This window comes from Vibrio atypicus (assembly GCF_009811315.1).
In the GTDB taxonomy this organism is placed as follows: domain Bacteria; phylum Pseudomonadota; class Gammaproteobacteria; order Enterobacterales; family Vibrionaceae; genus Vibrio; species Vibrio atypicus.
This window is the reverse complement of record NZ_BLID01000002.1, coordinates 509,201-566,871: the sequence shown is the minus strand read 5'-3', so window position 1 is coordinate 566,871 and position 57,671 is coordinate 509,201. Positions and strand designations below refer to the sequence as shown.

General features: G+C 44.3%; 57 protein-coding genes (1 of these 57 cut by a window edge). 25 read left to right on the top strand and 32 right to left on the bottom strand.

The window, feature by feature from the left end:
• From phnK to phnC, 9 genes are all read right to left on the bottom strand, one after another.
• Positions 1-296, bottom strand: the 5' portion of a protein-coding gene (gene phnK, locus GVO60_RS07115) for a phosphonate C-P lyase system protein PhnK (RefSeq protein ID WP_159652470.1). It extends 529 nt beyond the left edge of the window; the window shows 296 of its 825 coding nt (coding positions 1-296); the start codon lies at positions 294-296; the stop codon falls past the left edge of the window.
• On the bottom strand, positions 296-1,171 hold the full coding sequence (locus GVO60_RS07110) for an alpha-D-ribose 1-methylphosphonate 5-phosphate C-P-lyase PhnJ (RefSeq protein WP_159652472.1): 876 nt from the start codon (positions 1,169-1,171) through the stop codon (positions 296-298). Before GVO60_RS07110 ends, phnK begins: the two co-directional genes overlap by 1 nt.
• Complete coding sequence (locus GVO60_RS07105; protein WP_159652285.1) at positions 1,164-2,294, bottom strand: carbon-phosphorus lyase complex subunit; 1,131 nt, start codon at positions 2,292-2,294, stop codon at positions 1,164-1,166. The genes GVO60_RS07110 and GVO60_RS07105 overlap by 8 nt, the downstream gene beginning before the upstream one ends.
• Positions 2,279-2,893 carry a phosphonate C-P lyase system protein PhnH gene (phnH, locus tag GVO60_RS07100; RefSeq protein ID WP_159652283.1) on the bottom strand — a complete coding sequence of 205 codons (615 nt, stop codon included), beginning with the start codon at positions 2,891-2,893 and terminating at the stop codon, positions 2,279-2,281. The genes GVO60_RS07105 and phnH overlap by 16 nt, the downstream gene beginning before the upstream one ends.
• Entirely contained in the window at positions 2,890-3,342 is a 453-nt protein-coding gene (gene phnG, locus GVO60_RS07095; protein WP_159652281.1) for a phosphonate C-P lyase system protein PhnG, read from the bottom strand. The genes phnH and phnG overlap by 4 nt, the downstream gene beginning before the upstream one ends.
• Positions 3,343-4,038 carry a phosphonate metabolism transcriptional regulator PhnF gene (gene phnF, locus GVO60_RS07090; RefSeq protein ID WP_159652279.1) on the bottom strand — a complete coding sequence of 232 codons (696 nt, stop codon included), beginning with the start codon at positions 4,036-4,038 and terminating at the stop codon, positions 3,343-3,345.
• A gap of 53 nt (positions 4,039-4,091) precedes the next feature.
• On the bottom strand, positions 4,092-4,880 hold the full coding sequence (phnE, locus tag GVO60_RS07085) for a phosphonate ABC transporter, permease protein PhnE (RefSeq protein WP_217358335.1): 789 nt from the start codon (positions 4,878-4,880) through the stop codon (positions 4,092-4,094).
• A 68-nt stretch (positions 4,881-4,948) separates the two neighbouring features.
• Positions 4,949-5,944 (bottom strand): phosphonate ABC transporter substrate-binding protein, encoded by a 996-nt coding sequence (phnD, locus tag GVO60_RS07080; RefSeq protein WP_159652277.1) that lies wholly within the window; start codon positions 5,942-5,944, stop codon positions 4,949-4,951.
• A 19-nt stretch (positions 5,945-5,963) separates the two neighbouring features.
• A complete protein-coding gene (phnC, locus tag GVO60_RS07075; protein WP_159652275.1) occupies positions 5,964-6,797 on the bottom strand; it encodes a phosphonate ABC transporter ATP-binding protein in 834 nt (277 codons plus the stop codon).
• 290 nt (positions 6,798-7,087) lie between these two features.
• Here phnC and GVO60_RS07070 point away from each other — a divergent pair, with 290 nt between their 5' ends.
• The 4 genes from GVO60_RS07070 to GVO60_RS07055 all read left to right on the top strand — a co-directional run bounded on the left by GVO60_RS07070 (position 7,088) and on the right by GVO60_RS07055 (position 9,985).
• The gene (locus GVO60_RS07070) at positions 7,088-7,582 is read left to right on the top strand and encodes a fasciclin domain-containing protein (RefSeq protein ID WP_159652273.1); all 495 of its coding nucleotides are present in this window, start codon (positions 7,088-7,090) and stop codon (positions 7,580-7,582) included.
• 44 nt (positions 7,583-7,626) lie between these two features.
• Entirely contained in the window at positions 7,627-8,322 is a 696-nt protein-coding gene (locus GVO60_RS07065) for a flavin reductase family protein (protein ID WP_159652271.1), read from the top strand.
• Positions 8,323-8,489: 167 nt separating this feature from the next.
• Complete coding sequence (locus GVO60_RS07060) at positions 8,490-8,981, top strand: copper resistance protein NlpE (RefSeq protein WP_159652466.1); 492 nt, start codon at positions 8,490-8,492, stop codon at positions 8,979-8,981.
• Between the two features lie 101 nt (positions 8,982-9,082).
• Positions 9,083-9,985 (top strand): homocysteine S-methyltransferase family protein, encoded by a 903-nt coding sequence (locus GVO60_RS07055; protein WP_159652269.1) that lies wholly within the window; start codon positions 9,083-9,085, stop codon positions 9,983-9,985.
• A 34-nt stretch (positions 9,986-10,019) separates the two neighbouring features.
• Here the strand turns inward: GVO60_RS07055 and GVO60_RS07050 are convergent, their stop codons facing one another.
• From GVO60_RS07050 to GVO60_RS07040, 3 genes are all read right to left on the bottom strand, one after another.
• Positions 10,020-11,297: a DEAD/DEAH box helicase gene (locus tag GVO60_RS07050; RefSeq protein WP_159652267.1), complete on the bottom strand. Its 1,278-nt coding sequence runs from the start codon at positions 11,295-11,297 to the stop codon at positions 10,020-10,022.
• Between the two features lie 200 nt (positions 11,298-11,497).
• Positions 11,498-12,484: a cytochrome-c peroxidase gene (locus GVO60_RS07045; protein WP_159652265.1), complete on the bottom strand. Its 987-nt coding sequence runs from the start codon at positions 12,482-12,484 to the stop codon at positions 11,498-11,500.
• Between the two features lie 314 nt (positions 12,485-12,798).
• Positions 12,799-13,659 (bottom strand): LysR family transcriptional regulator, encoded by an 861-nt coding sequence (locus GVO60_RS07040; protein ID WP_159652263.1) that lies wholly within the window; start codon positions 13,657-13,659, stop codon positions 12,799-12,801.
• Between the two features lie 99 nt (positions 13,660-13,758).
• On the opposite strand from GVO60_RS07040, the gene GVO60_RS07035 reads away from it, so the two are divergent.
• Entirely contained in the window at positions 13,759-14,823 is a 1,065-nt protein-coding gene (locus GVO60_RS07035) for an HlyD family secretion protein (RefSeq protein ID WP_159652261.1), read from the top strand.
• 10 nt (positions 14,824-14,833) lie between these two features.
• The gene (locus GVO60_RS07030; protein WP_159652259.1) at positions 14,834-15,835 is read left to right on the top strand and encodes a DUF2955 domain-containing protein; all 1,002 of its coding nucleotides are present in this window, start codon (positions 14,834-14,836) and stop codon (positions 15,833-15,835) included.
• A 68-nt stretch (positions 15,836-15,903) separates the two neighbouring features.
• Here the strand turns inward: GVO60_RS07030 and GVO60_RS07025 are convergent, their stop codons facing one another.
• Entirely contained in the window at positions 15,904-17,304 is a 1,401-nt protein-coding gene (locus GVO60_RS07025; RefSeq protein WP_159652257.1) for an alpha-amylase family protein, read from the bottom strand.
• Positions 17,305-17,505: 201 nt separating this feature from the next.
• On the opposite strand from GVO60_RS07025, the gene GVO60_RS07020 reads away from it, so the two are divergent.
• From GVO60_RS07020 to GVO60_RS06990, 7 genes are all read left to right on the top strand, one after another.
• Positions 17,506-18,849, top strand: coding sequence for a sensor histidine kinase (locus GVO60_RS07020; protein ID WP_159652255.1), 1,344 nt, complete (start codon positions 17,506-17,508; stop codon positions 18,847-18,849).
• A gap of 209 nt (positions 18,850-19,058) precedes the next feature.
• The gene (locus tag GVO60_RS07015; RefSeq protein WP_159652253.1) at positions 19,059-20,015 is read left to right on the top strand and encodes an alpha/beta fold hydrolase; all 957 of its coding nucleotides are present in this window, start codon (positions 19,059-19,061) and stop codon (positions 20,013-20,015) included.
• A gap of 233 nt (positions 20,016-20,248) precedes the next feature.
• Entirely contained in the window at positions 20,249-21,028 is a 780-nt protein-coding gene (locus GVO60_RS07010; RefSeq protein ID WP_159652251.1) for an SDR family oxidoreductase, read from the top strand.
• 36 nt (positions 21,029-21,064) lie between these two features.
• Positions 21,065-22,297, top strand: coding sequence for a styrene monooxygenase/indole monooxygenase family protein (locus GVO60_RS07005; protein WP_159652249.1), 1,233 nt, complete (start codon positions 21,065-21,067; stop codon positions 22,295-22,297).
• 36 nt (positions 22,298-22,333) lie between these two features.
• A complete protein-coding gene (locus tag GVO60_RS07000; protein WP_159652247.1) occupies positions 22,334-22,912 on the top strand; it encodes a flavin reductase family protein in 579 nt (192 codons plus the stop codon).
• Positions 22,913-22,931: 19 nt separating this feature from the next.
• On the top strand, positions 22,932-23,714 hold the full coding sequence (locus GVO60_RS06995; protein WP_159652245.1) for a cyclase family protein: 783 nt from the start codon (positions 22,932-22,934) through the stop codon (positions 23,712-23,714).
• A 58-nt stretch (positions 23,715-23,772) separates the two neighbouring features.
• On the top strand, positions 23,773-25,383 hold the full coding sequence (locus tag GVO60_RS06990; RefSeq protein WP_159652243.1) for a phytoene desaturase family protein: 1,611 nt from the start codon (positions 23,773-23,775) through the stop codon (positions 25,381-25,383).
• A 60-nt stretch (positions 25,384-25,443) separates the two neighbouring features.
• Here GVO60_RS06990 and GVO60_RS06985 read toward each other — a convergent pair whose 3' ends face one another.
• A complete protein-coding gene (locus GVO60_RS06985) occupies positions 25,444-26,454 on the bottom strand; it encodes an AraC family transcriptional regulator (protein ID WP_159652241.1) in 1,011 nt (336 codons plus the stop codon).
• A gap of 447 nt (positions 26,455-26,901) precedes the next feature.
• Between GVO60_RS06985 and GVO60_RS06980 the strand changes: the two genes are divergently transcribed.
• The 9 genes from GVO60_RS06980 (at position 26,902) to GVO60_RS06940 (ending at position 38,525) form a co-directional block, all read left to right on the top strand.
• On the top strand, positions 26,902-29,058 hold the full coding sequence (locus tag GVO60_RS06980; RefSeq protein ID WP_225874903.1) for a thiamine pyrophosphate-dependent enzyme: 2,157 nt from the start codon (positions 26,902-26,904) through the stop codon (positions 29,056-29,058).
• Positions 29,059-29,071: 13 nt separating this feature from the next.
• Entirely contained in the window at positions 29,072-30,553 is a 1,482-nt protein-coding gene (locus GVO60_RS06975; RefSeq protein ID WP_159652239.1) for an indolepyruvate oxidoreductase subunit beta family protein, read from the top strand.
• A 22-nt stretch (positions 30,554-30,575) separates the two neighbouring features.
• On the top strand, positions 30,576-31,025 hold the full coding sequence (locus GVO60_RS06970) for an acyl-CoA thioesterase (RefSeq protein WP_159652237.1): 450 nt from the start codon (positions 30,576-30,578) through the stop codon (positions 31,023-31,025).
• Positions 31,022-33,325, top strand: coding sequence for a bifunctional salicylyl-CoA 5-hydroxylase/oxidoreductase (locus GVO60_RS06965; protein WP_159652235.1), 2,304 nt, complete (start codon positions 31,022-31,024; stop codon positions 33,323-33,325). Before GVO60_RS06970 ends, GVO60_RS06965 begins: the two co-directional genes overlap by 4 nt.
• A 16-nt stretch (positions 33,326-33,341) precedes the next feature.
• A complete protein-coding gene (locus tag GVO60_RS06960) occupies positions 33,342-34,463 on the top strand; it encodes a cupin domain-containing protein (RefSeq protein WP_159652233.1) in 1,122 nt (373 codons plus the stop codon).
• Positions 34,464-34,496: 33 nt separating this feature from the next.
• Entirely contained in the window at positions 34,497-35,408 is a 912-nt protein-coding gene (locus tag GVO60_RS06955) for a fumarylacetoacetate hydrolase family protein (RefSeq protein ID WP_159652231.1), read from the top strand.
• 12 nt (positions 35,409-35,420) lie between these two features.
• Complete coding sequence (locus GVO60_RS06950; RefSeq protein ID WP_159652229.1) at positions 35,421-36,461, top strand: carbon-nitrogen hydrolase family protein; 1,041 nt, start codon at positions 35,421-35,423, stop codon at positions 36,459-36,461.
• Positions 36,461-37,219: a maleate cis-trans isomerase family protein gene (locus tag GVO60_RS06945; protein WP_159652227.1), complete on the top strand. Its 759-nt coding sequence runs from the start codon at positions 36,461-36,463 to the stop codon at positions 37,217-37,219. The genes GVO60_RS06950 and GVO60_RS06945 overlap by 1 nt, the downstream gene beginning before the upstream one ends.
• A 292-nt stretch (positions 37,220-37,511) precedes the next feature.
• Positions 37,512-38,525, top strand: a complete 1,014-nt coding sequence (locus GVO60_RS06940) for an AraC family transcriptional regulator (protein ID WP_159652225.1) — start codon at positions 37,512-37,514, stop codon at positions 38,523-38,525.
• A 77-nt stretch (positions 38,526-38,602) separates the two neighbouring features.
• Here GVO60_RS06940 and GVO60_RS06935 read toward each other — a convergent pair whose 3' ends face one another.
• The 10 genes from GVO60_RS06935 to GVO60_RS06890 all read right to left on the bottom strand — a co-directional run bounded on the left by GVO60_RS06935 (position 38,603) and on the right by GVO60_RS06890 (position 46,298).
• Entirely contained in the window at positions 38,603-38,935 is a 333-nt protein-coding gene (locus GVO60_RS06935; protein ID WP_159652223.1) for a zinc ribbon domain-containing protein YjdM, read from the bottom strand.
• A gap of 111 nt (positions 38,936-39,046) precedes the next feature.
• Entirely contained in the window at positions 39,047-39,295 is a 249-nt protein-coding gene (locus GVO60_RS06930) for a Rho-binding antiterminator (protein ID WP_159652221.1), read from the bottom strand.
• A 110-nt stretch (positions 39,296-39,405) separates the two neighbouring features.
• Positions 39,406-39,738, bottom strand: a complete 333-nt coding sequence (locus GVO60_RS06925) for a PBPRA1643 family SWIM/SEC-C metal-binding motif protein (protein WP_159652219.1) — start codon at positions 39,736-39,738, stop codon at positions 39,406-39,408.
• Positions 39,739-39,820: 82 nt separating this feature from the next.
• Positions 39,821-41,047, bottom strand: a complete 1,227-nt coding sequence (gene gltS / locus GVO60_RS06920) for a sodium/glutamate symporter (RefSeq protein WP_159652217.1) — start codon at positions 41,045-41,047, stop codon at positions 39,821-39,823.
• Positions 41,048-41,298: 251 nt separating this feature from the next.
• Positions 41,299-41,709: a VF530 family protein gene (locus GVO60_RS06915; protein ID WP_159652462.1), complete on the bottom strand. Its 411-nt coding sequence runs from the start codon at positions 41,707-41,709 to the stop codon at positions 41,299-41,301.
• Positions 41,710-41,762: 53 nt separating this feature from the next.
• A complete protein-coding gene (locus GVO60_RS06910) occupies positions 41,763-43,367 on the bottom strand; it encodes an ABC-F family ATPase (RefSeq protein WP_159652460.1) in 1,605 nt (534 codons plus the stop codon).
• Positions 43,368-43,507: 140 nt separating this feature from the next.
• A complete protein-coding gene (locus GVO60_RS06905; RefSeq protein ID WP_159652215.1) occupies positions 43,508-44,053 on the bottom strand; it encodes a GNAT family N-acetyltransferase in 546 nt (181 codons plus the stop codon).
• Between the two features lie 32 nt (positions 44,054-44,085).
• Positions 44,086-44,316 carry a hypothetical protein gene (locus GVO60_RS06900; protein ID WP_159652213.1) on the bottom strand — a complete coding sequence of 77 codons (231 nt, stop codon included), beginning with the start codon at positions 44,314-44,316 and terminating at the stop codon, positions 44,086-44,088.
• A gap of 76 nt (positions 44,317-44,392) precedes the next feature.
• Complete coding sequence (locus tag GVO60_RS06895; protein WP_159652211.1) at positions 44,393-45,784, bottom strand: MATE family efflux transporter; 1,392 nt, start codon at positions 45,782-45,784, stop codon at positions 44,393-44,395.
• Between the two features lie 130 nt (positions 45,785-45,914).
• A complete protein-coding gene (locus GVO60_RS06890; RefSeq protein WP_159652209.1) occupies positions 45,915-46,298 on the bottom strand; it encodes a nuclear transport factor 2 family protein in 384 nt (127 codons plus the stop codon).
• A 328-nt stretch (positions 46,299-46,626) separates the two neighbouring features.
• Here GVO60_RS06890 and GVO60_RS06885 point away from each other — a divergent pair, with 328 nt between their 5' ends.
• A complete protein-coding gene (locus GVO60_RS06885; protein WP_159652207.1) occupies positions 46,627-48,261 on the top strand; it encodes a methyl-accepting chemotaxis protein in 1,635 nt (544 codons plus the stop codon).
• Positions 48,262-48,343: 82 nt separating this feature from the next.
• Here the strand turns inward: GVO60_RS06885 and GVO60_RS06880 are convergent, their stop codons facing one another.
• Positions 48,344-48,703 (bottom strand): PilZ domain-containing protein, encoded by a 360-nt coding sequence (locus GVO60_RS06880; RefSeq protein WP_159652205.1) that lies wholly within the window; start codon positions 48,701-48,703, stop codon positions 48,344-48,346.
• A gap of 275 nt (positions 48,704-48,978) precedes the next feature.
• Here GVO60_RS06880 and rarD point away from each other — a divergent pair, with 275 nt between their 5' ends.
• Positions 48,979-49,869, top strand: coding sequence for an EamA family transporter RarD (gene rarD, locus GVO60_RS06875; RefSeq protein ID WP_159652203.1), 891 nt, complete (start codon positions 48,979-48,981; stop codon positions 49,867-49,869).
• A 53-nt stretch (positions 49,870-49,922) separates the two neighbouring features.
• On the opposite strand, the gene GVO60_RS06870 is transcribed toward rarD, so the two are convergent.
• Together GVO60_RS06870 and GVO60_RS06865 are read right to left on the bottom strand one after the other, a co-directional pair.
• A complete protein-coding gene (locus GVO60_RS06870; RefSeq protein WP_159652201.1) occupies positions 49,923-51,341 on the bottom strand; it encodes a basic amino acid/polyamine antiporter in 1,419 nt (472 codons plus the stop codon).
• Between the two features lie 529 nt (positions 51,342-51,870).
• Positions 51,871-52,092, bottom strand: a complete 222-nt coding sequence (locus tag GVO60_RS06865) for a hypothetical protein (protein WP_159652199.1) — start codon at positions 52,090-52,092, stop codon at positions 51,871-51,873.
• A 197-nt stretch (positions 52,093-52,289) separates the two neighbouring features.
• Between GVO60_RS06865 and GVO60_RS06860 the strand changes: the two genes are divergently transcribed.
• The gene (locus tag GVO60_RS06860; protein WP_159652197.1) at positions 52,290-53,156 is read left to right on the top strand and encodes a patatin-like phospholipase family protein; all 867 of its coding nucleotides are present in this window, start codon (positions 52,290-52,292) and stop codon (positions 53,154-53,156) included.
• 42 nt (positions 53,157-53,198) lie between these two features.
• Here the strand turns inward: GVO60_RS06860 and GVO60_RS06855 are convergent, their stop codons facing one another.
• The 5 genes from GVO60_RS06855 to GVO60_RS06835 all read right to left on the bottom strand — a co-directional run bounded on the left by GVO60_RS06855 (position 53,199) and on the right by GVO60_RS06835 (position 57,660).
• Complete coding sequence (locus GVO60_RS06855) at positions 53,199-53,801, bottom strand: 2OG-Fe(II) oxygenase (RefSeq protein WP_159652195.1); 603 nt, start codon at positions 53,799-53,801, stop codon at positions 53,199-53,201.
• Between the two features lie 99 nt (positions 53,802-53,900).
• On the bottom strand, positions 53,901-54,245 hold the full coding sequence (locus tag GVO60_RS06850; protein WP_159652193.1) for a DOPA 4,5-dioxygenase family protein: 345 nt from the start codon (positions 54,243-54,245) through the stop codon (positions 53,901-53,903).
• 55 nt (positions 54,246-54,300) lie between these two features.
• On the bottom strand, positions 54,301-54,939 hold the full coding sequence (locus GVO60_RS06845; protein ID WP_159652191.1) for a response regulator: 639 nt from the start codon (positions 54,937-54,939) through the stop codon (positions 54,301-54,303).
• The gene (locus GVO60_RS06840) at positions 54,932-56,287 is read right to left on the bottom strand and encodes a cache domain-containing protein (protein ID WP_159652189.1); all 1,356 of its coding nucleotides are present in this window, start codon (positions 56,285-56,287) and stop codon (positions 54,932-54,934) included. Before GVO60_RS06840 ends, GVO60_RS06845 begins: the two co-directional genes overlap by 8 nt.
• A gap of 89 nt (positions 56,288-56,376) precedes the next feature.
• Positions 56,377-57,660: a TRAP transporter large permease gene (locus GVO60_RS06835; RefSeq protein ID WP_159652187.1), complete on the bottom strand. Its 1,284-nt coding sequence runs from the start codon at positions 57,658-57,660 to the stop codon at positions 56,377-56,379.
• Between the last annotated feature and the right edge of the window lie 11 nt (positions 57,661-57,671).

Genomic DNA, 57,671 nt, shown 5'->3' with positions numbered 1-57,671 from the left:
CGCTCACTCTCTGACAAACCGTACAAACTAACACTATTATTAGATGAGATTTGATACTGAACATCACCGCTATCCGGATCTTCACGACCTGATAGCACTCGCAGCAAGGTACTTTTACCAGACCCTGATTCCCCAACAATGCCCAGCACTTCTCCCGGCCAAAGCTCAAAATTGATAGCCTGACACCCTTTACCCGGTTGATACAATTTGGTCAACTGAGAGACCTTAAGCAGTGGCTGAGGTTCGCGATGAGCTCGATTTATTTCAGCCAAACCGCTGCTATTTTCAACTTCCATTACAGACACGACATTGACTCCTCATTCTTTGGTAGCGCTTGTTGTTCGCGACAATAATCCGTGTCCGAACAGACGAACATTCGGCCGCCTTGATCATCGGTTACCACTTCATCTAAGAAACTCTCTGTGGATCCGCAAATGGCACATGGCTCGCCCCACCTTTGAACCTCAAAAGGATGATCATCAAAATCGAGGCTTTTCACATCGGTATAAGGCGGAATAGCATATATACGCTTTTCACGCCCAGCACCAAACAGTTGTAAAGCAGGCATTTGATTCATCTTTGGGTTATCAAATTTTGGAATTGGCGAAGGGTCCATGATGTGTCGTCCGTTCACCTCTACGGGATAAGCATAAGAAGTAGAGATATGGCCATATCGAGCAATGTCTTCATACAGCTTCACGTGCATCACGCCATACTCTTCCAGTTCATGCATTTTTCGGGTTTCCGTTTCGCGAGGCTCGATAAAGCGCAGTGGCTCAGGAATAGGGACTTGATAGATCAATATCTGCCCTTCTTTCAGCGGCTTTTCAGGAATTCGATGCCGAGTCTGAATCAAGCTTGCATCACTGGTCTTTTCTGTCGTTGTGACTGCCGCGACTTTTTCAAAGAACTGGCGAATAGATACCGCATTTGTCGTGTCATCTGCACCCTGATCTATCACTTTTAGTACATCTGGCTGCCCGATAATTGCTGCCGTAATTTGAATGCCGCCAGTTCCCCACCCGTAAGGCATAGGCATTTCACGCCCACCAAATGGCACTTGATAGCCAGGTATCGCTATAGCTTTAAGGAGTGAACGGCGAATCATCCGCTTAGTTTGCTCATCTAGGTATCCATAATTGTAGCCACTGGCTTGGCCTGATTCATACATCATGGTGGCTCTCCTTATCGGCTTGACTGCGTTGGTCGTACTCTTTTTGTAACTTACGAATCAACTCAAGCTCGGATTGAAAATCGACGTAGTGAGGGAGCTTCAAATGACTAACAAAGCCCGAAGCTTCGACGTTATCGCCATGAGACAAGACGAACTCTTCATCCTGAGCTGGGCCTTGGGGTACTTCATCGTATTCTTTGTGTTGCAACGATCTATCGACCAATGCCATCGACATTGCTTTGCGTTCTGAAAAACCAAAGGTGACGCCGTAACCACGAGTAAATTTAGCTTTCTCTGTCTTGCTGCCTGTAAAGCCGTTGATCATCTGGCATTCGGTCAATTCAATATCGCCAACTTCAATAGCAAAGCCGAGTTCTTCAGGCACTATTTCCAATGTAACTTGACCAGAGCGAATTTCACCGGCGAATGGGTGATTGCGTCCATAGCCGCGTTGAGTCGAGTATCCTAGCGCAAGTAAGAAGCCTTCATCACTGCGCGCCAACTGCTGTAGCCTAGCGCTGCGATTCGCAGGAAAAATGGGGGGAGTGACCGTTATATCATCAGGTTCATTTCCTTGATCCAACTCCTCCACTGCCAATCCAAGCTTTTCCAGAATCTTTAACACTTGCGGGCAAAACTCTGATTTTTCTTCCTGGTGAGAGTTCACTTCAGGCTCAGCTCTCTCTTTGCTCACCTCATTGCTTTCACGCCCTTCGGCCAAAAGCGAAAAATCCAATAAGCGATGCGTGTAATCGTAAGTAGGCCCCAGCAACTGTCCGCCAGGGAGATCTTTGTAACTTGCGGAAATTCTTCGTTCAATTCGCATGTTTTCTGTGTTTATTGGCTCGGTTACAACAAACCTTGGCAAGGTGGTTCGGTAGGCTCGGAGCAAAAAAATCGCTTCAATGAGGTCTCCCCCTGCTTGTTTGATTGCCAAAGCTGCCAACTCCTTGTCATAGACGCTACCCTCAGTCATCACTCTATCCGTCGCGCCTGCTAGCTGATTAGAGATTTGATCGACACTCAGTGGCTGCTGAGATTCTGGGCCTCGGCGTTTTTGATCTTGAAGCCGGTGTGCCGCGGCAATGGCTTTTTCTCCACCTTTTACTGCAACGTACATAATGCTTCCTCTGTACTTAATTGGATTCGAGTAGTTCTGGGTATTGCCATGATTTGATGACCACTTGATAAATAGAGATCAACGCCCTGAGGAAATGTTCCTCGCCCACTTATTAATGCCATAAGTAATTCGTCTGAAAGTCCTTTTATGTTTGCGCTCGAACTTGTTTGAATGCCGGGCCCAGTAAGCAAGCACTCGATCCCTGACTCCAAAGAGTCCACCTCAATAATGATGGACGCGCTTTTGTCCGGATAACTCCCCTCGCCCATTGCAAAGCCACAAAATGTCGTGGCCTCTTCACCAGAGATAAGAGCAAAATCTGCAAGCTCTCTGGTTTGTGTTATTGGCGCTGCGCAATGAAAGCGAAAGTTCTCAACAAAATGGGCGTCATTTAAGTAACGCTGAGACAAAAAACAGGGCGTCGAGTTATCTGACAAGGTAAGAAGTAGCTGAGTCGCAGCCGCACTAACCTCGCCAAATTGAACGTCACTTGGTACCTCTACCACCAGACCAGGCTTTGCCATCGCATCCATTAGCAAACGAAAGATTTGCTGCGCTTCATGTACTGCAGAGTCCAATCCTTTTACTATTTGGCTCATTCATCTTCTCCTCTAACCATGGTGAAGAAATCCACCTTACTGGCTGAGACTTGCTTAGCCCTAGACTGCTCTTTCTCGACAAGCTCGGCCTTTAATGGATTAATAAGCCGTTCTTGTAAGTCCATTTGCAGTGAGGTTTGCATTAAAGCATCGATCACAGCCGCTACCTCTGAATGCGCTTTATTTCTTCCTGTAATGTAGCTGTAGCCCAGCTCTCCACTATCAAGCTGTATCACGGTGCGAGTAATGGTAACGTCACCCATGTTGAACGGGTTGCCTGTCGAACCCATTCGCGCACGGACTTGGGCAAGGCCAACCTCCGGTTCACGTACGAAGTGGTATTTCGGGTTTAAGCCAAACTGTTGCCAATACTTAGATAAGGCATGGTGCTCACACCTTGCTAACGCCGCCATCCACTGACGACGTTGGTTCATGTGTTCTGTTTTCATTTAGTGCTCCAAAACAATCTCAACCAGATCAGAACGCGTGTGTGAAGATGAAAACTCCACGACCTGGTCTGTTCCCTTTAAAACATTGGTCGTTTTAAATGCCATGATTGGCGTTTTTCCCGGCAATTGAAGTAAACGGCAATCCGTTTTCGTCGGCATAATTGCTCTCAATCGAGTGGTTCTTCGCGTGAGTTGAAGGTCTAACTTATCTCTTAAATACCGATGCAATGACCCGACTTCAAAGTGCTTAACCACAGGCCACCAGCGAACATCTGACAAGTAATGGTCAATCACACTTGCTGGCACGCCATCAATTTTTCGTAATGTGGTCAGTTTGATGATCGGCGACTCAGGCAGCACCTCAAACAACGAAGCCACCTTATCGTTTGCCGCGATCAGTCCTCGTTCTATCACCTTGCTGGTTGGAGAACTTCCCTGCTCCAACAAATTGTCAGTGAAATGGGCACCACAATGGAGTGGGTAGTCAAAGGGTTGACTCACCACCATGTTGCCCCGACCTTGCTGACGCTCTATCAACCCATTGAATACCAACTCATCAATTGCTCGGCGTACGGTGTGACGATTGACATCAAAGCGCTTCGCGAGCGCCGACTCCGCTGGCAAATAATCACCCGCTTGAAAGTAACGACGAACATCTTGTTCTAGGTGCTTCGCAATATCTAAATACACTCGCATCTTCAATCTCTCTACATCTCTGATGACTTATCTAGACAAGTGGTGATAAATGTTTAAATGAACATTTTTCGAATATGCTGGGAGGCAAAATCAATCAAACTGACGGTGACTATGACAATCAACATAATGCAAGCCGTCTGTTGGAACTGAAATCCTCGAATCGCTTCCCATAACAAAACCCCAATACCACCCGCACCCACCATGCCGACGACTGTGGCTGAACGAACGTTAGACTCAAGCCTGTACAAGGTAAACGAAATCCAAAGGGGTAAAACCTGAGGTAAAACACCGTATAAAATTTCTTCAACCTTATTGGCGCCAGTCGCCCGAACGCCTTCAACAGGGCCAATATCTATCGCCTCTACCGCTTCAGAAAATAGCTTTGCGAGTACGCCAGTGGTATGAACGAATAAAGCAAGGACTCCGGCAAAAGGCCCTAGCCCTACAGCGACGACAAACAACATCGCAAAGACCATTTCATTGATTGCACGAGCCGAATCCATTAATCGGCGCATCGGCTGATAAATCCACCAAGGCGCAATATTTTCGGAACACATCAAACCAAAAGGAATGGACAAAGCGACCGCCAATATCGTTCCCCATAATGCAATTTGAATCGTAATTAGGGTCTCTTCAACGTAGAGTTTCCAGTGCGTAAAATCAGGTGGGAAAAAATCCGCGCCTAGCTCAACCATGTTTCCAGAGTCTTTTATTAATTGCCCCGGATTCATTTCCGCACCTTGCCATGACCAAGCAAGAACAAACGCTACGACCAACATGATTGCAAAACGTTTCCACAGAGAAGTGGGTTCCATTGGCAAATTTTGAGTTGTACTACTCATTGTATCTATCCATTAAAAACTTCGAGGAATCAAAAGCTGGAAGCAAGCGCCTCCAGCTCACTAGGATGTTATTCCATCGCTTCAAGCGCGCTCATTTGACGATTCAGAGCGGCAAGTTTGCTCTTGGTCGATTCCAGCTTTGAAACTTGCTCATCCGTTAAGCTTGTTTGTATGCTCAAGCTATTCAATTGCTTGTAAAGCGCTAACTGACGAATTGGCAATAACTGTAAATCACTTGAGGGTTTAAACGGTGCCCAATCGAGCTCTTTAAGAATCGCGAGCTCTTTCGCATTACCTGATGTACCGTAATCCATGAAGAAACTGTAAAGTTCATTTTTCACTGTATCCGGTAGATTTTTACGCCATACGATTGGATCAGAAGGAATCAAAGGCGATTGCCAAATCACTTTAATATTGGCGAATTTCTCTGGGTTAGTTCGTTCAAAGCGGCGCATACTTTCAGTGTTGTTGGTTGCCACATCTACTTGCTGATTTGAAACAGCAAAAAGGTTAACCTCATGGCTAGAGTTCAACGTACGCTTGAATTCTGAAGGTTGAATATTGTTCTTCGCTAACACATAGTACGAAGGCACAAGAAAGCCCGATGTCGAATTAGGATCGCCATTACCAAACGCTAGCTTTGAACGCTGCGCAATCATATCTTCAACGCTGTTGATTGGGCTGTCTTTATGGGTAATCAGCAAGCTCCAGTAACCCGGATTTCCTTGCGCGTCGACCGTTTGAGCGAAGATTTCGCCTCCTGCTCTGTCTATCGCTTCCATTGCTGATTTATTTCCAAACCATGCAACATCAACCTTGTCGAAGCGCATCCCTTGAATGATACCCGCGTAGTCTGGTGCAAAATAAGCCTTTACTTCCACGCCCAATTTATCGCTCATGTCTTTTAGGAACGGGTCCCACACTGTTTTTAGATTCTGCTGCGATTCGGTTGAAATAATACCGAAGTTAAGCGATTCCATTTCCTCTTTTGCTGAAACGGATGTCGCTGTCGTAGCCGCAAGTAGTCCAAGACCACAAGCTATCGTCTTAAGTGCTCGTAACATCTTCAATATCCTTTGTGTGTTAACTAGTTAGGGGAGTTGCGTTTTTCGTCATCGCGGTAAGTGGTCGAGTGTCGCTCACATCGGCGCTGACATCAGGTTGGTAACAATAGAGTTGTTCTAGCTCTTGTTTACTTATGGAGGAGCTTTCACCTTGGTAAAAAATTTTGCCTTCTCTGAGCGCAATCACATGCTTGCAGTATTTGAGAGCGTGCTCAACTTGGTGCAAGGTGACCACGACAGGAATGTCCTCACGCTGGTTAATATCCGTCAGTAATTCCATCACAATGCGCGACGATTCAGGATCAAGTGATGCGATAGGTTCATCGGCAAAAATGATCTTTGCTTTTTGCATCAAAGCGCGAGCAATCGCGACGCGCTGTTGTTGTCCACCAGAAAGCGTCGACACTCGTTGATGTGCAAAATCACTCATTCCCACGCGATCCAAAGCAGCTAAAGCTTGTTGTTTTTGCTCGGCAGTAAATTGACCACTTAAAGTACGCCATAAAGGTGTATGACTCATGGCACCAATCAACACGTTGGTAAGTACAGATAAACGGTTAACAAGATTGAATTGTTGAAAGATGTAGCCTGCCTGTGCGCGCCTTTGTCTTACATCCGATGTTGCACGTCCGTTGATTTGAACCGTTTCTCCTAGAACACGGATCTCGCCACATTGGTCTTTATCGCCGTAGACTAAACCACTTAAATGACGCATAAGAGTCGATTTCCCCGAGCCAGAAGGGCCAAGTAAAGCCGTCATCTCTTGGTAATTAATGCTGAAATCGATCGCGTCTAGTGCTTTCTTATCTCCAAAGGTTTTTGTAAGACCTTTGACTTCAATAATGCTGTCCATACTTTGAGCACCTCGTTAAATAGTGTCCCTAGCGTGGCGCGTTTATGTGTCGTTTTTATAAACAAACGATGTCAGAAAGATGGCAAACCTCGGCTGCCAAAGAAAGGTATAACCGCTTAGAACCAAGCAACAGAAAGGGTTACCAAGATTATCTAGACAAGCTGACTAACTTGTCTAGATAACGCCTTAATGAAAAGTTAATAAAACGCTCAGTTGATCGAACTTAAGAGAAGTACCGTAACAGTGATTACTTCAATCGGAGTAACAACGCAGACACAAAGGAATACGTTATGTTTAAAAGAATTGCGATTTTATTTTCTGTACTGCTGGCCTGTATGACGTTTACAGCTGCCGCTCACGAACACGGAAAAATGAAAGCCGACATCGTCGATGTTGCGGTAGAAAATGGCTCTTTCACCACCTTAGTTGCCGCAGTGAAAGCAGCAGGGCTAGTCGACACGTTGAAAGGTGAAGGCCCTTTCACTGTTTTTGCGCCTACCGATGAAGCGTTTTCCAAACTACCAGATGGCACAGTAGAAATGTTACTCAAACCAGAAAACAAAGATAAGCTTATCGCGGTTCTTACTTATCATGTGGTTGCAGGAAAAGTCATGGCCGCTGACGTCGTCAAACTCAACAAGGCAACAACGGTCCAAGGGCAAGACGTTATGATTAAGACTATGGGAAGCAAAGTTATGGTTGATAACGCCATGGTCATCGCGGCCGACGTTAAAGCGAAAAACGGTGTCATTCACGTGATTGATCAAGTCATTCTTCCAAAATAACTGCATAGGGAATATAGGGCGGCCTTTGCTGCCCTAATTACAATATGGAAAACATCACCTTATCTAAACGCGAACTTGATCAAATGGCAACAAGAGAGAGAGCACATCTTGTCAACTCACTCTCAGGATTCAAAAGTGCTAATTTAATTGGTTCTACCGACCAAAATGGAAACCACAACCTTTCCATTGTGAGTTCAGTTATCCATCTCGGATCTAACCCTCCACTACTGGGGTTTATTGTTCGTCCCCACCAAGTAGAGCGCCACAGCCTTGAAAACATATTGAATACAGGTTTCTACACCATTAACGCCGTCAGTACAGACTTAGCAGTTAAAGCTCATCAAACCTCTGCTCGCTACCCTAAACAAACATCAGAATTTGACGCTGTTGATTTAACCTCTTATACACACAACGACTTCAAAGCACCATTCGTACTAGAGAGCCCACTAAAGATGGCGATGAAGTTCATCGAACGAATTACGATTGAAAGCAATCAAACAGAAATGATCATTGGTGAAATTCAATTTATTGAAACCATCGCGCACGCACTGATGCCAGATGGATATCTTGATATCGAAGCCCTAGAGCTCGTCACAGTCTCTGGATTAGATAGCTACCATGTAACATCGCGAATACAAAGATTAAGCTACGCAAAAACTCAGCATGATACCTATCCTTTAACTAGGGAAGGCGAACCATCATCTTGGGAGGCTTTCAAAAATAACCTCTCTTTGATTTAAACTTCATATCAGCATTGATTAGCTTAATGAACGTTGACGCCATGTTGACGTTCGCTGTTCACAAAGCGATAAATTCACTCAATCTTCATCGCGTTTTCACTTACTTCTGACGAGTGTTTTGTTTCATAATCTACTATAAGCACTCCCCCACCCCAGAGGAAAACATGATGAAAAAATCCCTATTAATCCTCACAAGTGCAGTTTTTGTTCTTGCTGGCTGCCAAGATGATCAAGCTCCTGAACCGACAACTTCTACCGAGCAATTTGTCGAAATCCCCGCTGACGTTACTGTCGATGAAGCAATGGAAGAACAAGTATCAACTACAGATGATGGTCATAGTGCGAACATAGCTTTAGACTGGAACGGTACCTATGTTGGCATCTTGCCATGCGCTGATTGTGAGGGTATTGAAACCGAAGTCACGCTCAATCACGATGGTAGCTACAGTGTTAACCAAACCTATCTAGGTAAAGAAAATGGTCATTTTAAATCACAAGGCCAACTGAGCTGGAACGAAAAAGGCAGTATCATCACCTTAGAAAACGAAACTGGCGCAAACCAGTATTTCGTTGGTGAAAACATCCTATTTAAGTTGGATATGAATGGTGAGCGAGTCAGTGGCGATCTCGCAGAGCACTACCAGTTACGTAAACAATAACTGAATACAAGCACACCAGCGAAAGCGATTAGACGTTTCATTTTCGCCTACTAGCCCATATGATGAGTACAATGACTTTAACATATGTGTGGTAGTTAAATATGGATATGCTAACCGTTCTCGATGGTGGATTAGGGCGAGAGCTAAAAGAAATTGGCGCGCCCTTTTCTCAGCCTCTATGGAGCGCACAAGCCTTAATGGAAGCGCCTCAATACGTTGCTATGGCCCATCAACGTTTTATTGACGCTGGCGCAGAAATCATTATTACCAATGCCTACGCGTGCGTCCCTTTTCATTTAGGTGACAAACTCTACCAAGAGCAAGGATCCCGTCTTGCGCAGCTTTCCGCTGAAATTGCGCGAACCGTGGCGGATGATTGCAAAAATCGTGTCCAAGTTGCCGGTTGTATTCCACCAGCAATGGGAAGTTATCGCCCAGACCTTTTTGATGCTGAACTGGCTAAACCAATCATAGAAACCCTCTATCTAGCCCAAGATAAGTTCGTCGACTTATGGATTATCGAAACACTGGCTTCGATTAAAGAGTTTCACCTTAACCATTCAATTTTAAGTCAATCTTCCAAACCAAGTTACTACGCTTTCACGCTGGAGGATACGCTACAAGATGAAGCAAAACTGCGATCTGGTGAAACGGTTAAAGATGCGGCTTATGAGCTCGTTAACTGCGACATTCAAGGTATGTTGTTTAATTGCTCTGTCCCGGAAGTAATAGAACAAGCGATTAAAGATGCTAAATCTGCCTTCAAACAAGCAGGAAGAGCTGATATTGAAATTGGCGCGTATGCGAATAATTTTGAAGTCATTGAGCAAGACCATGAAGCCAATGACGCGCTTCAATCAATGCGCTCATTAACGCCTGAAGAATATTTAAATTTTGCCAAAAAATGGAAACGTGCTGGCGCTAATATTATTGGCGGCTGTTGTGGTATTGGGCCCAAATATATTCAAGCATTAAGTGACTGGAAAAGAAAAGGAGCCATTTAGGCTCCTTTCGTTTATTCATTTTTGTAGTAAGAGACTACTTTTTGTCGCGAATCATACGGCGAAGACGTGAACGACGCTCTGCTGCACCTTGGTTAGAATCACTTGGGTTATTCTGACGCGTTCTACGGTTTTTAAACGCCGGTTTTGAGTGCATTTTCTCTAACAATGCCGCACGGTTTTTAGGCTCATAGCCCTCAAGCTCTTTGCGGTAAATGCGTTGACCAATTAACGTTTCAACTTGCTGTAAAGTTAACTCTTCTTCACGGTTTACAAATGAAACGGCATTACCACGTTGGCCCGCACGCCCTGTACGACCGATACGGTGAACATAGTCTTCCGCTAGGAACGGCATATCAAAGTTAACCACGTGAGGTAAGTTTTGAATATCCAGACCGCGAGCAGCAACATCGGTTGCGATCATCACGCGCGCTTTTCCAGACTTGAACTCATCTAATGCACGACGACGTGCACTTTGCGCTTTATCACCATGACAAAGTACTGCCTTAATACCATCAAGCTTCAGTTCTTTAACCAGTTCATTGGCCGTTTCTTTATAGTTCACAAAAACAAGCACTTGTTGCCAGTTTTTACGACCAATCAGTTCAGAAAGCAGTTCACGCTTACGCTCTTGCTCGACAGGATAAACGACGTGAGCAATGGTATCTGCAGTTACGTTTTCACGCGCGACAGAAACACGTTTAGGTTGGCGAAGAAGCTCACCTGCCAATTTGTTCATTTGCGCAGAGAATGTCGCAGAGAACAACATTGTTTGAGGCTTTGATGAAACGCCAGACATGATGCTTTCAATTGCAGAAATAAATCCCATATCCAACATACGGTCTGCTTCATCAAAAACAAGAAATTCTAGATTAACTAAAGAAACATTGTTTAGGTCAAGGTGTTCAATCAAACGACCTGGAGTGGCCACAAGAATATCTACGCCGCCTTCTAACGCCTTCTGCTGAGAAGACATCTTTGCACCACCGTAAATGGCCACTGTCTTGATATCTGTGTACTTAGTGTAATCTTCAATGTTCGAAGCAATCTGCGCTGCTAACTCACGCGTTGGCGCTAAAATAACCGCGCGCGCTTGATGGCGACTGCGAGCTTTTGCATTATCTAAAATGTTTTGCACAATCGGCAACGCAAATGCTGCCGTTTTACCTGTACCTGTTTGCGCGTTGGCTAGAATGTCATGCCCTTTTCGTGCGAATGGGATCGCTTTCTGCTGTACGGGTGTTAATTTCTCATATCCGCACTCAGTAAGCGCTTTCACGATTTCCGGAGAAAAGTTTTGTGATGCAAATGACATATCTTGTTCCTAAAGCTAACGGCTAATACAAAGCATAACCAAAATTACGGTCGCAGATTATAGAGCAATAATGCCTCTGTTGGGGACTTATTTTTAATTTAGACGAAATAGAGCTGAAATCATCCGAATATCATGCGATTCCAGCTCTTACTTTACACATTAAAGTACTTAATAAGCCTTACTTGACTCAATAAGTGGCTTTAAATGTTTGGACGTGCCGTTTCTTGGGCTGAAGGTGGCAAATGTGGCAAGGTTACTTGTGGTTGCTCACCCGTCAACGATCTAAGGAATTCAGTAATCTTCACAGATTCATCCTTAGTGAGCTTTTTACCTAGCTGTAAATCCGCCATCATTGAGACCGCTTCTTGTAAATCCCATACAGAGCCGTCATGGAAGTACGGGTAAGTCAGTTCAACGTTTCGAAGTGTCGGTACTTTGAACACGAACTTATCAAACTCATTACCAGTTATCGCTTTACGGCCTATGTCCGGATTATCAGTATCAAATGGTTTTACTAAACCCATCTTTTGATACATCTGTCCCCCGGCTAAAGGCCCACTATGACACGCGGTACACCCTTTTTCTTTGAACAAGTTATACCCTTCAACTTGAGCTGTCGTTAATGCACTGTCATCCCCCTTCAACCAAAGATCGAATGGCGCGTTTGGAGTACGCAACGTTTGCTCAAAAGTGGCAATGGCATCAGTGACATTGTCGATCGTAATCGTGGCTGAACCGTAGGCTGAATTAAACCAATCCCGATATTGCGGAATGGACTGCAAGGTATCAATGGCTAAATCATGGCTAAATGCCATTTCCAGTGGATTTTCGATCGGGCCTGCCGCTTGTTCTTGCAAGTCTTTTGCTCGACCGTTCCAAAACTGAACAAAGTTAAGATCTGAATTGAGTACCGTTGGCGAGTTTATCGGCCCAATTGCCCACTTGTGGCCAATCGAACTTGGTAGATTATCCACACCGCCTTTGGCTAAGTTATGACAGGAATTACAAGAGATGGTGTTTGATGCGGACAAACGTGGTTCAAACCAAAGTGTTTTTCCTAACTCGACTTTACGCATATCCAGGCCCTGTACGGGTTCGATCGCCTTGATTGGTTCACTGGACTCCCGTTCGGCAAGCGCTGAAAATGACAATGCGGATAAGATGCTCACTGCAAATATTGCTTTCATGGTGGCTTCCTTTTCAAGTGATTATAAATCTCACTAGCTTGGCGCAATTTCTTATTGATGCGCTCTGGAAACAACCGTAAATGAATTGATTTACTCAATGAAATGCAAAAAATCGATGGTTTTAATGACAAAAATCGATGTTAAAAACGATTACTTTTTACGCACCAATAGCCACCTGAACTACCGTTCAAGATGCAACAATTACGCAACAATGTTATTAACAAATCAATCAACGCATTTATTGATACACATCAATTCTATAAAACCGACACAACCCACTTCCTCTTCATTTTCCAATTGGCACACCTAAGCTCCTATTGGAACCTTTGCCTAAAGAGTTCAATAAGTACTTTTACTTTGTTGGGTAGAAACATTGCCGAAGGATATATCAGGGTTAAATGCTGCTTTGGGTGAGAAAAATCCTCCAATACTTCAACCAAATGACCTTGCTGTAACGCTGGTTTGGAGTGAATCTGAGGAATGAATGCGATTCCATTTCCATTCATTGCCATCGAACGCAATAAATTGAGATCATCCGACTTAAGCGCGATAGGAATTTCTGGATTCAATAAATCTGCGTTGTACCGATTGGTCAACAACCGATGATTCTTCAGGTCTTCTATTGTCTGAATTTCAGGATACTTGTCCAAGTAGGCTTTAGCAGCCACAAAGTGACTACGATAAGGCAAAAGACTAAACTGCACATAGCTATCGTCCGTCACCTTTACAACACTAGGCAGAAGCTGCAAATCAAAGGCTTGGCGCTTTAAATCGACGCTTTCTTGATGGTTTTCAATCTCGATAGAAACATCTGGGTAACGCTGAGCATATTCCGTCACAATGGCATTGAACGCCGCCGAACTCATTAGTGCTGAAGGTATTGCCAGTCTCACCTTTCCACTATGCTGGTTCTGATGCTCCTTCATAATGGTCAGCCCTTGACGTAAATAGCCTATTGGCTGCTCAGCAAGTTCATACAGTCTCGCGCCATGAGCTGTGAGCTCAATAGTACGAGTAGTTCGAATCAGCAATTGGCAGCCCAACGCTTTTTCTAGTTCTTGCAGACGTCGACTGACTTTAGAACGCTGTAATCCATTCGCTTCCGCCGCGGCACTAATACCGCCATGAACAACGGTCTGAACAAACAAATTAACATCATCTAAACTTACGCTCATTGTCCTACTTTTAGGTCATTTATGTATCCTTTCCCATTCTACTGAACTGTGACCAACTTCTCTATAATCCACCTCCCTTTTCTTTTAATTGGAATGACTATGACGGCAGATCATAAATTTAAGCACTGGATGAGAACACTTATTGTCCTATTCATTGTTCTTTTCTTCTACATTACTCTCGCAGATCGTCATGCACCAATTACCACTGAAGGCAGGGTTCAAGGCTATGTCGTGCAAATCGCGCCGGAGGTGACAGGAAAAGTAACAGAGGTATTGGTCGCGAATAACCAATCTGTAAATCAAGGTGACGTGCTGTTTAAAATTGATGACCGTAAATACCACATCGCTTTACAACAAGCCCAGTTGTCACTTCAATCTGCATATGAAAAAGAAGCGACACTCTACTCACAGCGTGAAGCTGCGCTGGCTAATATCGCAAGAGCGCAAGCCAGCTATGACAACTCTCATCGGGAGTATTCACGCCTTCAAAAGCTATCCGAGCAAAAAGTGATCTCTCAATCAAACCTAGATACTGCATTTGCGCAGAACCAAATTGCTCGCGCGGCACTCAAAGCAGAAAAACAAAACCTAAACGTCATAGACGCGCAATTGGGTGATCAGGTCGGTCAAAGCACTCCCGTGCAACTCGCTCAAAACAATTTGGAAAAAGCGCGCCTAGATATCATTAACACACAGGTTGTTGCGCCAAGCGATGGTGTTGTAACCAACCTACAACTCGAGATTGGTAGTATGGCAAATACGAATCAACCGTTAATCACGTTTGTGCCTACAGGGTCCATGTGGATTGCTGCAGACTTTAGAGAAAAATCGGTTGCGGGCCTTTCAGATGAGTATCGAGCATTCGTTGCTTTTGATGCTTATCCTGGTCAGATCTATCCGTTCGAAGTGTCAAGCCGCGATTACGGTGTTTCTACTGCACAACAAACCCCAAACGGAGCCTTAACGAAAGTGGAAGTCAACAACCGCTGGGTAAGAGATGCGCAGCGAACTCGCGTCAACCTACGTAATGACGAAGCAATGCCGCAAGCACTATTTATCGGATCACGGGCGACAATTTCGCTTTACCCAAAAGACCAACCTTTTTGGCACTTTATGGCTAAGGTACAAATTCTCTTAGCGAGCTGGTTCCATTACATTTATTAGAGGCAGTGACATGAAAAGCCTTCGTATTTGGTTCGGATGCTCTTTTGGGTTAGCACTTAGCATGCTCTTTGGCTGGTCTTATGGTTTCTTTGCAATCATGTTACCCCTTTTCGTATTGGGTAGAATGAATCGATTCCACCTGCCTATGCTACTTATGGTCTGTTTTTCTGCCATTTGGACGACACTGCAAGCAACTTTTTTGCTGGAGTATCTTCAATTCCATCCAACGCTGTTGTTTGTCGCCGTTGGTATCATGATGTTATTTAAATGCATTGCGATGATGAATCCCAAAACGTACCTGTTTGGCTATATGGGACTGCTCGTGGGTTCCATTGTGCTCAACTTTGCTAGCTATGATTTTATTGATATTGAAGAATTTAACGTCAATCTTTGGGTGATTTCATTTGCCAATATTTTAGTCTGTGCGCTTGCGTACTGGCTATTTCCGGAGCCAAACTCAGATGTATCCCAAGACGAGATGATCACACCTGTTAAAAGTGATATTGATTACATTAGCCAAGTCGCGATGGGTTGGGTCGTGGCGATGGCGGCGTTTGTCGTCTTTCAGGTTGCAGATCTCTACGATTCACTCTCAGCTCAGGCGTCGATCTTAATTATACTCACGCCTATGACTCTAGCGGGCTCAATGGCAATGGCAAAAATCCGAATCATTGGTACCGCATTAGGGTGCGTCGCAGGTATGGCTGTCCAGTTAATATTAGGGAGTTGGTTTGGCCATGGCCTCTTATTTTGGCTCGCATTTACCATCGCTATGGGGCCCTTTTGCTTGTGGTTAACTAAAGGACAAATCAAAGCGGCGATTGCGTTTTCGGCAATGTCAGCATTGGCCGTTCCCCTAACAACATCGCTCGTACCTGAACAAAAAGACGCGTTTTTCTCGATACTCTATCGATTCAGTTCAATATTTGTCGCCGTCACCTTAACCGCAATGGTCATGTGGGTCGTTCATCACGCTATTCGACTCTATTTACTAAACCATCGTACAGCTTGATATTGCTACCATAGAAAAACATAAGGCGACACTTAAGTGCCGCCTTACTCATCAACTTCGCTAGATAATTACAACATGTACATTCGAGCAGTTCGCGCCGGAATGTTGAAAGTATGGTATTGGCCACTAACGGTTTCTGTTGCACCACTCAACACATCCTTGTAAGGCACAAACCAGTTGAACTCGTTCTGGTACGTATCCACCGTATAGCTGCGCTCTTCACCACACTTATTGATACCGACAACGCCCTCTTTGCCACGTTGGAACATCAACAAGCACTGATCACTGTGCAAGACTTTCATGCTTTTACCTTGCATCGCATTATGGAATTTAAGCATCTGCTTCATATCCGTTCGATTCCAAACATCTGCCCAGCGGCCATTATCTCTATCTTCAGCGTCTGGCAAGTTGTCGCTATAAATCAGTGGTGTGCCGCCATCCTTACCTAAGATATACGCGTAGGCTAAAGCCTCATCAGATTCGTTCATGATCTGATAACGGAACCCATCATTAGTAGGAATGTCATGTGTAATCGTAAAGGTAATTGAGCGTGAGCTCTCAAGAGCTTGACCATAAGCCAACGGATCATGCAGTTGATTCATGCCGCCATTAATTGAAAATGCCTGACGAATAGAAGCAAATAGCGGAAAATCATACGCGGAGTGATTGGTGTTGTTTAGATAAGGCGCTAAAAAAGAGTCATAGCTTGAGTCACCTTTACCGCCACTCGTAATCACCTCGCCAAACACATGCATTCCAGAAGTAATATCTGGCGTAAACACTTGGTCAATTTGATACTGGCTCATGTGCTTCACTGCATCAATTCTAAAACCCTTAACCCCCATATCCTTCAAGGCTTGTAGATAGAGTCGTTGCTGAGAGACAACCCAATGGTTAGGATCTAAATCTGGTAATCCTTTATCTCCGGCCCCGCCACATAAACGCCAATACTGAACATGCCCAGGATCTCCCCAATTAGTAATACAGCCTTCAGGGTGGAAATCATTCGGTGATAAGTTGTTATAAGTTAAATCGCCAAATAGTGTTTGCTTAGCAAAATATGACGCATTCTGCGCGTACTCATTGAGTACATCGCTGCCAGGATAGTTGAGATCATCACGCTTCCAACTTTCATTCGCCATGTGATTTAAAACAACGTCGGCATACACATCGACATTTTGTGCTTTTAGCGCGGCAATCATGGCGGCTAAATCTTCTTTGTTACCTAAAGGTGAATCGATAACACGCAGATCTTGCGGCTGATAACGAGCCCACCACTCATTACCACTTGATTTCATCGCAGGAGAAATCAGTACTTTCTTGTATCCTGCCTCTGCGATGCTTTGAGCATGAGTCGTCACATCAGAATACGACCAGTTAAAGGCATGCAAAATCGCATCGGCATGTGCCGTACCAGAGAATCCACAAGCAGCCATTGCAGACAAAAATAGTGATTTAGAATAATTCATAGGGTTTACTCTTATTATAAAATTCCAATGAATAGTATTCCTATAATTCAATTGGTAAATATCGCCTACTGTCAGCTTTGGCATACCATCACTCTCTGTATGGGTGTTCCTTTAGTAAATGTGCTGTGGTTAAAGTTTTGTGTAGTTTATTAATAATAAAAAGTATGATATGCAATAAATCAGATGAGAACAGATATCAAAATGAAGCCTAGACAAAAAACTCGGTCAATTTTTACCTACTTATACGCAGCGAGTTTTATCGGTATTGTTGGGGCTATCATCTTATTCATAGAGTTAACTTCCGGCTATCTTATGCAATCGGACATCGATTCGTTTGTTGAGAGCTCAGGCATACACGTACAAAGCTACCTGGACAGCAAAGGAAAGCCCGGTGGTTTCTATGAAAGGATCAATCAGAGCCGAGAACTCGTCTATTACACCCATAGCCTGGCTTTAATTGACGACAACGCCATTGCCGGTAAAAACTGCACCGGCTGCCGTATGCTGACCAGTTTTCAAGGGCAAGATGTCTATATCCGCGAAGATAAATACTTTTCTTCAGCATTTCCTATTCCAGATACAAATCAGTTCTTACTCCTGACCGAATTTGAAGACCCTTTTGAACTTCAACAAGAATGGTATGAAGACCCTGACACGCACTTTCTTATCATGATGTTTGTTATGATCGGATTGTTACTTGGCTTACTCATCTATGTGCCTTTAGTGATCGTCAATAAACGAGTTAAAAAGCTTCTTGATGTTCAAAAGCAGTTTGGTCAAGGTAACTTGAGTGTGCGTGCTGAAACCAGCCGAGTCTCACCCATGAAGGAGATTGCCGATAGTTTCAACTACATGGCAGATGATATTGAAAGCAAAGTAAAACAGTCGCAGATCTTCTCTTACGCTATCCCTCATGAGATTCGCACGCCTCTTACACGTATCCAAGTTGCTAGTGACCTCTTAAGACGTGAAGATACTCAGCAAAAAGAGCAACTCTTCGATCAAATTGATTGCTACATAGAAGACATCTCCCTGCTCACCTCTGACATTCTCAAACTGGCTAAGCTAACCAATCAATCCGGAGAGAAAAGCATTGAACTCAGCGAGATTTCACTTATTGATTTGTGCCAAACACGTTTGGATCTCATGTCGGATGCAGAGACGAAAACATTGATTGTCAAAGATGACATTCGCCCAATTTGCTCGGCGCCTGAATGTTATATCAAATTAGTCATCGACAACTTAATCAAAAATGCGACCAAATATGGCAATGGTGAAGTGCGAGTTACCTTGTCGGATTCAGAGCAACATTGGTGCATTGATGTCGAAGACAACGGCAAGGGCATTCCAAAAGATAAACAAGAAGAAATCTTCATTGCTTTTTCTCGACTCGATAAAAGCCGAAATCTCAACAAAGGTGGGTTCGGGTTAGGTCTTGCCATAGCGAGCCAAGCCGCTAAAAACGCTCAACTCACCATTCATGTCGACGACAGTGACCTAGGTGGCGCGAAGTTCACGCTCAAAATTCCAAAGCCTAAAAGCTAATCCGTGCCATCTTGCTCAGTCACGCATGTTGAACGTGGCTGAGCATTACTCCAACGTTTTGGACATATTGAATCCCGTAATCGAGAAGCCAACCTCTTTAGAAAAACAAACCGTCGCGCGATGACCAAGCAAATCGCGGATATTGTTAAAATTCTCAATTCATGGCAGTCTAATTTGATAGGTTAAAAACCACTCAAAAGGAACGCGTAATGATGGTCAGTGCAGCATATGTCGTTGCCGCAATACTTGCGCTCGTGATCAGTACTTACATTTTAACCCCAGCAGCTAAACTCTTTCATTTCGTCCTAAAAGTTGAACGAAAGCGAGCCAAGCTCATCGTGAAACATATCCGCATTGGAGAGACGAGCGTTGAGTACAGCCGAGGTGGGAAAGGTATGCCGCTACTTCTGCTTCATGGTTTTGGTGCAGACAAAGAGAACTGGAATCGTATCGCACCTTATCTAACACGACACTATGATGTCATTGCGCTTGATCTACCTGGTTTCGGTAATAGTTCTAAAGATATCAACGCTCAATATGGTGTTGCAGAACAAGTCGAACGGTTACACGAATTTACCCAAGCGCTCGGGTTACGTCGCCTCCATATTGCAGGGAATTCGATGGGAGGTTATATCGCCGGAAACTATACTGCTCAATTCCCAGAACAAATCGAAAGTCTTTGGCTACTGAATCCATTGGGTATTGTCCGTAGCGAATTGAGTGAAATGTTTGCCTCACTACAAAAAGGTGAAAGACCGATCGTTTTAGCTCGAAATGAAGAGGAGTTTAAACAACTCTTTCAGTTTCTATTTGTCCATCCCCCTTTCTTGCCTGGCAAAATAGTCCACTACCTAGGTCAACAAGCCGAACTTAACGCCGACTTAAACAGCAAAATATTTCAACATATACATAGATTGGATAAAGGCTGCCCCAACTTTGAAGCACCGCTAGACAACGTGCTTGAAGGTTATAGTGGCCCGCTACTAGTCACTTGGGGTGAGAAGGATCGCGTGTTGCATTCCTCAGGAGCTCAAGCACTTAAAAACACGGCACCTCAAGCAACGATTTCCATGATGAAAGACGTAGGTCACTTACCTATGCTTGAGCGACCAAAACAAACGGCCGATGCGTTTAATGCATTTATCTATAGAGCCAATACTCGCTGAGCGTCCTACCAACCCTAGCCACGAACTTCTTCTCTACCGAATCGAAGCACACTTCGGATAGTCTTTGCACTTTACGAAGATTAAACAATCATTTTATTTCAATGACTTACCACATCAGTGCCAAGCCTGGATAGGCAGTGCCTTATGTGGATAGTTTTTACATATCGATAACATAAAGATAAAGGGGAACATTAACGAACTCAGCTCAAAAAGAGCAGTGGGGAGGCATTCCGATGAAAGGTTTACAAGGTAAAGTCGCTATCGTGACTGGCGGCGTAACAATAATTGGCCAAGCAGTGGTCAACACTCTGGTTGAACACGGCGTCACTGTAGCCGTGTTCGACATTCAACCTCCAGTATTCGAGCCCAGCCCAAGTTCCTCAGTCAGTTATCATCAAGTCGATATTACTCAAGATGATGAAATTCAACGAGGTATTGAGAATGTCTTTCAAAGTTGCGGCCGTATCGATTTCCTCGTCAATCTTGCTGCGACTTACCTAGATGAAGGAATGAACTCAAACCGAGAGGATTGGTTAACAGCATTGGATGTCAACCTTGTCAGCTCAGTCATGATGGGGAATGCAGCCCGACCATACATGATCAAACACGGTGGAGGCTCCATCGTTAATTTCACAAGTATTTCTTCCTCAGTGGCTCAAACAGGCCGTTGGCTGTACCCCGCTTCAAAAGCGGCTTTATTACAAGTCACTCGAAGTATGTCCATGGATTATGCCGGAGATCGCATCCGTGTGAATTCTGTCTCTCCTGGTTGGACGTGGTCTCGGGTAATGGATGAACTAACTGGTGGAAACAGAGCAAAAACAGACAGCGTAGCCGCCGATTACCACCTGCTACAACGCGTTGGGGATCCAGAAGAGGTCTCTAACGTTGTCGCTTTCTTACTATCGGATTCTGCCAGTTTTGTTACAGGGGCTGATTACGCCGTTGACGGAGGCTATTCCGCAATGGGGCCGGAGCAGTCTTTACCCGCCATACCTCGTTTAGCCGAATAACGGAATAAACACCTAATGTCATCAAGGAGAAAAACAATGAGAAACATCGCAATTGTGGGTGGTGGTCAGGCTGGCCTACCTTTAGCTATCGGACTTTTAGACAATGGTTATAACGTGACTGTTGTGACAAACCGAACACCGGAAAACATTCGAAATGGGAAAGTACTGTCTAGCCAATGCATGTTTGATGATGCATTGCAGATTGAACGAGACCTAGGTTTAAATCTTTGGGAGAAAAACTGCCCTAACGTTGATGGTATTGGGTTTACGGTTCCAAGTGACGTCAACCCAGGTGAAAAAGCGGTGACTTGGGATGCTCGTCTCGACAATCCAGCTCAATCTGTTGACCAACGTGTAAAGATCCCTTTGTGGATGGAACTGTTTTCTTCTAAAGGTGGCAACTTAATCATTGATGATATGGGCGTTCCCGAGCTTGAATTGCTCTCGTCATCGCATGATTTAGTTATCCTCGCAGCCGGTAAAGGTGAAGTGGTAAAACTGTTTGCAAGAGATGAAGAACGCTCCGCATTTTCAACTCCGCAACGCGCTCTTGCTCTAACGTATGTCAATGGAATGGAAGACAATGATGAATACAGCAAAGTTGGCTTCAATCTGATTCCTGGCGTAGGTGAGTACTTTGCCTTCCCTGCTCTTACCACATCAGGCCCTTGTCACATTATGGTCTTTGAAGGGATTCCTGGTGGTGAAATGGACTGTTGGAATGGTATTGGCTCACCTCAAGAGCACCTTGAGACCAGTAAAAAAATCCTCGAAAAATACCTTCCTTGGGAAGCCGAGCGATGCAAAAACATCGAACTGACGGATAAAAATGGCATTCTTGCTGGTCGTTTTCCACCAACAATCCGCAAACCTGTCATGACATTACCTTCAGGCCGTCTAGTGTTTGGACTTGGGGATGCAGTCGCAACAAACGACCCAATTACGGGCCAAGGTTCAAACAACGCAACAAAAGCTTGTAAGATCTATCTCGATGCCATCCTAGCGCGAGGCGATCAACCTTATACCGCAGAATGGATGAACGAAACTTTTGAAACGTTTTGGGATTACGCGGGTGATGTTGTCGATTGGACAAATAGCCTTCTAACTCCGCCTCCTCCTCACATTCTAGAATTGCTTAGTGCCGCGCAACAATCACCTTCTCTTGCCTCATTGATTAGCAACGGATTCAACCATCCCCCTAGCCTATACCCGTGGTGGAAAGATCCACAGTTATGTAGCGAGCTCATTCAAAAGCACCTAAATGCTTGAGTTACTCAACCAACAACGTAATAGAGAGTTTAAAGAATGCAAAAAGCGGTTATTGAATCACAAGAAAAGCATGTTGCGGAAAGTGCTAAACCAGAAGACAACATCTCCCCTGCATTAAAGTGGGAAGAGGAATCTTTACACCCAAAAGTTTTTCGCAACGCTCTGGGCAAATACCCTACCGGTGTCGCGATCGTTGCAGCCACTACAGCCGATGGGACGCCTATTGGCCTAACGATTAATTCTTTCGCGTCCCTATCTCTAGAGCCGCCACTCGTGCTTTGGAGTTTAGGTGAGCAATCACCAAACCTTAAAAACTTTAATGAATGCAAATACTTTACTATCAATGTGCTCGCCGAAGGCCAACAAGACCTAGCGATGAAATTTGCTAGCTCAAAAGTAGCAGACAAGTTTTCGGGTACTTCATATTCCCTTTCAGATGAGGGAGCACCTGTGATTGATGGTGCGATTGCAACACTGATATGCAGCAACGAAAAACAAGATCACGCTGGCGACCACATGCTGTTTTTCGGCAAAGTGTTACGAGTTGATGCAAACGACGATGAACCGTTGGTTTTCCATTCAGGGAGCTTTACCTCTCTGCTTGGTACCGATTGATTAATACTAAGGAGCCCCTATGAAACCATCTGTTCTTGCAATGCTTTCTGAAGGAATAACCGGAAACACAATCAATATTGTTGATCTTACCCATACGTTAGATGAGCAATTCCCATCGTTACAGTTACCCCCAGAGTTTGCTCAGGTTTGGGGATTTAAAAAGGAAAACATTTCCTGCTACGACAATAATGGCCCCGGTTGGTATTGGAACAATTTCAGTTGTGGAGAGCACACCGGTACCCATTTTGACGCCCCTATTCATTGGATTAGTGGAAAAGATCAACCTCAAAACTCAGTCGATACCATTTCAACGAAAAATTTTATCGCACCGGCGGTCGTTTTGGACGCGAGTAAATTTGTTGAAGAAGATCATGACTGGTTATTAACCGTAGACTTTCTTGAATCTTGGGAAGAGCAACACGGCAAAATACCGAGAGGGGCGTGGGTACTCTTTCGTACAGATTGGTCTAAACGGATTAACGACCCGGACGCATTTTTAAACATGCGCGAAGATGGCACGCATACGCCAGGACCAACTCAAGAAGCCGTTGAGTGGCTCATTCAGGAAAGAGATGTCATGGGGTTCGGTGTTGAAACAATCAATACTGATGCTGGGCAATCTTTCTCATGGCCAACCCCACTCCCTTGTCATACGTTGATGCACGGTGCAAACAAGTACGGCCTTCAATGTCTGAAAAACCTCGACCTTTTACCGCCTACCGGCGCAATGATCGTTGCCGCTCCTTTAAAAATTAGCGACGGCTCTGGCAGTCCTCTGCGAGTTCTTGCTCTCATTGAGTAACGGTTATTAGGTTAATCCTAGGTCGTCCCCCTTATCTGTAGTATTGGATGGAGCAGTAATGACGAAAAAAAGCGATAGTGCTGAAGTCATTATTGTTGGTAGCGGCATAAACTCTTTGGTTTGTGCCGCGTTACTAGCAATCAATGGCAAGTCAGTGATAATTCTAGAGCGAGACAGTGTCTCTGGTGGGTGCATACGGACGGAGTCCTTATTCCCTGGCTATCAACACGATATAATGTCGAGTTGGTATCCGCTATTTGTAGGCAGCCCGGCCTATGCCGAACTTAAAAGTAAGTTGGATGATGCCGGACTAGAGTTTGTTCAAAATGAATACTCAACAGGTGTCGTATTTCCTGACGGTTCAGGGCTTGCACTAAAAAATGACATTGAAGACACCGTTCGCCGAATGGAAACACTTTGGCCCGGTGATGGCGAAGCCGTTGGGAAAATGGCAGATCAGCTGTTTAACCATGATGCCGAACTCACTTTCGGTTTACTTGGTAACAGCCCCTACGCGTGGCAAACAGCTAAACTCCTCTTTTCTGAGTGGCGCAAGCGAGGATTCGGAGGGCTAACTGCCTTTGCCGGGGACGCGATTGAGAGCTTTCGTCGATGGTCATCTCGGACATTGTCCCATGACAAATCGCGCGCATTGATCGCTCCTTGGGTACTACACACGGGGCTAGGTCCAGATGAAGCCAGTTCTGCTCTAATTGGTAAGCTGACGTTTGCTGCAGTCGTTGCTGGCGGGATGCCCGTTGTTAAAGGGGGAAGCGGCAACATTGTTAACGCGCTGATAAAAGTCATTCAAGATCATGGCGGCACTGTTATCAATGACGCGTTCGTCGAAGAGATCATTACCTCTGGCTTAGGGAAACAAACAAAAGCGATCGGCGTTGTTTCACATGGCAAAGTCTACCAAGCGACTGAAGCGGTTGTGTGCAATGTTACGCCAAAGCAGTTGTATAGAAAGTTGCTCTCACCATTGCCCCATGTCTCCCCTGAAGTACAGTCTCGTGCGGACGCATATCAATTTGGACGAGGAGGCATGCAGATACATTTTGCCCTTAGTGCCCCTCCTTCATGGTCTACGCCTGAATTAATCAACGTACCTTTAGTTCACTTAACAGAAAGCATGGAACAAGTCTGCCTGTCCGTTACGGAGGCAAACAACGGTTTACTCCCATCAAAACCCACGCTTGGTATCGGGCAACCTACAGCCGTAGATCCGAGTCGAGCGCCTGATGGAGGTTGGATTCTATGGGTTCAAATGCAAGAACTGCCTTCAGTGCTAAAAGGCGATGCATTGAACGAGATAGATATACCCGATGACGGGAAATGGACACCGGAAGTAAGAGAGTTAATGGCTGACCGCGTGCAAAAACGCTTGGAACTCGTGATGCCGGGGCTTTCAGATATCATCGTAGGAAGAAAAGCTTACTGTCCTGCAGATTTGGAAACACTCAACAGTAACCTTGTAGGTGGCGACCCTTACTCTGGGATTTGCAGCCCAGATCAGTTTTTCTGGTTGCGTCCTTTTGCGCCTGCAAACGGTGCCAAAGCCCACAACACTCCAATTTCCAATGTTTATCATATAGGAGCAAGTACCCATCCCGGACCAGGTTTAGGCGGCACTTCTGGCTACCTAGTTGCCAAAGATTTATTGTAAATACTCTTAACAATTTCATACGCACTTTTGCCCGACCTCGTCGGGCTTTTTTTGCTCGCATTACGCTTTACGAAGACTATCGCTAGGGCTTTCACCATACCTAGCCTTGTACTCTGCACTAAACCTTCCCATATGTGAAAAGCCCCATTTAAGCGCAACACCAGTGACACTTTGTGCTTGTCCACTCAACAATTCCGCTCTAATTTTCCCCATCCTTAAATCACGCAAATATTGCATTGGACTGGTTCCAACAAAGTTTTTGAATCCTGAGTACAAGCTCCGACAACTTACACCCGCTATTGCCGCAAGCTGTTCAGATGTGATGCTTTCGCTTAAATGCGCCTCGATATAGTCCTGTACGAAACGGACATGTCTAGGACGAACTGTCGTCTTCTTAATGCTCGAACGGTTGGAATAGTTATGTTTATGGCAACTGAGTAAGCAAGTCGCAACCAGTTGATCTAATTGAGAAAGGATAAGGTTGTTTTGCTGAGAAACTAAATCAGCGTGTATGCCATAATTAACCAGATAAGGAATGAGCTTTGACCACTCAGTTTTCTCTTTCCAATTGAAACCCAATTCAAATTGGATAGGTTCGTCTATCTGATGCCCCATGACACCAACCAGTGTTCGTTCAACTAATGTACGGGGAATTCTCACCATGAATTGATGAACACCGGGCTTCCAAACCATATTAATTTCATCATCTGGGCTCAATACTGATGCAAGTTCTTGGGAGGAATCAATAGTCTCAATTCCATTGTCTATGGCAGCATGGCCACTCAAAGGCATTTGAACCAAGAAGAAATCTTCTAAGGCGCCGGGTTGAATTTCTACGCTAGTACCATACGTCAATCGACTCAATGACACCTCTCCGAGTTGCAAGAAGTGCATTTTTGCATCGAGTTTATGCCTTTCATCAACCACCGTTAGTGAATGGGGCTTCATTACCCTCCCCACCGACTCTTTTACCTCCGCGATACTCCGAGAAGAAAAAAGTAATCGTTCGGGGGTTGCAAGCTGTGCGACGGTTTGACTATTTAGCGCTCCTGTTCCATTTGAGTAATACATCCGGCAACTCCTTCAAGTTTTACTTGTCTTGCCTTTGTGTGACTGCCTAGAAAAGCAATTTCACTCTTTTCCCGTCAGTCTAAGTGACAACTTTATCACTTATTTATTATTAACACATTATTTACATTTACCGTCAAATTTGTCTTATCTTCTATCCATTTTGTGCGCTTCCTATCCGGATTGCGTCGTATTTGTTAATAACTTTATCCCCTCTCCTATTTTCTCAATGACTATTTTCGCGCTTGTTTTCTTAAAGTTTCAGGCGCATTCCGCCTCAGATTCCCGTCTTCTTATCCTGTCTCTGCATCGCCTATCCACTCCTGGCTTGAAACTGTTTTAACTGGTTAATCATGCATTGATGTTGGCGCGCTGGTGCTTTTTAGTAATTAGACGAATTAGGGAAAACCACTAGAGGTAATGATGGCTGAGCGATCGTTTGTAAACGAAGTGAAAAAGTTACATCTCCAAGAAGGAGAGGTGTTTACTGGTGAAGGGATTCTTGCGGTTACAAAGGCACTGTTGGAATCTGGCGTTAACTATGTCGCCGGTTATCAGGGCGCGCCAATTTCACATTTGATGGACGTATTAGCAGACGCACAAGATATCCTCACGGACTATGGTATTCGTTTTGAAAACAGCGCCAGTGAAGCAACAGCGGCTGCCACACTTTCCGCCTCGGTCAATTACCCTTTAAGAGGCGCGATCACTTTTAAATCTACGGTTGGCACAAATGTCGCGAGTGACGCATTAGCTAACCTCGCTTCTGGCGGAGTAAAAGGTGGGGCGCTGATCATCGTAGGGGAAGATTATGGTGAAGGCTCTTCCATCATGCAGGAACGCAGCCATGCTTTTGCCATGAAATCCCAAATATGGTTATTGGACCCTAGACCTAACCTCACCTCTATCGTCAACGCGGTTAAAAGTGGCTTCGAACTATCTGAAGCCAGCAATACTCCTGTCATGCTCCAAATTGGTATTCGTTCATGTCACTTACATGGTCAATTTGTTGCGTCAGATAACAAACGCGCTGTCTATTCTCTAAATGATGCGCTCGAAAACCCACAACGAGACATCGACAGAATTGTTTTACCTCCTGCCAGTTTTTTACATGAGCAGGAAAAAATAAATCAGCGTTGGCCAGCAGCCACACGCTTCATTAAAGAAAATCAGCTCAACGAATTCTTTGGTAAAGACAACGAGCATATCGGGATTGTCCTCCAAGGCGGATGCTACAACAACGTTATCCGAGCGCTTGAGAAACTCGGATTCTCTGACATTTTTGGTGATGTTCAAGTTCCACTCTATGTACTGAACGTGACCTACCCACTTGTTGATGAGGAATTCGAGGAATTTTGCCGCGACAAAGATAGCATTTTAATCATTGAGCAGGGGCAACCTAACTTCATTGAACAAAATGTCGCGAATATTTTCGCTCAATGCGAAGTGACAACTCAGCTCCACGGCAAAGATTTTCTGCCACAGGCAGGAGAATACAACACCGCAACGCTGATTGATGGCATTTCAACATTTTTTGAAAAGTATGGCCTCATCAAAAAAGAGACATCGATAGAGCAAGACCTCTCAATTCCTGTAATGGAAGTCGTACCTGAAGTAGAAACGTTTGAGCCTGACTCCTCCCCCGAGCCGCTTGATCAACTAGTCCATGCTCGCCCCCCCGGTTTTTGTACGGGCTGTCCTGAACGTCCCATATTTACAGCGATAAAGTTACTAGAAAAAGAAATCGGGCCGAGCCATATCAGTGCTGATATTGGTTGCCACCTGTTTTCTATTTTACCCCCTTTCAATCTTGGCAATACCACCATGGGATACGGTCTAGGAGGTGCTGGCGTTTCCGCTTTTCACGCTGAGTCGTCAAAACGAGCTATTGCTGTCATGGGCGATGGCGGATTTTGGCATAACGGCCTAACCAGTGGCATCGCCAATTCCGTATTCAACAAAAATGACCATGTAACAATCGTGGTCGATAATCGATACACAGCAGCAACGGGTGGCCAAGACGTCCTCTCGTCCGTTGCAACAAACGAAACAAGGAGTACAGGTCACGATATAGAAGAAGCGGTCAAAGGTGTCGGCGTTCAGTGGGTTAAATCTGTCGAAAAAACCTATGACCTCAAAAAAATGGTTGGAACATTGCGTGAAGCCTTAACGACCAAAAAATCAGGGCCAAAAGTCTTGATCGCGCAGGGCGAATGTATGCTCAACAAACAAAGACGTGAAAAGCGTCAAATTCGCAAAGATATAGCCCAAGGTTTGAGAAGCGTCCGAGAACGTTTTGGCGTAGACCCGGACACCTGTACAGGCGATCGTTCTTGTATTCGACTGTCTGGCTGCCCTTCTCTATCCATTGCACCAAATCCAGATCCTCTCAAAAAAGAGCCCGTCACAGCGGTATTAAACAGTTGTGTTGGATGCGGCTTGTGCGGAGAAATCTCGCATGCTGCCATCCTATGCCCATCGTTTTACCGTGCTCGAATCATCACAAACCCTTCGAGGCTGGAAGTTTTCGCTCATGGCGTTCAAACAAAAATCATTGGATGGCTACAAAGCCAATATCAACGCAAATTATCTCGGATAGCGAAGTAAAGGGACAATAATAATGAATCCAAACAACCCTATAAAAATAGCCATTTTAGCAATGGGAGGAGAAGGCGGTGGTGTTTTGGCTGACTGGATCGTCAACCTAGGCGAGCGCAACAACTATTACGCACAAACTACGTCCGTACCGGGCGTTGCGCAAAGAACCGGCGCCACGATTTACTATGTTGAGCTGTTCCCCAAAAGCGTCGCAGAACGAAAACAGAAGTCACCTATCTTGGCGTTAATGCCTTTGCCTGGAGATGTGGACATTGTGCTTACATCAGAGTTGATGGAGGCCGGGCGAGCGATTCAACGTGGGTTAGTAAGCAAAGAGCAAACCATTTTAATAACCTCTACACACCGAGTCTATTCCATCAAAGAAAAGTCTTCGATTGCTGATGGACGAATCAACAGCCAGTCCATTATCAATCATGCAGAGAAAGCCGCTAAACACCTAGTACATTTTGATATGGCCCAAGTCGCTTCAAATAATCAAAGTGTTATTAGTTCAGTGCTGTTTGGTGCGCTATCAGAGACAGGCGTATTGCCTTTCAGTCGAGCTCAATTCGAAGATACCATCAAACAAGGCGGTGTCGGGGTTAAAGAAAGCCTAAACGCATTTCAAGAATCCTGCCGGATTACCGCTCTAATGCATCAAGATATAAAAGACAGCGATGCAACGGACGCAGCGGCGACTAGCTCAGATTCAGAAGAGTCACACCCGTTAAGTCAGGGTTTCCCGGCACAATGCCAACCAACCATTAATCAAGCTATCTATCGCCTGATGGATTACCAAGATAGATCTTACGCAGAAGAGTACATCCAACATCTACGCAGTTTGTCGTTTTCAGATGAGCCTGAATTGTTAGAAGTTGTCGCTCGCCATCTCGCGTTGTGGATGAGTTACGAAGATGTCATACGCGTTGCCGACCTAAAGGTAAGGAACACAAGATTTCAGCGAGTACAAAAAGAAGTCGGTGTGCAGCAGCATCAACTGCTTCATATCCACGAATTTCTGCATCCGGGGTTGGATGAGATCTGCGAACTGCTTCCATATCGACTTGGAAACTGGATAAAAGGCTCTCGCCTGATTTCAAGCTTCATTCAAAAACTCACCAAAAACGGAAAGATTGTTCGAACGACGTCACTATCCGGTTTTTTCCTTATGTATTTGTTGGCCAACTGGAAAATCGTCCGCAGATCAACGCAGCGCCATCGTTCAGAAACCTCTGAAATTTCGCGTTGGCTACAAAAAATCGAAGCAACATCCAAACAAAACCCCGCTATCGCGCACGAGATCGCTTTATGTCAACAGCTCGTGAAAGGTTACGGCGAAACGCACAAACAAGGTTTTCAAAAATACTCGACGCTAATGAGAGTTGCTGACTCATATCCAGACCTAGTCACTCCCTATCTGCTCAAAGAATTAAGAGAAGCGGCATTAGCTGATGACCAGGGAAGCTTGCTCTCTGAGCGTCTTTCTCATTACGAATTTGCCTAAATACAGGATAAATGGAGGACAAATGAAAAACATATTTACGTTGCCCTATCGAATACGGTTCTCAGATTGCGACCCTGCCGGCATTGTGTTCTATCCGCAATATTTTGTGATGTTCAATGACTTACTAGAAGCATGGGTCGATTCCATCCTGGACGGCGGTTTCGCCCATTACATTGGCCAGTCCCGCTTTGGGCTACCTGTTGTCAACCTGCAGGCCGATTTCAAAGCAATCAGCAGAATGGGTGATGACGTTTACCTTCAACTCGAAGTTGAGCGAATCGGTGATAAGTCACTTGGTCTTACCTACAGATGTGTTGATGCTTCTGACCAGCTAAGAATGGAAGCGCGTCAGACCTTAGTAACCACATCATTAGTGACGCACAAAGCCGTACCTATTCCTACAGAGTTAAAAACGGCAATCCGCAACTTCTGTAACCCTACCCAATTACAAGTACAAAGGAGTGAAACATGAATATCGTATGTATCGGTGGCGGTCCAGCCGGTCTCTATTTTGGCTTATTGATGAAACTGGAAAACCCGGATAACCGTGTTGTCGTAATTGAACGAAACCGCCCTTATGACACATTTGGATGGGGCGTTGTTTTTTCTGACGCCACTCTTCAAAACCTTCGTGAAGCAGACCCTGTATCAGCAAAGATCATTGAATCTGAGTTCAGCCATTGGGATGACATTGATATCCATATCAAAGATGAAGTCATTCGTAGTACCGGACACGGATTTATCGGGATTGGTAGGAAACGCCTTTTAAATATTCTTCAACAGCGATGCGAAGACCTAGGAGTTGAGCTGGTTTTTGAAACCAATGTTGAAGACGAACAAGAAATAGCTCGTCAGTATCAAGCCGACCTGATTATCGCGTCAGACGGCATCAATAGCGCTATTAGAACCAAATACGCAGAGCAATTTAAGCCAGATATCGATACACGTAAATGTCGCTTTGTATGGCTTGGCACCGAGAAAATCTTTGATGCCTTTAGTTTTCTGTTTGCTGAAACGGAACACGGCTGGTTTCAAGTTCATGCCTATCAATTCGAAGAAGGACTTTCCACATTTATTGTCGAGACAACCAACGACACATGGGAAAAGGCAGGTATCGAATCAATGAGCCAAGAAGAAGGGATCGCTTACTGTGAGAAGATCTTCGCTCCTTGGTTAGATGGACACAAGCTCATTTCTAACGCCAGTCACCTTAGAGGTTCAGCCATTTGGATTCAATTTCCCCGCGTTATCTGTGGCGACTGGGTTCACTGGATTACCGACAATGAAAAAACGGATAAACGCATTCCGGTCGTACTGATGGGAGACGCCGCACATACTGCGCATTACTCAATTGGCTCCGGAACTAAGCTCGCTTTCGAAGACGCCATTGACCTAGTAAATAGCCTGAGAAAACACGGCAACCAGCTAGAGCTAGGCTTAGAAGACTACAAAAAAGTTCGTAGCGTTGAAGTCCTCAAAATTCAGAATTCAGCGAGAAACTCGACAGAGTGGTTTGAGAATGTCTCCCGTTATGCACACATGGAACCAGAACAATTTGCGTACTCCTTGCTGACTCGTTCCCAACGTATCACACACGAAAACCTGAAACTAAGAGACCCAGATTGGATTTCCAAGTATGAAAAGTGGTTTGCTAATACTCAGGAAAAGCAGCAAGACGTTAAACAAACTGTACCACTCTATACGCCGATTTCTTTCCGAGGAGTGACGCTTGCTAACCGCGTTGTTGCCTCTCCGACCCTTCTATATTCTGCAAATGAAGGCGTTCCCAATGACATGCACAAAGTCCACTTAGGTGCCAAGGCTCTTGGCAGTGTTGGGCTTGTCATGACAGAAATGGTCGCCGTCAGTGAAAATGCGAGAGTCACAGATGGTTGTGTTGGAATTTGGAATGAACAACAGCAGGAGAAATGGGCAGAAATTACTGATTTCATCCATAACCAAACCTCATCGGCAGTGGGTATCCAACTAGGGCATGCCGGTCGACGTGGTTCAATCCAACTGGGCTGGGAACAACCTAATCGTCCTAAAGAGAGTCATAACTGGCCTATCTTGTCTGCATCAGCCATTCCTTACGTTGAAGGTCAGAGTGAGACTCCTCACGAAATGACAGAAGCTGAGATGGATACTGTCATCAAAGACTTTGTTGCCGCCACACGTAAAGCCAATGAAGCAGGATTTGACTGGTTGGAATTACAAGCAGCCCAAGGTTACTTGCTATCAAGCTTCATATCCCCTCTAACCAACAAAAGACAAGATAAGTATGGTGGCTCCCTCCAGAACCGAATGCGCTTCCCTCTGGAAGTATTCAATGCGATACGAAATGAATGGCCAGCCGACAAACCCATCGCAGTCCGTATATCCGCGACTGACTGGGTAGAAGGCGGCACGACTGTCGATGAAGGCATCGAAATATCCCGGCTTTTCTATCAAGCCAGTGCAGATATGGTGGTGGTTTCAACCGGTGAGGTCTCTCCCGATGAGAAGCCTGTATTTGGGCGTATGTACCAAACACCAATGTCAGATCGCATTCGCAACGAAGGCAATGTTCCTACCATGGCCGTTGGCAATATTACCGATGCGGATCAAGTCAACAGCATCATCGCTTCGGGTCGCGCCGATCTCTGTGCTATCGCACGCCCTTTGATGCTCAACCCTGCTTGGTTGATTGAAGAAAGTATCCGAATGGGATGGACGACACCAGTACCAACCCCTTATCAAGCGGCTTTGCCTCCAAAGCTAACCCACCAATAATACAAGGAGAACCATCATGACGACTGAAAGCTATGACGACTACAAAGAGGATGTTATTGGTAGAGCAAACGTTGCTGATACCCCAGAACTTGTTTCCTACTACAAAGAACTGGAATCACTTGAAACAGGAGCACTCTGGACGGTAGCAAACAAAATAGAACCTTGGGAGCCAAGATCCGAATCCGTTCCGGTTTTATGGCCCTATGAACAGTTACGTGAAAAAGTCCTGAAATCTGTCGACTTAGTCACCCCAGAACAAGCGGGCAGACGAGTGGTATACCTCAATAACCCAGGGCGACGAGATGTCGCAGCAGCCGTCGGTTGGTTGTATTCCGGGTTGCAGGTTATGTTTCCCGGGGAAGCGGCAAGTGCTCATGCGCACTCCTCTTCGGCCCTTCGCTTCATCATGGAAGGCAGCGGTGCATACACCATTGTAAACGGTCAGAAGATGCTACTGGGCGCGAACGATTTTGTTATTACCCCAAATGGAACATGGCACGAGCACGGCGTTGAAGAAGGCGGTACACCCTGCATTTGGCAAGATGGCCTAGATATTCCGCTAGTTAACGCATTTGAAGCGGGGTTTTATGAAGTGCATCCCGATCTGAATCAGGCCATTACTCAACCTGTCGATAACTGCCTTGGTCTATGGGGTGGACGAGCCTTACGTCCGCAGAATGTAGAGTGGCAGAAGCCATACTCACCATTGTTCAAGTATCAATGGGATGCAACGTACGAAGCATTGCAGAAAATGGCCACTGTCTCTGAGGGAAATCCTTACGACGATATTCTCATGCACTACACCAACCCAGTGACTGGCGGTCATGTAATGAAAACCATGGGCGCAAGTATGCAGTTGCTCCGCCCTGGTTTTAAAGGAAAAGCACACCGTCATACCGGTAGCTATATCTATCATGTCGCGAAAGGTAAAGGCTATTCAATTATCAATGGCCAACGCTTTGACTGGAAAGAAAGAGATATTTTCTGTGTCCCTTCTTGGGCATTCCACGAACACGTAAACGCTTCAGATACCGAAGACGCTTGCTTGTTCTGTTTCAGTGACCTTCCAGCGATCGAAGCTCTAGGGCTTTACCGAGAAGAAGCACTTGTAGACAACAACGGCAATCAGCCCCAATAAGTTCAACTACCCGTATTTAACAAGGAGACCATAATGCGTCTAGTAACATACAGACCAACTATTCTATCTGAAGCACGGTTAGGTGCTATTGTCGAAAACAATGTCATCGATCTCGAAAAACTGGGGCAACACTGCAATGTAGACTTGCCAGACAATATGCTTTCTTTTATCGACATGGGGCCGAATGCCATCAAAGTTGCCAGCCAACTGCTGACTGAGCAAGCAAAGTGTTGGCCTACAGACACCTGTTTACCTTTAAGCAATGTTAAATTGCTTGCGCCAATCCCACAGCCGAGAAAAAACATCTTCGGCATCGGCCTGAACTACGTCGAGCATGTTGCAGAATCAAGCAGAACCTTAGATACCGATAAAGCGTTACCAGAGAAGCCAGTTATTTTCTCAAAACCACCGACAACGGTAATCGGCCCAGGAGATGCCATAGAACACAATGCTCAGATAACCAAACAACTCGATTGGGAAGTCGAACTGGCGGTTATTGTCGGCACACGAGCTAAGCGTGTCTCCAAAGAGAGCTCTTTAGACTACGTCTTCGGGTATAGCTTGATGATAGACATGAGCGCAAGGGATTGCCGCCGTGCTGGTCAGTGGATTTACTCAAAAGGCCAAGACACATACGCGCCATTCGGGCCTTGTATCGTCACTGCCGACGAGATTACTGACCCACAAAACCTAAATCTGAGCCTTACTGTCAATGGCGTCACGAAGCAGAGCTCAAATACTCAACACATGTTGTTCAACGTTGCAGATCTTATCCACGATATCAGCCAAGGGATCACGCTTGAACCCGGAGATATTATCGCTTCTGGCACACCAGAAGGTGTCGGTGCAGGCAGAGAGCCTCAAGAATGGCTCTGGCCCGGAGATGTCGTCGAAGCGCAGGTGGAAAACATCGGCTCACTTCGCCATCCCGTGGTATCTGTCTGATAAGGGGGCAACATGCCAGCATTATCTTTTAACACATTTAAAGCAGCGGCTGTGCAAACAGCCCCTGTCTTTCTCGACCCAGACGCCACTGTCGACAAAGTCTGCAGCATCATAGAAGAAGCAGCAGGTGAAGGAGCGAAGTTGATCGTTTTTCCTGAAGTGTTTATTCCAGGTTACCCCTATTGGAACTGGATCATGACACCTCCAGAAGGCAGTCCTTGGTTTGAAAAACTTTGTAAAAGCGCGATAGAACTCCCCGGGCCAGAGATTGACAAAATCGCCAAAGCCGCAGCTCGCTTTGAAGTAATTGTCATTATTGGCGTCAATGAACGCAGTACAGTCAGCATTGGCACCCTATACAATACAACGGTCACAATCGATGACAGCGGTACGATAATAGGAAAACACAGAAAGCTTGTTCCTACATGGGCAGAGAAGCTGACTTGGGCTCCTGGGGATGGCTCTCAACTGAAGGTGCACAAAACATCTGTAGGCCCAATTGGAGCATTGGCTTGCGGGGAAAACACCAATACTTTGGCGCGTTTCTCTCTTCTTGCACAAGGAGAAATGATTCACGTTGCTAACTACATATCGCTGCCTGTGGCGCCAAAAGACTATGACATGGCTGAAGCGATCAAACTTAGGTCTTCAGCCCATTCATTTGAAGGCAAGGTCTTTACTATCGTCTCCTGTTCAACTATTTCACAAGAAATGATTGATGCCTTTAAAGAAAGTCATCCAGAGTCTGAGAGTTTATTGTCTCGAAAAAACAGCGCTTTCAGCGGTTTCATCGGGCCAGATGGACGAGTGATTGGTGAACCTCTTATCGATGAAGAAGGCATTGTCTACACAGAGATAGACATCAACAAGTGTATTCAGCCTCGCCAAATGCACGATATTACCGGTCATTATAATCGATTTGACATATTTGACCTTCGCGTTAACCAACAACCACAAGCGTGTGCGACATTCAACAAAGGAGCAGAGTTCCCTTCTAGCTCAGAGAATGCGACTTCATTTGATAAGTGGGAACTCAATCAGGAGAACGAATAATGACCGTCGAGAAACGTTACCGCATTGGCCAAATAGTTCCTTCTTCCAATATAACCATGGAAACAGAAGTGCCCGCGGTTTTTAGAGCAAGAGAAAATTTCCACCCTGAGAAATTCACCTTTCATTCATCTCGAATGAGAATGAAAAAAGTCAGCAAAGAGGAACTTGAAAAAATGGACAGTGACAGCCTTCGTTGTGCTTTAGAGCTGTCCGATGCACGAGTAGATGTTATGGGGTACGCATGCCTTGTAGCAATCATGAGTATGGGAAACGGTTATCACCGGACATCAGAAGAAAGGCTTAAAAACGTCGCTTTAGATAATGGCGCACCGACTCCCATCATAACGAGTGCTGGTGCTTTGGTTGAAGGGCTTCATGCACTTGGCGCGAAAAAGATTTCATTGCTCGCCCCATATATGAAGCCATTAACCAAACTGGTCATCGATTACATAGAAAACGAAGGCATTGAAGTGGTTGATAGCATCTCTCTTGAAATCTCAGATAACCTTGAGGTTGGTTCGCAAGACCCGTTAGCACCTGTCGAGATCACCAAAAAACTAAATATCTCGGGAGTCGATGCTGTTGTCGCATCCGCGTGTGTACAAATGCCCTCTCTCCCGTCCATTCAAATCATCGAAGACCGAATTGGAATACCCGTATTATCCTCATCAGTAGCCACATCTTACAAAATGATGAAAGCACTTGGGCTAAGTACCCATGTTCCCGGTTTTGGTGCTCTGTTGTCAGGTAAATATTAACCTTTTTAGCACCTTGATAAGCGGGAGCCCCCTCTCCCGCTTATCCACCATATAAGTAGCAAAAGTCACCCCAATTGGCAGAAAGTGGATAACGACTGCACTTTTTGGATAGCACAATCATCAAATAAAGCGAAATATTAAAAGTATGTTAATTCACCTTGGATCGTTTTGTTTATAAAAGTCATCGCGTCTGCAAGAAGTTTGGTGGGAGACTCACTGTTGAATCAGTCCCCAAAACCATTGGGGCATGTAGTTGTATATCTGGTTTTGCAATACCCTTGTGGAGGTTGAAATGAGCTCTGGTAATGATTTTTCCAAATTCAATCTTTCCGATTTCAAAAATAAGCTCACTCTTTCCAAGCGTCTGCTTTTTACATCCAACAACCTTTTAGAAGCTCAATCCAGTGTGGGTCGCGTAATGACACCGCACGAACTTCATATCACCAATGACTTCCACCGTCTCGATGCCAACATGCACTATCTGCCCTTTGATGATATTTCATTGTATCGCCTACGGTATGGATCTAGTGTCTCCATTCACATCCCTAGTATCCAAGACTATTACTGTGTTCAAATTCCCCTTAGTGGACGTGCGCATGTTGTCAATGGGAACGACCAAACAGAGTCCAATATACAACTTGCGTCGGTGTTAAACCCTCATGTCCCAACGGATATGACATGGGACTACGATAACGATCAATTCATGATCCGAATCTCACGATCTCTTATGGAACGAACCGCTATTGGCATATTAGGGCATGATATTGATGAGCCCTTGATGTTTGACGTTGGCTTTCATTGGCAACAGAGCCCAGAGTGGGTTTGTGTACTGTCTTATTTGGTTGATTACTACTCACAATCAAACCCTTCGCTAACGAAAAATCGTCTTATTATCAGTCAAATAAACCAGTTAGTCGCAACAACCTTATTCAGCAGCCATCAACACTCTTATATGAACAGGTCGAATAAGCAACGTACATCTATTCGCCCCCGTCACATCAAGCGAGCACAAGATTACCTAGAAGCGCATGCGCATGAATCCATTACCGTTGAGTTTCTTGCAAGTCTTTGTGGAGTGAGTGTTAGGAGTCTCTATACCGGTTTTCGCGATTTTGTCGGTGTTACTCCGATGCAATACCTTCGAAATCTGCGTCTAGACAGAATACGGACAGAGTTACTTACAAGCGAAGCGAAAAGCGTCACGTCTGTAGCAATGCGTTGGGGATTCTCCCATATGGGACGATTCAGTGCAGAATACAAACGTCGTTTTGGTGAGTCGCCTAGTCAAAGTTTTCGCAGGCGATAACCGCCACAATGGATAATAAATCCAAACCATTGTGACGAGCAGAAACAGGCTAAATACGAAGTGCAATGTACTTTTAGCTAAGCTTTCTTTACAAACATAGCCGTCACCATCATCTCTCCGGCGCCATCGACTTTACAATCTAGTTGATGATCTTTGCCTTCTACAATGCGTCTAACAACCGCTTTGGTACCAATTTTTAACACCAAAGAACTGCCTTTCACTTTAAGATCTTTTGCTAACGTCACTTTGTCGCCTTCTTCCAGCAAGGTGCCATTCGCATCCTTTACAGTGAAGCGGTTTTCTAACTCTTCAACCGGATTCCACTCGTACGCGCATTCTGGGCACACTAAGTGATTTTGGTCTGGGTAAACATATTCAGATTGACAATTTGGGCATGGTGGGTGCGACATAACTAACTACTTTTTATTGTGGATTTGAACGATATATACCCGCAACACTTTACGAGTTCGATAATAATTAGGGTATTGTTAAGCAAAGTGATGAAGAAATTCAAGTCAAGGCTAAGATATCGATACTTTGCCTTTAATGTGCGGGTTTTCCACAGTGACTTCTAAATTGGCGATGGTATCAAGCTGCACCAGTTGCTCACTTTCGTTTACCTGAATTTTAATACACTCTTGACGTTCTTGATTGCGAGCCGTGTCCAACGCAGTACCCTCAAAAACTTCTCCAGATTGAAGTTGCAACCTCACCGGGTATCGGTATAAACAGACGATTTCAATATAATCGTAATTACTACAGCTGATCATGATGTTTCCCTCGCGTCACGAATTCACAAGCCACATTGTTACTGTCAACTTCGTAGAATTACAACCTGTTTAACGATAAGAAACAAAAAACCGCCCGGAGGCGGTTTTCATCAAGCACAACACTTCTTATATTTTTTGCCACTACCACATGAGCATGGGTCGTTACGATTTGGCGTTTTTTCGAACGTCATCGTTTTTGGCTTATTAAGTAGTGTCTCTAATTCGAGCGTGTTCTCTTCTTTTTCCACATCCATCACGATATCAACAACGATTGAATGCTCTTTTGCTAATGCTTCAATCTCTGCTTTACGCGCTTCGGTGTTCACAACAACAGAAATCGGCGCTTCTTCCGTTCCTGCTTTTACGTCACGATTTACGTTGTAACCAGATAGAACGTGGTTTTGTCGAGTTTCAATTCGACCTTTAAAAAACAATTTAGACATGGATGACTCATCAACAATTAGAGTGACGTAACAGAGCGGCGATTATACGCATATCTTAGGTTTGATAAAGCTCTGCTTTGGTTTATTTAAGGAACGCTATACAACCTTGCAATATGACCAAATTGACAATGTCGATGAAGAAAGCGCCAACGATAGGCACGACCATAAATGACTGAGGTGACGGTCCATAACGATTCACAATCGAACCCATATTCATAACAGCCGTGGGCGTTGCTCCTAAACCAAAGCCGCAATGCCCGCTCGCAATCACTGCCGCATCATAGTTGCTCCCCATAACTCTAAATGTCACGTAATAGCTGAACATCGCCAATATAATCGACTGAACCAGCAGAATAACTAAGAACGGGATGGCTAAATCGAAGATGTTCCACAACTTAAGACTCATTAATGCCATTGCTAGGAATAGTGATAGTGAAACCGTACCAAGAATATCCACCGTTTCGATATCTAGCTTACGCACTTTCGTTACCTCTAACAGGTTGGTAATTACAACCCCAATAAAGAGTGCGTAAACAAAGTCAGGAATCATTAGCCATTTAATACCAAAGGTGCTCACCCACTCGCCCAAATAACTCGCGCCAGTGACACAAAGTAAAATCAGAGACAGACCTTCGACGACTTTTTTCGCCGTGACGCGGTCTTCTTCGTGTTCGTTATAGGTCACTAATTTTGGGAACTCTTGATGGCTTTGATTACTGCGTCCGTAAGAGGACTCCAAGCCTAGCTTTTCTATCAAACGCTGCGCCACTGGGCTACCGATTATGCCACCAGCAACCAAACCAAACGTGGCAGATGCCATCGCGATCTCAAGCACATTGTTTAATCCATATTGTTCTTGAAAAGTTTGTGACCAAGCTGCTCCAGTCCCATGACCTCCAGATAACGTAATCGAGCCTGCAATCAAGCCCATTAGTGGATCCAGTCCAAGCATACTTGCGAGCGACACACCCACACCGTTTTGGATCAAGATATAAACTGAAGCAACCGCAAGAAATATAAATACCTTAGCCCCACCTTTGATGAGTTGCGTATAGTTGGCCGCTAACCCCACCGTAGCAAAGAACATCAGCATAAACGTGTTTTGCAACGGTAAGTCGAACACAAGATCAATGCCTTTAAAGTGCATAACGGTAATAGAAAACGCGACAACTAAACCGCCAACGATCGGTTCAGGAATATTGAATCGCTTCAGTATTGGAAGTTTCGCATTGATAAATTGACCAAGAAACAGCACACAAATTGCCACTAAAAAAGATTCTTGTGGACCAACGGAGATAACCTGATTCATAACATCCTCTTACTACTTTCTGCCTGTAATAACGGTGCAGAAGATATGTTGATGGATCAGGTTGCCTTTTGAAGCCCTCTTTGACTAGCATCCAAAAAGCTTAGATTCTTACCAATTAAGAATTAATGACAATTAACACCAACTTATTTCTTACATACTGAGAAATACGGATTGAATACCTACAATAAAGCAACAAAAAAGCCAAACTCTTTCGAGCTTGGCTTAATATTCAATCTAGTCATTTGAGACAATCAGCGACGGTTATAGCGTCCTTTAGAAGATCTCGCTTTATAGGCAGAGGCCGCTTTCGCTTGAGAGGCAAGAATAGACTCTACGGTTAGCTCCATCGGCTCACGTGGTTTCAGACCGTGTGGAAAAGTACGAGCGCGTGGCGGTAAGTTATATTCTTCTTCTGACGCTTTTGGCATACGCTTAAAACGATATAAATAGAAGTTCTCGACTTTCTCTCTTGCCCACTCGGTTTTCTTTAGGTATTTCACACTACTCGCGATGGTCGGCTTCGTATTGAAGCAGTTCATACGCATAGCTGCATCCAGAATCTCCCAGCCATAATGATCGACAAGTTGTTTCAACATGTCTTCCATTTTTAAACCATGCAATGGGTTGTTCTGCTGCAATTCAATTCTTTCTTGATCTGACATCATATCTTCAGTCCTGAAGTCTTCGTTTTCTTTCGTGATTCTAACGCGGCCAACTAAGCCGCGTTAAGCACTTTTTTCTGGTGGTCGAGGTACTCTTCAAAAGTACCTTGGAAGTTGATCAGCTCGTTGTCTTTTACATCAATGATAGAGGTCGCTAGCGAAGAGACAAATTCTCTATCATGGCTCACGAAGATCAATGTACCTTGATAATTCTTTAACGCACTGTTAAGCGCTTCAATCGCTTCCATATCCATGTGGTTAGTTGGTTCGTCCATCACCAACACATTGATGTCTTGCATCATCAATTTGCCAAATAGTAAGCGGTTCTTTTCACCACCTGAGCAGTTTCGTGCTTTTTTGTTTGCGTCATCAGCGGTAAACAAAAGGCGACCTAAGATACCACGTACCATAAGGTCATCATGCTTTGCCGTTCGCCACTGAGAGATCCAATCAAAAATAGACAAATCATTATCAAAATCTGCACTACTGTCTTGAGGGCAGTAGCCAATCGAGGCATTTTCTGACCACTTCACAACGCCTTGGGTTTGCTCTAGTTCTTTAACTAAGCAGCGTAAGAGTGTTGTCTTACCGACACCGTTTTCGCCAATAACCGCTAAACGACTACCCGCTTCCAACAGTAAATTGCCATTTTTAAACAGTAATTCGCCATCGAAGCCATGACCAAGATCTTGTAGCTCTAATGCTAGGCGGTGAAGTTTTTTACCTTCGCCAAAGTCAATCGATGGACTGATTCGGCTGCTTGATTTCACTTCATCGAGCTTGATTTTATCCATCTTCTTCGCACGAGAACTCGCCTGTTTCGCCTTAGATGCATTCGCACCAAATCGGTTTACAAACTCTTGAAGTTCATTGATTTCAGCCGTTTTTTTCGCGTTTGACGCAAGCAATTGCTCACGACGTAAACCAGAAGCTTCCAAAAAGTACTCGTAGTTACCTGGGTAAATACGCAACTCTCCATAATCGATATCCGCCATGTGTGTACACACAGAATTTAAGAAGTGGCGATCGTGAGAAATAATGATCATGGTGCATTTACGCTGATTCAACTCTTCAGCTAGCCAGTTGATCGTGTGAATGTCCAAGTTGTTGGTTGGTTCATCAAGCAATAAGATATCGGGATTAGCAAATAGCGCCTGTGCCAGCAACACACGTAGCTTCCAACCAGGTGCCACTTGCTGCATTAGACCAAAATGCAATGCTTCTTCGATGCCAGCTTGGATCAAAATATCACCGGCGCGAGCTTCAGCGGTATATCCATCCATTTCGGCAAACTCACTTTCAAGCTCAGCGACTTTCATGCCATCTTCTTCACTCATTTCAGGTAATGAGTAAATACGATCACGCTCTTGCTTCACTTCCCAGAGTTTACGATCACCCATAATCACGGTATCGATAACTGTGTATTGTTCAAATGCAAATTGATCTTGGCTTAACACCCCGAGCTTAAGGCCAGGAGTCATTGAGACATTGCCTGAGCTTGGAGCCAATGCTCCACTCAGGATCTTCATGAAGGTAGATTTACCACAGCCATTAGCGCCGATAAGGCCGTAACGGTTACCGTTGCCGAATTTCGCTGAAATATTTTCAAATAGTGGCTCAGCGCCAAACTGCATGGTGATATTAGCTGTACTTATGATAGCGATGCCCTCGAAAGTAAATATCTTTTAATAACAAGCTCTTAGTTCACTTTCGAGTTACTGTTAAAAAAGGACAGGTTGAATGAGGGAGCTATTCTAGCGGATTCGAGCATTAGGTGATATAGATCACGTAAATAATATCAACTCGATTTTGGAAGATTCCAGTCTTGTTTTAATACGGCAAGGACAACGGTATCCCACCATTGCTGCTTAAAGAAACGATGTGAACGAAAATGCGCTTCTTTCTGCATTCCCAAAGATTGGCATAATTTGATTGCTGCGCGGTTATTCGCGATGGTTTCCGCATACATCCTATGAACGTTAAGGTGTTCAAAGCCATATTGCATAAGCGCTTGTGCCGCCTCGACCATTAAACCACTACCTTGAAAACCTCGGGAGAGACCACACCCTATTGACGCCTGACGATCTGATTCCAAACGCAAACAGACAGTACCAATAAACTGACCACTTTGTTTGTGTTCAATAGCGAGTTGGTAGGATTGACGCGGTTGCTCCAAAGACTGTTCAATGAACAGATGAGTAAGATGGCGATATTTGTCTGGGTCACAATCTGATTCGTCATAAAACCGCTGATACTTTGCGTCTTGAGAAATGGCAACAAATGCCTCTTCATCATCAATCTGCATATCGCGCAATATTAAATGCGCTGTTTCTAGTTTAAACAAATGCCATCCTTACTTTCTCATCCTAACGCTTTCTATTCTTGATTGCGTTTCATGTTTGCTTGCTCTTTTTCGTGCTTGTAGCCCATTGTGCGGATATGTTCACCATGAATGGTGTTCTTCATCAACTCCCAAAGAGCAGCTAAAAAACGCTTATGTGCTTCGTGGTGACGGATATATTTCATATGGATAAAAACATAGACCGCAAGGAAAACCACCACGGCAATTGTCACGCCGTATGCTTCATACAAACTAATTAAGTTCATGATAACCTCAAATTTTTAAAATAAACAATAACTGTATTTACAAGATGAAAATCGCTCACTATGGAAATCGTTGACCTTAATCACTCACCAAAGAGTTAATCCACTTACGACTTCTAAAACGGTGGATACAAGCAAACCATTTAAACAACGTCTCAAGGAAAAACATCGCAAATACCCACTCTGGTGCGAGCCCTAATATCAACCCGCCAATGGCTGCCAAAGGAATACCGAAGCCCCATTGCGTAAACAAATCTTGGTAGAGGCAAAACTTCACATCGCCTCCGGCTCTAAGTACTCCTACCACCATGGTTGTGGGTAACGAACGTAGAACAATGCCAAAACAAACAATGGTATAGAAGGTGTCTGCAAGCGCCCTTGCCTCTTCAGATAAGGCGGTAAACATTCCAAGAACCCATGCCTTAGATAGATACATAGTGATAGCAACGATAACCGTGACAATGAACGCCAAAAGAGTAAAAGCCATCGCATGCTTATAGGCGAGATTCGGGTTATTGGCTCCTAAATGATTTCCAACGATAACGGAAGAAGCATTCGCAATCCCGACTAAAAAGCTCAGTGAAAATGCTTCAATAGGCGTCATTACCGCGAGAACCACAAGCCCTAGGTCACTGCTCTTACCCATAATGGCGGTATAGGTAAATAGCCCGCCAGCCCATAATAGAAAGTTGGTCGTCGTTGGAATGGCTAAACGAACAAACTGGGCCGCGTGTTTTAGTCGCATTACTTCTCGAATAACACTGCGGTTGAATCGCAATGAGTGCTTGCGTATCTGTAAGTACAACAATGTAAGAGTGACTTCGATAACGCTGCTAAGTACAGTTGCAAGCGCCGCACCTTTTAAGCCCAATTCCGGAGCGCCCAAACGGCCAAATATGAATACCCAGTTAAAGAAAATATTTAGAGCAATCCCAATACCACTCAACCAGGTACTGACTGAGGCTTGATGCATTGAGCGCAAGCCTGCGGCAACGCTACCCGAAAAGGCCACACAAAATAGACTCAAACCAGCAATCTGAAGGTAGTCATGACCAAGAGACTGGACGACATCCAGTTGACTCGACAAACCGACAATATTGGCGCCAAACAGCCAGAATCCCAACACCGGAATTAAAGCGGCAAGACTCGACATAATCCATGTCAACGCGACACTTCGAGTCACACCAAAATTATCTTTGGCTCCAAAGTACTGAGCCGCTAACATAGCGCCCCCGGTTGTCACACCAGACAAGAGAATCGTCGCAACAAATAGGGCTCTTCCTGCGACACCCACCGCTGCAATATCGTGTTCACTCAGTTGACCAATCATGATCAAGTCAACTAACCCTTTACTAGAAAACAAAATTGTTTGCAGCGTAACTGGAATTGCGATCGTCAATATGCTTTTAAAAAGCGCTTGATCAAATAGGCGAACAGAGTGACTTTCAGGGCTTTGAGCACTAGCTTTCATGGGAATTGGCATTGAGTTGGGTAATAAAAGAATTATGAAATATGCATCACCCACTCATAAGTCACTTATGTGCGTAAAATACGTTCAAGTGACTGTCATTGTTGAAAAGATATTTAGGGAATCAATACCCTTAGTCAGCGATAAGACGCTCTACCCACTCCGCCCGCCATTCTGGTGCTGGGTAGTTGTCTGGCCAAAACTCGACCTGCTTCATTATAAGACCACCTTTAACGGTAGAGAAAGTAATCACTCTGTCCTGCCTGTTACCATCAGTCACTGAAACATCTGTCACGACTTGATTACCCTCGGCGACAATCGAGTTGATGGTAAATCGCCACAAACCATCCGCAGGATAAGCTGAGTTTAAAGCTGCAAAGTTATCTCTTCCCCGAATAACTTCCGAGGATTGCGGCCAGATACCTTCATACCTCTCATCTAACCACTCGCTAGCTGCATAAAAGTCATTACTTTCCATCGCTTGCCAAAATGACAATACCGTCTGTTTTGCGTCCATACTCACCTCTCTTATGCCATCAATTGGTTACGGTAATTATTCGGCAAAGACTATCACATTTGTATTCGATATTTGGCTTTCTTTAAGACACATATTGCACAGAAACACAAACCATCAAAATAAAACATTTTGTTAACACTGCTATTATTTGCAATTCGTATATTTGCGAGCCATTTCAAGTAAAGAGCGAACACCAAAACACAATAAAGTATACCGTACACTTGATAATTGACTTTTCATCATGCATCCTTTCAATAAGAAACTCATTTCAAGACACTTCATATCTTCATTATTTTTTTGATTTAAATCAATTCGTTAGGAAACCCTCATGCTAAACAAGCTCACGATTAAACATAAGCTTGCACTACCCATTGTTTTACTCGCAGTTATTATTGCGATCATCACCCTGGTTAACGTACTGCAAGCCAATCAGCAAGAATCTCTCAACAATCAATTGAATAATGACGTTCAACCGGTCATGGATAGTTTGGAAGATGGTTATCGCGACCTCTATCAAGTTATCACCGCCGCTCAAGGGCTCATGCTTGCGAAAACACAGCAAGATATTGAATACAATATCGCAGAATTCAAAGATAACGCCTACAAAGCAGAGCCGAGGCTAAGCAAGGCGAAAGAGCTAATTGCAAAGGGCTACCTACCGCAAAGCCAACAGCAAAAAGTCGACGTTTTAGTCAAGGCAACTCGAACTTGGGTGCAACTGTATGAACCAATGTTTGCAAACGCTGATCAAGCGACAGAGTATTACGCTAAAAACCGTTCAAAATTTGAACAGCAGTTTAAAATTATACGAGATCAACTACGCTCCACTCGTTCATTGATTGAAGAAGTACAATTATCACTGCGTGATGAGGTGGAAAATTCTATAACTTACAGTAAGTTTGTATTAGAAGCCGGCGCGGTTATCGCTCTATTATTGGTTGCTCTTTCTTTCTGGATCTCACGCCAATTAGTGCTAAAACCAATCAACGACATTGGCGTTGCAATGAAAGATATTGCGAGTGGAGACGGCGACCTTACTAAGCGTATTGAAGTAAAAAGCAAAGACGAACTCGGTCAATTGTCTGAAGGTTTCAACTCATTCGTTAGCCGAATTCACACAACGGTTGAGCAAGTCATTATTTCTTCAAATGCAGTACGCGCTGAAATGGAGAATATAAAAGTTTTAACGCAAACCGTTGCCGAATTTTCTGGTCAGCAGCAGCAAGAAAGTGAGATGGTTGCTACGGCAGTGAATGAAATGCAAGCCACCAGTCAAACGGTCGCTTCAAATGCTGAAGAAGCTGCACACGCCAGTACTCAAGCCAATAGCGAAGCTACGAACACGGACCGCACCTTGACCACAACGGTAGGATCAATTGAAACACTAGCCAACGAGATTGATAACGCAAGCCAAGTGATTCATGACCTAGATGCGGATGTCGGTAACATTGCTTCCATCCTAGATGTGATTCGTGGAATCGCAGATCAAACCAACTTACTGGCTCTCAACGCGGCTATTGAAGCTGCACGCGCAGGAGAACAAGGTCGCGGATTTGCGGTGGTTGCCGATGAAGTTCGCTCACTTGCAAGCCGCACGCAAGAAAGCACAGGTGAAATTCAATCCATGATTGAAAAGCTGCAAGAAGGTGCTCGCCAAGCCGTTTCAGTAATGGAAGCAAGCAAAGAAAGTGGTGAACAAACCATCACTAGTGCCGGTAGCGCATCGGCCTCCCTTAAAGAGATCATGTCGTCTATTTCACTCATGAATGAAATGAATACCCATATTGCAACGGCTGCTAGCCAACAGAACAGTGTGAGTGAAGAGGTCAATAATAATGTGGTACGAATTCTAGATAACAGTAACCATATGGTTGAAATGGTAAGCAGTGCCGAAAACGCTTGTATGTCGCTTTCTGAACAGTGTGAAACCTTAGATAACCTTGTTGCTCAGTTTAAGGTTTAATACCTGTATGAGATAAAACCAAACTAGAAAACAAAACGCCCCGCAATTATGCGGGGCGTTTTGATATAAAGATATAATACAGTTAAGCGGCTTGCGTCGCTCTTAATAACTCAAAGTGACGAGGAAATACATTTCGAATGTGGCGCTGCTCTTCCACCATATCTTTAAATGACGGTCCTTTATTCAATTGAACTATCACTTCTTGTTCATCAAAACGAAGTACTGCACCTTCGATATCGACTTCACAATCATTGTGTAATGATAAAGTGCCTTTCATACAAAGACCTTTATACAATGAAGTAAAGTTATTCATGATAACTCGAATACCCCCTTCCGAGACTTCGCTCACATGAAACAGCTCTGAAGAGAAACGTACACTAGGCCTACCACGCTTTGGGTATTTTAAGCGGTAAAATTTACGCTGTTGCTCTGCATTACTCATGATCAGCTCCTTTTAACCATAAGCCCAAGGTCATCTATTTATTATAGAGCCCCTTTCATCTTTCTACGTTATCAGATTGGGACAAATATTCCACTATTTATAATTATCGACAATAGCCGAACAAACTTTAGATAATAAAATTATATACTTATAAACACTTCAATCAGTTAATCATAAATATCTGATATAAAAGGAATTTCCACAACATCAAAAACCTTTACATTTCGTCAATTTCAACGTAAATTTCGCTCACTTTTCATTCGTTTGGTATCACTATGTCTGAGCACCGTTTAGGCAATTGGATGGCCGCTATCTCTTTCTTTTTATGGGGAATACTTCCTCTTTACTACCAGTTTTTGCCAAATGCAGCTATGGACGAACTGCTTGCGGTAAGACTCATTGCTTCTGTACCTTGTGGTCTTATCATCGTATTAGCTATCCAGCGAAAACTGCCTGACTTTAAACAAATATGGCAAGACAAGTATTCACTTAAACTGACCTTCATTGGCAGTTTAATGATGTCTATCTCTTGGACGGCGTTTACTTGGGCAATGACCAATGACCGCGTTATCGATGCAAGTTTAGGCTTTTTTATTAGCCCATTGATGATGAGTGCGCTTGGCGTTTTTATCCTTGGCGAAACACTTTCTTCTGGCAAAAAAGTCGCCCTCATTCTTGCTACGATTGGCTTGAGTTATCAAATGATTCAATATGGCCAAGTCCCTGTCATTGCTCTTATTATGGCAGTGTTCTTTACGCTTTACGGTTGGTGTAAGAAGAAGATTCGTTATAGCTGGAGCACGTGCCTGTTTATGGAGGCAGTCGTACTCTTACCTCTTGCATTCGGCTATATGGTCTACAAGCAATTCACAGTTGGGGCAGATTCTTTGAGTTCAGGTTGGGGGGATTTTGCTCTCTATTTCGGCGCTGCGCCTGCAACTCTGATCCCATTAGTGTTTTATTCCATTGCTCTAAGATACACCACCATGTCGACAGTGGGCTTAATGCAATATATTGAGCCATCCATACAATTTTTACTGGCGGTATTCTTATTCAGCGAGGCGTTTGATGAGGTGAAACTAGTCAGCTTTAGTTTCATTTGGGCAGGCTTACTTTTTACCATCTTAGATAGCCTGAGACATCGCTACCGATTCAAACGATATTGATAGGTATTAGATATAAAAAATCCCCTTTCGGGGATTTTTTGATATCTCTATTTCTACAAACCTATACTCAACATACCTTGCGACATTAAACCAACAGCAAGCAAAGCCACTAGGCTTAAGGCACAAGCACCCATTTTCTCTTTACCTTCAAATGGATTAATTCCCTGCTCTCTTTTCGCTTGAACATAGAAGTAAAGACCAGGGACATAGAGTATCGCTGACAATAGTAAGTAATTTAAACCAGAAGCATACAGTAGCCATATTCCGTAAATAGTCGCGCCTAGGCCAACTAACAGCAAGCTGCCACGATTTTTCTCTTGAATCGCAATCTTCAATACAAATGCGCCAACAAGAAAATACGGAACTAAAATCATTTCTGAAGCAATAATCAATAACGTGTCGTAAGTACTACCAGCAAACATCACCGCAATAAGTGAAATTTGAATCCATACGTTGGTTAAAGTGAGCGGTTTTACTGGGCTGCCAGCCTTATTGAGTTTGGCATAACTGGCTGGAAACATCTTCTCTTTCGCACAAAGGTATGGTGCTTCAGAGGCTAAAACTGTCCAGCTCAGAAACGCACCACAAACGGAGATCAACAACCCAACGCTGATAATGATTTGTCCCCAAGGACCTAAGATGTGAGTCAGTACTGTTGCCATTGACGGGTTTTGATAGGTTGCCAATTCTGTAGGCTTAATCACCCCCATAGATAGCAACGTAACACAGACATAAATAGCTAATGCAGTTAGCAGACCCAAAATGGTCGCACGTCCAATGTCTTTACGATCACGCGCTCGCCCAGAGACAACAACAGCCCCCTCGATACCGATAAATACCCACACTGTCACCAGCATAGTACTCTTAACTTGAGATAGAAGATCATGCTGCTCGCCAAAATGAAGACCAGTGAAATCCAGAGTAAAAGTGTCCCATTTAAATGCCACAAATACGCAGATTACAAAGATCAACAACGGTACTAATTTCGCGTAAGTGGTGACCATATTAATCAATGCAGCCGTCTGTACGCCACGAAGCACTAATGCATGTACCATCCAAAGTAAACAAGATGCCCCAACAACAGAAACCCAGGTATTACCTTGCCCAAAAATTGTCAACTCTGGTGTATCAAATAGCATTCCCAGAGTACTGAAGACAATCACTAAATAAGATACGTTAGCCAGCATCGCGCTCAACCAATATCCCCATGCGGAGCAAAATCCGACAAAATCACCAAAGCCCTCTTTTGCATAACCGAAAACGCCACTGTCAACATGTGGCTTGTGAAACGCTAACTTCTGAAACGAAAGAGCAAGGAAGATCATGCCAATGCCAGTAATGGTCCAGCCAATCATCACAGCAGCAGGGCTAGCAACAGCGGCCATGTTTTGCGGCAAGCTAAAAACACCAGCACCAATCATAGAGCCAATGACAATAGCCGTTAGAGAACTCAGGCCTAATTTGTTATCCATTTAGTTATCCGGGGTAATAGTTAATCTATTTTCAGGGGAGGCATTTTACGCCCAAAGTGAGATAACAGGCAGATCTGATGTGAGCTATATCGCATAGAAAACAGATAAAACCAAACTTTCATTGCTGCTGATCAATTCTCAAAGCGGATTATAATAATTTTACTCGATAAGCAGAAAGTAAAACCTCGCATAAAAGCTAGAAATATTACAAAAAACCGAATATATCACTAAAAATCAACTTAATTGCAACATAGGCAAATAGTAAAAGGTAATGATTTTTCGACTAATTATCCAGGAAACACCAAAAAGTATGCGTTGTAGCATCATCATTTAGAGCCAAATTTAAATCATGGTCTACACTAAAAGTATCTACTTTGTTGTTGCAACTGAGTAACCCATTACTTCCTGTGGTGTGACCGCTTTGCTGTCGGGGCTTTATTTAACCCGGCTAAAGTGGTCATTTTTTTATCTCTATAGCAAAAAAACAGCCACGTATGGCTGTTTTTCTTTTTGTAAGGTCGGGATTAATCTAGTGCTGACGATCATCGGCTCGAGCAGAGAACTCAGCTTCTTTATAGATATCGGCCAAAGAGCGTTCTTTCGCTTTCTTGCCTGATTTTACATGTGGGTGATATTCATCATCTTGTTGGCGAATAGCTTGTTCGTGCGCTTTCGCCGATTGAATAAACTCAGGATTTGACAACGCCTGTTGACGCAGGCGGTTAACTCTTTCAATGGTTTCCCAAATCATACGCGACCTCCTTATCTGGTTATACATACAGTATAGACCATTATCCTGAGTCGTCAAATAATACTGATGTTATATACAGTAAATTTGCATTTAACCAATTGTTAGGTTTTACCTATCTGATTAATCAATACAACCAATTTCCTGCCTCTGTTCGCTTTGAGTAGAATTTATAAAAAAGCACAGTTGAAGAAAGGTTTATGCAAGCACTTGTTGTAGAAGGCGGCGCAATGCGGGGAATTTTCGCCGCAGGTGTTCTCGACACCTTCATTAAAAATGATTACTACCCGTTTGATTTTGCGATTGGCGTGTCAGCAGGATCGTCTAATTTAGTCGGATATTTGGCAAAGCAGCATGGTCGTAGCTATCAAGTAATCACTGAGCTTGCGACCAACAAGACCTTTTTTAATCGCAAACGCTTTTTAAAAGGCGGTCACCTCATTGACGTGAAGTGGTTAGTCTCTGAATCGAATAAGCGTTTCCCACTCGATGAGCAAACTCTATTTAGCAATTTACCTATGCTTGCAACAGCAACTAATATTGAAACGGGCAATGCCGACTACTACCAAGTATCGAGAAACAACCTTGAGCATGTTCTTGAAGCGACCAGCGCATTACCCATTGCTTACAAACAAACACCCTGTTTTTCCGGAGGGTGCTATACCGATGGCGGCGTCGCTGACTCTATTCCTGTCGTTGAGGCGTATCGACGTGGTGCACGCGACATCACAGTGATCTTATCCCATCCTTTAAGCTATGAAATGCCCAAAACACGCCACCCTTGGTTATTTCATACTCTACTCGCCAAGCAGCCGATGATCGCCCACGCTATGGCCGTTCGAGCGGAGAACTATAATCAGTCTTTGGCATTTATTCGCAATCCACCGAAAGGCACCAAAATTAGAGTGATCGCGCCAGATGAAACCTTCAATGTGAAACGATTGACGATGAATTTAAAAACGTTAACAAACGGATATGAGATGGGGAAATTTGAAGGAGAAAAACACTTAGCAATAAGTGAAAACCGCTATGGTCTCAATGACGAAAACTGTCACTTCTGCTTTTAATCAAAATGAACAGGCCACTAAAAAGTGGCCTTAATGAAATGCTTAGTGCGCAATATCGAGTTGATTGTCTTTTACGCCGTTCACACGGAACCAACCAGCAATACTGAAGCGCTCACTGTTAGTTGGTAAAACCTCATGCGGGAACATCTCAGAAAAGAAGACAAACAAACGACCAGATTTAGGTGGAAGTTTCGCAAGCTCATTATCATCTAAATCATAAACAACAAGTTCACCGGCATCTTCCTCACTCCATTCTTCATTCATATAGAAAACAGTGGTTAATCGGCGGTTTTCATTGCCTTGGAAACAATCTAGGTGCTTTTGATAAAAATCGCCCTTCTCATACTTAGCAAAGTGAGCTTCATACTCAAACAATCCTAAAAAGAAATGACGGTTTGCCTCTAAACGAATTTGCTCCATTTTATCTAGAAACTCAGCGACTGGCTCACCCATATTCGGTTTTAGCCACTGAATTTTATCGCTACGAATAGTTGCCTCACGTGCAACTTCATCATTGCGACCAATACGCGCTTTTTTCCAATCCTCTGGAATACAATCCCTTAGCTCTGCCACTTTATCTGGTGTAAGAAAGTCATCCCACACGTAATAACCCTGAGTAAATAGAGCATCGATGAGTTGGTTCATAAGTGGTTAGTGTCCAGTGAAATAATCAGAGGACGCCTTATACGACCTTAACCACTCATCAGCAATTGAGGTTCTTTATCGTAACGACAAATTGCCGCTTCAATTTTTAAATATTGACAGTTCTAGAGACACAGGCTCACCCAACCAGTAGGCATATTCTGTATGGTCTTGATATTCATTATCAGTCACTGCGTGAACCAATACAGACAAGCTCTCGCGCGCTTCATCCAACCATGGAATGACGATATAGAATTCATTGTGATCAAACTCGATAGAAAAGCTCCAATCAATATGTGGACCGACGGGTCTAAGGTTAATCTTCCCCACTGTCAGCCCAAGCTGGGAAGATGCATGAGCATGTAAACGGGTAGCCAGAGCCTGACTCTGATTATTGAAATAGATGTGAGCGTGATAGTTTTTATAGTTATTTTGTGGATATGACATGTTAATTACTAAAACAGTGGTTGTGGTTACTCATCAAACAAAAAACGAGCAACGCTTAATTGACTAAACCGTGCTCAACCGCGTAAGTGGCTAATTCAGCCGTGCTGTGTAAGTCCAATTTATGCTTGATGTTTTGTCGGTGAGTTTCTACTGTCCGGTAACTGATATCAAGTAAGGCCGCCACTTTTTTGCTGCTATGCCCCTGCGCCACCAGCTTAAGTACCGCTTCTTCACGGCGACTTAGAGGGTTTGGTTGCTTAGCAGCTGGAGTCACCTCTTGAGAGAATAAGGTCTGGGTTACAGATTCGCAAAAATAAGTTGAGCCTTGATTAACGGTTTTAATGGCCTGAACCATTTTCTCTGCACTGATTTCTTTAAGCATGTAACCCACAGCGCCGACTTGCATCACTTTCATGATGTACTCTCGGTTATCATGCATGGTCAGCATCAAAACCTTGGCTTCTGGGTTTTCTTCTCGAATTAAGCTGGTCGCTTCAATGCCATTCATTATTGGCATACTCACGTCCATCAGCACCACATCTGGCATCAATCGCTTAGCCACTTCCACAGCTTCAAGTCCATTGCTTGCCGTGCCAATGACTTCAATCTCAGGTTCCATTTGCAATCGAGCCATAAAACCATCTAATACCACTTGATGATCATCTGCAATGACCACTTTGATTACATCACCCATACACTAGCCCATCTAATTCCAATAGCACTGTAATTTCTGTCCCAAAACCTGGCTCACTTTCTAGTTCAAAATCGCCACCAATAAACTCCACTCGCTCACGCATATTGCGCAGGCCAATGCCTCGCCTTCTAAGTGTAGCGTTGACATCGAAGCCGACACCATCATCACGAATGATGAGCTGTAACATATTGCCCATTTGCTGCAAAATCACGCTAACTTTATGAGCATTTGAGTGTTTTTCGATGTTAGTCAAAGATTCTTGCGCAACACGGTACAAAGTTGTGGCCACTTCCGATTTCAATTTGCCTGGCTCAGTCATCAAAGAGGATTCTATATCTATCCCTGAATGAGCTTTAAAATCTTGCAACAAGCTATTTAGTGCGGCTTCTAACCCTATATCATCTAACGCACTTGGTCGAAGTTGGTGCGAGATATGCCTAACTTCATTGATAGCGGTCATCAAAGAGTGTTGGGATTTGGATATATGCTGCTGGAGATCTGCTCGTTCAATTTTGCTGCTTAGTAGCTCCAGATGACATTTGCTCGATACCAATAGCTGGTTAATGCCGTCATGCAACTCTCTGGCAAGATGTTTTTTCTCATCTTCTTGAAACATCACCGTTTTATGAGCGAGCTCTTTTAAGCTTCTATCAGCCAAGCGATGCTCATGTAAGTTCACCGCCAATGTAATTACGACGATAACGGCAACGGTAATAATCACGATAACAATGACACTAAAAAAGGTGGTCTCTATGTTGTTATTGATTTCAGCTTTCAAGCGGGCCACTTCTTCGCTGATGTCTTCTATGTATAGCCCTGTACCTATCATCCATTCCCATTTATCAAGCCACGCTGCGTAGCTCAGTTTTGGAACGCTTTCGCCCGAAGAAGGTTTTTGCCATAAATACTGATGAAATCCACCGCCATCACGAGCTTCTCTCAGTAGAGCCTCGATTAAAAAGTCACCATTTTCATCTTGGATATCTATAAGATTTTGTCCAACCAAATCAGGAATGATCGGATGAACAAGGTTGATGCCTTGGTTGTCGTAAACAAAGAAATAGCCATCCGTACCATAGCGAAGCTTATTAATGATCGCTTTCACTTCTTGCTGAGCGACTTGCTCGGACAAATTAGGATCTTTATAGATATGCGATATCGCATCCATCGCCAGATCAACGCTATCTTTCAAGGCTGTTTCTTTTGATTTTATTAAGCTAGCACGAAACAGCTCGACCTCTTTCTCACCGAGCGTTTTGGCTTGATAAATAGAGATCCAACTGGTGATCGCGGTAACCAGCAACAGTGGCAATAGACTGAGGAGTATTAATTTCGCTTGTAGAGGCATTCCCTTCCCCTTAATACAACAAAAGCTACTTACCCATAAGCAAGTAGCTTTACTATAACAATGAATGTTAATTAACTGTAACTAGGCGGTCACATTCCGTAAAACTCAGGGAAAACCAACAGGCTAGCGAGCACCACTATCTGAATCGCAATAAATGGCATCACTCCGCGATAAATGTCTCGTGTCGTTACACCTTTTGGCGCAACCCCTTTCAGATAGAACAAACTGAAACCAAATGGCGGAGTTAAGAACGAAGTCTGTAGGTTCATCGCAATCAGAATCGCAAACCACGTCATGTTGATGCCTAATATTTCAGCAATCGGAGCCAAGATAGGAACGATGATGAAACAAATCTCAACGAAGTCGATGAAGAAACCAAGGATCAAGATAACCAGCATAGTGATGATGAGGAAACCCCACTTTTCACCTGGGATTTGCAACATCCACTCTTCAACTAGGTAGTCACCACCCGTATAAGTAAATGCCATTGAGAATGCGGTTGCACCAAGCAAGATAGCAAACACCATAGCAGTCACTTTTACCGTTTCTTTGGCAGCATCATAAATCATGCCCCAATTGAACTGACGGTATAGAATCGCGAGAACTATCGCACCCGCACCGCCAAGTGCCGCGGATTCTGTTGGTGTTGCCACGCCTGCGAAAATCGAACCAAGTACAACAACGATTAGTGCTAGTGGTGGCACAACGGCTTTCAGCGCCTTAAAAACCTCTTCCTTTCGACTCACATCGTCTTCGCTCGGAATTGGCTGAGCCGCTTCTGGATTTAACTTAGCGTAAATGAGGATGTAAAGGACATAGGCTCCGACTAAAACGAGACCAGGCCAAACCGCCGCTTGGAACAAATCACCAACCGGCACACCTAGTACATCGCCGAGTAATATAAGCACAATCGATGGAGGAATAATCTGGCCAAGCGTTCCAGACGCACATATAGTGCCGCACGCTAAACCCTTATCGTAATTATACTTAAGCATAACTGGTAACGAGATAAGCCCCATTGCCACTACAGATGCCCCAACCACGCCTGTCGATGCCGCTAATAGTGCACCAACAAGTACTGTCGAGATGGCAATACCACCACGAACACCGCCAAACAATTTACCCATAGACTCAAGCAACTGCTCTGCAAGACGAGTCTTTTGTAACACCAAGCCCATGAATACAAACAGAGGCACCGCCATTAATACGGTGTTTTCCATGATGGACTGGATACGATATGGCATGAAAGCGAACATATCCATACCCTCGGCCCAAACACCGAAGATCAATGCGATACCACCAAAGGTAAACGCAACAGGAAAGCCAAGTAGCAAAGCAAACAAGGCGACAAAAAACATTACAATACCGACCATGATCTTATCTC

What these genes read in the sequence shown, in the direction of transcription:
- GVO60_RS07110 (WP_159652472.1), bottom strand. Translation starts at nt 1,171, where the DNA reads ATGTATGAATCAGGCCAAGCCAGTGGCTACAATTATGGATACCTAGAT.
- GVO60_RS07105 (WP_159652285.1), bottom strand. Translation starts at nt 2,294, where the DNA reads ATGTACGTTGCAGTAAAAGGTGGAGAAAAAGCCATTGCCGCGGCACAC.
- phnH (WP_159652283.1), bottom strand. Translation starts at nt 2,893, where the DNA reads ATGAGCCAAATAGTAAAAGGATTGGACTCTGCAGTACATGAAGCGCAG.
- phnG (WP_159652281.1), bottom strand. Translation starts at nt 3,342, where the DNA reads ATGAAAACAGAACACATGAACCAACGTCGTCAGTGGATGGCGGCGTTA.
- phnF (WP_159652279.1), bottom strand. Translation starts at nt 4,038, where the DNA reads ATGCGAGTGTATTTAGATATTGCGAAGCACCTAGAACAAGATGTTCGT.
- phnE (WP_217358335.1), bottom strand. Translation starts at nt 4,880, where the DNA reads ATGAGTAGTACAACTCAAAATTTGCCAATGGAACCCACTTCTCTGTGG.
- phnD (WP_159652277.1), bottom strand. Translation starts at nt 5,944, where the DNA reads ATGTTACGAGCACTTAAGACGATAGCTTGTGGTCTTGGACTACTTGCG.
- phnC (WP_159652275.1), bottom strand. Translation starts at nt 6,797, where the DNA reads ATGGACAGCATTATTGAAGTCAAAGGTCTTACAAAAACCTTTGGAGAT.
- GVO60_RS07070 (WP_159652273.1), top strand. Translation starts at nt 7,088, where the DNA reads ATGTTTAAAAGAATTGCGATTTTATTTTCTGTACTGCTGGCCTGTATG.
- GVO60_RS07065 (WP_159652271.1), top strand. Translation starts at nt 7,627, where the DNA reads ATGGAAAACATCACCTTATCTAAACGCGAACTTGATCAAATGGCAACA.
- GVO60_RS07060 (WP_159652466.1), top strand. Translation starts at nt 8,490, where the DNA reads ATGAAAAAATCCCTATTAATCCTCACAAGTGCAGTTTTTGTTCTTGCT.
- GVO60_RS07055 (WP_159652269.1), top strand. Translation starts at nt 9,083, where the DNA reads ATGGATATGCTAACCGTTCTCGATGGTGGATTAGGGCGAGAGCTAAAA.
- GVO60_RS07050 (WP_159652267.1), bottom strand. Translation starts at nt 11,297, where the DNA reads ATGTCATTTGCATCACAAAACTTTTCTCCGGAAATCGTGAAAGCGCTT.
- GVO60_RS07045 (WP_159652265.1), bottom strand. Translation starts at nt 12,484, where the DNA reads ATGAAAGCAATATTTGCAGTGAGCATCTTATCCGCATTGTCATTTTCA.
- GVO60_RS07040 (WP_159652263.1), bottom strand. Translation starts at nt 13,659, where the DNA reads ATGAGCGTAAGTTTAGATGATGTTAATTTGTTTGTTCAGACCGTTGTT.
- GVO60_RS07035 (WP_159652261.1), top strand. Translation starts at nt 13,759, where the DNA reads ATGACGGCAGATCATAAATTTAAGCACTGGATGAGAACACTTATTGTC.
- GVO60_RS07030 (WP_159652259.1), top strand. Translation starts at nt 14,834, where the DNA reads ATGAAAAGCCTTCGTATTTGGTTCGGATGCTCTTTTGGGTTAGCACTT.
- GVO60_RS07025 (WP_159652257.1), bottom strand. Translation starts at nt 17,304, where the DNA reads ATGAATTATTCTAAATCACTATTTTTGTCTGCAATGGCTGCTTGTGGA.
- GVO60_RS07020 (WP_159652255.1), top strand. Translation starts at nt 17,506, where the DNA reads ATGAAGCCTAGACAAAAAACTCGGTCAATTTTTACCTACTTATACGCA.
- GVO60_RS07015 (WP_159652253.1), top strand. Translation starts at nt 19,059, where the DNA reads ATGATGGTCAGTGCAGCATATGTCGTTGCCGCAATACTTGCGCTCGTG.
- GVO60_RS07010 (WP_159652251.1), top strand. Translation starts at nt 20,249, where the DNA reads ATGAAAGGTTTACAAGGTAAAGTCGCTATCGTGACTGGCGGCGTAACA.
- GVO60_RS07005 (WP_159652249.1), top strand. Translation starts at nt 21,065, where the DNA reads ATGAGAAACATCGCAATTGTGGGTGGTGGTCAGGCTGGCCTACCTTTA.
- GVO60_RS07000 (WP_159652247.1), top strand. Translation starts at nt 22,334, where the DNA reads ATGCAAAAAGCGGTTATTGAATCACAAGAAAAGCATGTTGCGGAAAGT.
- GVO60_RS06995 (WP_159652245.1), top strand. Translation starts at nt 22,932, where the DNA reads ATGAAACCATCTGTTCTTGCAATGCTTTCTGAAGGAATAACCGGAAAC.
- GVO60_RS06990 (WP_159652243.1), top strand. Translation starts at nt 23,773, where the DNA reads ATGACGAAAAAAAGCGATAGTGCTGAAGTCATTATTGTTGGTAGCGGC.
- GVO60_RS06985 (WP_159652241.1), bottom strand. Translation starts at nt 26,454, where the DNA reads ATGTATTACTCAAATGGAACAGGAGCGCTAAATAGTCAAACCGTCGCA.
- GVO60_RS06975 (WP_159652239.1), top strand. Translation starts at nt 29,072, where the DNA reads ATGAATCCAAACAACCCTATAAAAATAGCCATTTTAGCAATGGGAGGA.
- GVO60_RS06970 (WP_159652237.1), top strand. Translation starts at nt 30,576, where the DNA reads ATGAAAAACATATTTACGTTGCCCTATCGAATACGGTTCTCAGATTGC.
- GVO60_RS06965 (WP_159652235.1), top strand. Translation starts at nt 31,022, where the DNA reads ATGAATATCGTATGTATCGGTGGCGGTCCAGCCGGTCTCTATTTTGGC.
- GVO60_RS06960 (WP_159652233.1), top strand. Translation starts at nt 33,342, where the DNA reads ATGACGACTGAAAGCTATGACGACTACAAAGAGGATGTTATTGGTAGA.
- GVO60_RS06955 (WP_159652231.1), top strand. Translation starts at nt 34,497, where the DNA reads ATGCGTCTAGTAACATACAGACCAACTATTCTATCTGAAGCACGGTTA.
- GVO60_RS06950 (WP_159652229.1), top strand. Translation starts at nt 35,421, where the DNA reads ATGCCAGCATTATCTTTTAACACATTTAAAGCAGCGGCTGTGCAAACA.
- GVO60_RS06945 (WP_159652227.1), top strand. Translation starts at nt 36,461, where the DNA reads ATGACCGTCGAGAAACGTTACCGCATTGGCCAAATAGTTCCTTCTTCC.
- GVO60_RS06940 (WP_159652225.1), top strand. Translation starts at nt 37,512, where the DNA reads ATGAGCTCTGGTAATGATTTTTCCAAATTCAATCTTTCCGATTTCAAA.
- GVO60_RS06935 (WP_159652223.1), bottom strand. Translation starts at nt 38,935, where the DNA reads ATGTCGCACCCACCATGCCCAAATTGTCAATCTGAATATGTTTACCCA.
- GVO60_RS06930 (WP_159652221.1), bottom strand. Translation starts at nt 39,295, where the DNA reads ATGATCAGCTGTAGTAATTACGATTATATTGAAATCGTCTGTTTATAC.
- GVO60_RS06925 (WP_159652219.1), bottom strand. Translation starts at nt 39,738, where the DNA reads ATGTCTAAATTGTTTTTTAAAGGTCGAATTGAAACTCGACAAAACCAC.
- gltS (WP_159652217.1), bottom strand. Translation starts at nt 41,047, where the DNA reads ATGAATCAGGTTATCTCCGTTGGTCCACAAGAATCTTTTTTAGTGGCA.
- GVO60_RS06915 (WP_159652462.1), bottom strand. Translation starts at nt 41,709, where the DNA reads ATGTCAGATCAAGAAAGAATTGAATTGCAGCAGAACAACCCATTGCAT.
- GVO60_RS06900 (WP_159652213.1), bottom strand. Translation starts at nt 44,316, where the DNA reads ATGAACTTAATTAGTTTGTATGAAGCATACGGCGTGACAATTGCCGTG.
- GVO60_RS06895 (WP_159652211.1), bottom strand. Translation starts at nt 45,784, where the DNA reads ATGAAAGCTAGTGCTCAAAGCCCTGAAAGTCACTCTGTTCGCCTATTT.
- GVO60_RS06890 (WP_159652209.1), bottom strand. Translation starts at nt 46,298, where the DNA reads ATGGACGCAAAACAGACGGTATTGTCATTTTGGCAAGCGATGGAAAGT.
- GVO60_RS06885 (WP_159652207.1), top strand. Translation starts at nt 46,627, where the DNA reads ATGCTAAACAAGCTCACGATTAAACATAAGCTTGCACTACCCATTGTT.
- GVO60_RS06880 (WP_159652205.1), bottom strand. Translation starts at nt 48,703, where the DNA reads ATGAGTAATGCAGAGCAACAGCGTAAATTTTACCGCTTAAAATACCCA.
- rarD (WP_159652203.1), top strand. Translation starts at nt 48,979, where the DNA reads ATGTCTGAGCACCGTTTAGGCAATTGGATGGCCGCTATCTCTTTCTTT.
- GVO60_RS06870 (WP_159652201.1), bottom strand. Translation starts at nt 51,341, where the DNA reads ATGGATAACAAATTAGGCCTGAGTTCTCTAACGGCTATTGTCATTGGC.
- GVO60_RS06865 (WP_159652199.1), bottom strand. Translation starts at nt 52,092, where the DNA reads ATGATTTGGGAAACCATTGAAAGAGTTAACCGCCTGCGTCAACAGGCG.
- GVO60_RS06860 (WP_159652197.1), top strand. Translation starts at nt 52,290, where the DNA reads ATGCAAGCACTTGTTGTAGAAGGCGGCGCAATGCGGGGAATTTTCGCC.
- GVO60_RS06855 (WP_159652195.1), bottom strand. Translation starts at nt 53,801, where the DNA reads ATGAACCAACTCATCGATGCTCTATTTACTCAGGGTTATTACGTGTGG.
- GVO60_RS06850 (WP_159652193.1), bottom strand. Translation starts at nt 54,245, where the DNA reads ATGTCATATCCACAAAATAACTATAAAAACTATCACGCTCACATCTAT.
- GVO60_RS06845 (WP_159652191.1), bottom strand. Translation starts at nt 54,939, where the DNA reads ATGGGTGATGTAATCAAAGTGGTCATTGCAGATGATCATCAAGTGGTA.
- GVO60_RS06840 (WP_159652189.1), bottom strand. Translation starts at nt 56,287, where the DNA reads ATGCCTCTACAAGCGAAATTAATACTCCTCAGTCTATTGCCACTGTTG.
- GVO60_RS06835 (WP_159652187.1), bottom strand. Translation starts at nt 57,660, where the DNA reads ATGGTCGGTATTGTAATGTTTTTTGTCGCCTTGTTTGCTTTGCTACTT.